Raw genomic sequence first — 56,330 nt, 5'->3', positions numbered from 1 at the left:
TCAGCCCTTCGGTCCCGTCCTCGCCGCCGACCGCCGCACCGTCACCGGCCTCACCGGCACCGGAGCCTTCACCCGCGTCGCCGCCCGCACCGGCGGCACCCTCGTCCCCGGCGCCCGCACCCGCACCCGCACCCCCGGCACCGGCGGCCTCGCCGCCGAGGGTGGCGCCGACCGCTTCCAGGGCCGTGGTGACCGGCTGGAAGAAGGTCTCGCCGCCGGCCGTGCAGTCACCGCTGCCGCCGGAGGTCAGGCCGATCGCGAGGCCGTCCCGGGTGAACAGGGAACCGCCGCTGTCGCCCGGCTCGGCGCAGACGTCGGTCTGTATGAGGCCCGTGACCGTGCCCTCCGGGTAGTTGACGGTGGCGTCCAGGCCGAGGACCTGGCCGTCGGCCAGCCCGGTCGTGCTGCCCATGCGCAGGACCTCCTGGCCGACCGTCGCCTCGGCGGCCCCGCTGATCGGCAGGGAACGGTCGCCGAGGTTGACCTCGCTCGGCGCCTCGGTCGCCGGGTCGTCGTACCTGACGAGCGCGAAGTCGCCCTCGCCGGGGAAGACCGCCTGGTCGACGGTGGCCACCGGCGGGCCGCCCTGCGCGTCGGACCACTGGTCGGCCGCGACCCCGCAGTGGCCGGCCGTCAGGAAGGCGGGCGAGCCGTCGCCCGCGGTGACGTTGAAGCCCAGTGAGCAGCGCGCGCCGCCGCCGAAGACGGCGTCGCCGCCCGACGCGAAGGTCTTGAAGGTGCCGGCGGACTTCCTGACCGTCGCCATGCCGGAGCCGAGGCCCTCGACGGTGGACTCCAGCCGGTCCCACCGCTCGCCGGTGACGGTGCGGTCGGCGGTCACCAGGATCTTGTTGGTGCGCGGGTCGATCGCCCACGAGGTGCCCGGAATGCTCGCCTGGGACTTCAGCGTCCGCGCGCCGCTCCTCAGCTCGCCCATGCTGTTGTCGACCTCGCGGACCTCCGCGCCCGCCTTCTCGGCCTGCGCGACGACCTGGTCGTCGTCGCCGGGGACGACGTTGACGACGAGCTGCCGCGCGCCGGAGTCGTAGTAGGAGCCCGCGAAGGTGTCGCCGAGCAGCCCGGCGAGCCGTGCGGCGAGATCGGAGGCGTCCGCCGCCTTGAGGGTCCGGGGCGCGGTCGCGGCGTCGTCCGGGGAGCCGCCGTCCTGCGAGGCGTTGGCGTTCGGCAGCAGGACTGCGGCCGCGCCGAGCGCCACCACACCGCCCGCCGCCATCGCGGCCCTGCGCTTCGGGATTCGCTTGTGACTCAACCTGCTCGACCTCCTGGGACCGGGGCCTGGGCCCGCCGGTCCGGCAGCTGTTGGGGGCGCCTGGACGGCTGTTGGTACGCACCGGCCGACCGGGGCGTTCAGCCGGGCCACCGCGTACGACCGGATCGGCACCCTCCGCATCCGCCCGGCGACGCACTGTTCCGATCACGGAGCGGAATGACCGCTTCAGCGAATCTGCACATCGAATGCCCAACCCGGTCACTCTCGTTGGCGCATCTGCACAATCCCGCGGCGACCCGTACGCCTTTGGGCCCGGAGTGCCCCAATCGCCTCCCCGGAGGCAAGGGATCGCGCGAACCGATGTCGCGCACCGTGTGAAGAAGTCGCCGCGAAGGCGTGCGCGCTCCTGCACGCTTGGCTGCCCGGGCCTCGCAAGTGCGCTGGTGAGAGGGGTGATTGATTGGAAGCCCGGACCGGCCGCGTGCTTTGATCCATCGCACCGCAGGGGCTGCGGAGGGCTCGGGAAACGGGCGCCCGGCGCCTGCGGTCGCGGCCGTCATCTGTCCCCAGAGGGGGCCGCTCCCCCCTTGTGAAATGGCTATACGAAGGGAAGTTCCATCATGAACTCCACCCCCCAGGTTGAGACCGTCGAGATCTCCGACGCCGACCTCGACAACGTCTCCGGCGGCCTGAACGTGAACGCCGTCGGCACCGTCACCGGCCTGGTGGACGGCATCGCCCCGGTCTCCGGCCTGGTCAACACGGCCGTCGGCACGGTCGAGGGTGTCACCGGCCTGAACACCGCCCCGGTCACGGGCCTGGTCGCCGGTCTCTGATCGCACCTTTGCGTCGCCGAGTCCCGGAGCCACCCAGGCTCCGGGGCTTTTCGGCCGTTCCGCTTCTTCGGCCGTACTCATCAAGCCCGGGATACGTCAGCCGTGCAGTTCCGCCAACAGGCCCTCGCCAAACTCCAGTCACCGGAGGAGCTCGATCTCCCGGTGCGTTTCGCCCGTCCCCAGGGCTGGCTGGTGCTGTCCGTGACCGTGGTCGCGATGGCCGCCGCGTCCATGTGGGCGGTGGGCGGCTCGGTGACCTCCACGGTCGCCGCCCCCGCCATCCTCACCCACGGGCAGGGCAGTTACCTGCTGCAAAGTCCCGTCTCGGGGCAGGTCACCGCGGTCCTGGCGCGCCCGGGGCAGCGGCTGGCCGCCGACGCCCCGGTGCTGAAGGTCCGCACCGCCAAGGGTGAGACGGTCGTCCGCTCGGTCGACGCCGGGCGGGTCAGCGCGCTCGCGGCCACCGTCGGGCAGATCATCGGTACCGGCGCGAACGTCGCCTCGGTCGAGAAGGTCGCCCACGCCGACGACCCCCTCTACGCCACCGTCTACGTCCCCGCCGAGAAGGCCGCCGCCATCCCCGCCCACGCCTCCGTCGACCTGACCGTCCAGTCGGTGCCGACGCAGCAGTACGGCGTCCTGCACGGCGAGGTGAAGGCCGTCGACCGCTCGGCCCAGTCGGCGCAGACGATCGCCGCGTTCCTCGGGGACAGCCAGCTCGGCGAGCAGTTCACCGAGGACGGCAGGCCGGTGGCCGTGACGGTGCGGCTGGCGGCCTCGAAGTCCACGAAGAGCGGCTACGAGTGGTCCTCGGCGGACGGGCCGCCGTTCGAGCTGACCTCCATGACCCTGGCCTCGGGCTCGATCCGGCTGGCCGACCAGCGTCCCGTCGATTGGCTGCTGCCGTGAGCACCGCACAGGAGACCCGGGGCAGACGCCGGGCCGCCCCGCCGAGGCGCGGCGTGCCCAAGAGCCGCGCGAAGACCGTCCGCACGCCCACCGTGCTCCAGATGGAGGCCGTGGAGTGCGGCGCGGCCTCCCTCGCGATGGTGCTGGGGCACTACGGCCGCCATGTCCCGCTGGAGGAGCTGCGCATCGCCTGCGGTGTCTCCCGCGACGGGTCCCGGGCGAGCAATCTGCTGAAGGCGGCGCGCGGTTACGGGCTCACCGCCAAGGGCATGCAGATGGACCTGGCCGCCCTCGCCGAGGTGACGGCACCGGCCATCCTCTTCTGGGAGTTCAACCACTACGTCGTCTACGACGGCATGGGCCGCCGGTTCGGGCGGCGCGGGGTGTTCATCAACGACCCGGGCAAGGGCCGCCGTTTCGTGTCCCTGGAGGACTTCGACGGCAGCTTCACCGGGGTCGTGCTCACCATGGAGCCCGGCGAGGACTTCACCCGGGGCGGCCGCAAGCCCGGTGTGCTCGGCGCGATGCCGGCCCGGCTGCGGGGCACCGCCGGGACGCTGCCGGCCGCCGTGCTGGCGAGCCTGCTCCTGGTCGCGGTCGGCGCGGCGGTGCCCGCGCTCAGCCGCACCTACATCGACATGTTCCTGATCGGGGGGCAGACCTCGCTGCTCGGCGTGCTGTTCGCGTCGATGGGGGCCTGTGTGCTGCTCACGGTGGTGCTGACCTGGCTCCAGCAGGCCAACCTGCTGCACGGCCGCATCATCTCCTCCACCCTCTCCAGTGCCCGCTTCCTGCGGCACCTGCTGCGGCTGCCGGTCACCTTCTTTTCCCAGCGCAGCCCCGCCGACCTGGTGCAGCGCCTCCAGTCCAACGACGCCGTGGCCGAGACCCTGGCCCGCGACCTCGCCGCGGCGGGTGTGGACGCGATCGTGGTCGTCCTGTACGCCGTGCTGCTGTACACGTACGACCCGCAGCTCACCTTCGTCGGCATCGGTGTGGCGCTGCTCAACATCCTGGCGATGCGGGTCGTCATCCGGCTGCGCGCGACCCGTACGGCGAAACTGCGGGCGGACACGGCGCGGCTGACCAACACCGCGTACACCGGGCTCCAGCTGATCGAGACGATGAAGGCGACCGGCGGCGAGGACGGCTACTTCCGCAAGTGGGCGGGGCAGCACGCCACCACGCTGGAGGAGCAGCAGCGGCTCGGGGTGCCGAGTGCCTGGCTGGGCGTGGTCGCGCCGACGCTGGCGACGCTCAACAGCGGGCTGATCCTGTGGATCGGCGGCATGCGCGCGGTCGAGGGCCACATCTCGGTCGGTCTGCTGGTCGCCTTCCAGGCGCTGGTGGTCCGCTTCACGGCCCCGCTGACCCGGCTGAACGGCGTCGCGGGCCGCATCCAGGACTTCGCGGCCGACGTAGCCCGGCTCAAGGACGTGGAGAACTTCCGGGCGGACCCGCTCTACGACCGCCCCGGCGGCGGCGACTCCACCCGCCGGCTGCACGGCCACGTCGAGTTGCAGAACATCTCCTTCGGCTACAACCCGCTGGACAAACCCCTGCTCACCGGCTTCGACCTGACCGTCGGTCCGGGGCAGCAGGTGGCCCTGGTCGGCGGGTCGGGCAGCGGCAAGTCGACGGTGTCGCGGCTGATCTCGGGCCTGTACGCGCCCTGGGACGGCGTGATCCGCATCGACGGGCAGCGGCTCGACGACATCCCGCGCGGGGCGCTGGCGTCCTCCGTCTCCTTCGTCGACCAGGACGTGTTCCTGTTCGAGGGCTCGGTGCGCGACAACGTGGCGCTGTGGGACCCGTCGATCCCCGACGACGCCGTGGTGGAGGCGCTGAAGGACGCCGCGCTGTACGACGTGGTGATGCGCCGGCCGGGCGGTGTCCACAGCCCGGTCGAGCAGGACGGCCGCAACTTCTCCGGCGGGCAGCGCCAGCGCCTGGAGATCGCGCGGGCCCTGGTGCGCCGCCCCAGCATCCTCGTCCTGGACGAGGTGACCAGCGCGCTGGACGCGGAGACCGAACTGGTGGTCATGGACAACCTGCGCCGGCGCGGCTGCGCCTGCGTGGTGATCGCGCACCGGCTCAGCACCGTGCGGGACAGCGACGAGATCGTCGTCCTGGAGCACGGCACGGTGGTGGAGCGCGGGCGGCACGAGGATCTGCTGGCGCGCGGTGGCGCGTACGCGGCGCTGGTCAGGGAGCGGTGAGATGACGACCGTGCACGAGGGACAGGGCGACCTGGTCCTGGGGGCGCTCGGCTCGCTGGGCACGCGCGTCGACTGCGCCGGGTTCAACCGGCTCGACCTGGAGGGACCGCAGGTCCTGTGGCTGGTGGCGTCCGGCGCGGTGGACCTGTTCGCGGTCGACGCCGGGGAACAGGGCCACTGGCACCACCTGGGACGCCTGGAGGCGGGCTCGGTGCTGCTCGGACCGGTCACCGGGCCGCAGCACACCCTGGTGGCGCGTCCGCTGCGGGACTGCGTGGTGCACCGCATCGGACTGCGCGAGCTGTACCAGCCGGCGAGCACCCAGACATGGTCGTACGACGCGTACGGCAACCCCCAGTACGTGCCGCCGACGACGAGCCCGCTGGAGTACGCCCTCGCGCTCGGCGTGGGCCGCGGCCTGACCGTCCTCTTCCAGGCGCCGATGGCCGCGGAGCGGGCCGGCGCGCCCGCCGACGACGACGTGTTCTGGATGCAGGTGCCGCCGGGCAGCGTGCAGTACGGGGCGGTGTACGGCGAGGAGGCCGCCGCCGACCTGCTGATGGACCCGGCGCTGTGGCAGAGCATGGTCGACCAGCAGTACCGGCTGCTGACCACCCTGGACCGCTGGATCGAGCAGCTGGAGCGCACCCACGAGACGCGTACCGCGGCCGGTATCAAGGCCGGTGAGGCGGTGCGCGAGCAGGCCGACCGGACGCTGCTGGCCTCCATCGGCAGGCGCCGGGCGCAGCGCGGTACGGCCGCCGACGCCGACGCCACGTACGCGGCCTGCGAGCTGGTCGCCCGCGCCGCCGGGATCCCGCTCGCCGAACCGGCCCTGGGTGGCGCCGAGAGCGACCGGCTCGATCCGGTGGAGCGCATCGCGCTCGCCTCGCGGGTGCGGACCAGGTCGGTGCGGCTGGAGGACCGCTGGTGGCGGGAGAACGTGGGCCCGCTGGTGGGGCACCGCACCCTGTCGGGGGCGCCGGTGGCGCTGCTGTGGCGGCGCGGCGGCTATGTGGCCGTGCATCCGGCGACCGGCCGGGAGACGCCGGTGGAGAAGGCGAACGCCGGGGAGTTCGAGCCGCGCGCGGTGATGTTCTACCGGCCGCTGCCCGAGCGGCGGCTCAGTCCGCTGCGGCTGCTGCGGTTCTGTCTGGCGGGCACCCGCCGGGATCTGACCGGTCTGCTGCTCGCCGGGCTGGTGACGGTGGGGCTGGGCGCGCTGGTGCCGGTCGCGACGGGCCGGGTGCTCGGCGAGTTCGTGCCCAAGGCGCAGACCGGGCTGATCGTGCAGGTGTGTCTCGCGGTGATGCTGAGCAGTGTCGTCGCGGCGGCCTTCATGCTGTTGCAGAACCTGACCATCCTGCGCCTGGAGGGCCGGATCGAGGCGACGCTCCAGCCCGCCGTGTGGGACCGGCTGCTGCGGCTGCCGACGCGGTTCTTCACCGAGCGTTCCACCGGCGAGCTGGCGAGCGCGGCCATGGGCATCAGCGCCATCCGCAGACTGCTCGCGGGGGTCGGTCCGACGGTGGCCCAGTCGGTGACCGTGGGGGCGGTGAACCTCGCCCTGCTGCTGTGGTACAGCGTGCCGATGGCGCTGGCCGCGCTCGGCATGCTGGTGGTCGTCGCCGGGGTCTTCCTGGGCCTCGGACTGTGGCAGGTGCGCTGGCAGCGGCGGCTGGTCAAGCTCACCAACAAGCTGAACAACCAGGCGTTCCAGACGCTGCGCGGGCTGCCCAAGCTGCGGGTGGCGGCGGCCGAGAACTACGCCTACGCGGCGTGGGCGGAGCGGTTCGCGCACAGCCGGGACCTGCAACAGCGGGCGGGGCGGATCAAGAACCTGAACGCGGTGCTGGGCGCGGTGTACCTGCCGTTGTGCACGCTGCTGATGTTCATGCTGCTGGCCGGTCCGGCGCGGGGCTCGATGTCGGCGGCCGAGTTCCTCACCTTCAACGCCTCGGTGACGATGCTGCTGACCTCGGTCACCCAGCTGACGGGCGCGTTCGTGTCGGGGGTGGCGGCGCTGCCGCTGTTCGAGGAGATCCGGCCGGTGCTGGACGCGACGCCCGAGGTGCGGACGGCGAGCACCCGGCCGGGTCCGCTGTCGGGGGCGATCGAGGCGCGTCGGCTGTCCTTCCGGTACACCGACGATGGTCCGCTGGTCCTGGACGACGTGTCCTTCGAGGTGCGGCCCGGCGAGTTCGTGGCGGTCGTCGGCCCCAGCGGTTGCGGCAAGTCGACGCTGCTGAGGCTGCTGATCGGCTTCGACCGGCCGCTGTCGGGCAGCGTCCTGTACGACGGCCAGGACCTGGCCGCGCTGGACCAGTCGGCGGTGCGCAGGCAGTGCGGGGTGGTGCTCCAGCACGCGCAGCCGTTCACCGGCTCGATCCTGGACGTCATCTGCGGCACCGAGCCGTACACGCCCGAGGAGGCGATGGCGGCGGCCGAGATGGCGGGGCTCGCGGAGGACATCCGGCGGATGCCGATGGGCCTGCACACCATCGTGTCGGGCAGCGGCGCGGTCTCCGGGGGCCAGCGGCAGCGGCTGATGATCGCGCAGGCGCTGATCCGCCGGCCGCGCATCCTCTTCTTCGACGAGGCCACCAGCGCCCTGGACAACGAGACGCAGCGCACGGTGATCGAGTCCACCAAGGCGCTCAACGCCACCCGGATCGTGATCGCGCACCGTCTGTCCACGGTCCTGGACGCCGACCGCGTGATCGTGATGGAGGACGGCAAGGTCGCCCAGCAGGGCCCGCCCGCCCACCTGCTGGCGGACACCGGCGGCCGGCTGCACGAGCTGGTGCGGCGACAACTGGCCTGATCGGCGCTCAGATGGGTACTTGTTGCCCTCATGCGTACCAGCGTGGTGGATGTGGGATCGAACACGGTCCGGCTCATGGTGGCGGACGCCGAGGGCGGCGTCCCGCTGCCGGTGCACACCGCGAAGTGGCGGCTGCGGCTGTCCGAGCAGGTCAAGCCGGGCGACCCGGTGCCGGAGGAGGCCGTGGAGCGGCTCGTCGAGGCGGTCGCCGACGCCGTCAGGACCGCGGACCGCTGGGGCGCGTCGAGTCCGCTGGCCTTCGCGACCGCCGTGGTGCGCGCCGCGCCGAACCGGCGTGAGGTGCTGCGCACCGTGCGCGCCCGCACCGGCGTGCCGCTGTGCACCCTGCCGGGCGAGGTGGAGGCGGAGCTGACCTTCCTCGGGGCCCGGCGCTGGATGGGCTGGCGGGTCGGGCCGCTGGCGCTGCTGGACATAGGCGGCGGTTCGCTGGAGGTCGCGTTCGGACGCGGCCGGCTGCCCGGCTTCGTGGCCTCGCTGCCGCTGGGCGCGGCCCGGCTCACCCACGAGTTCCTGGCGGGCGGCCAGGACCCGGCGTCGCCGGACCAGGTCAAGGCGTTGCGCCGCAGGGTCCGCCACGAGCTGCGGGACGTCGCCGCGCGGATCCGCTGGGAGGGGCCGCGGACCGCCGTGGCCACCTCGCGGACCTTCCAGCAGCTCGGACGGCTGTGCGGGGCCCCGCCGGGCCGGCACGGGCCCTTCATGGAGCGGCGGATGCGCTGCTCGGACCTGGGGGACGCGGTGGGCCGGCTGGCCGCCCTGTCCGCCGCCGAGCGGGCCCGGCTGCCGGGCATCTCCGCGCCGCGCGCGGCGCAGAGCCTGGCCGGAGCCGTGGTGGGGCACACCGCGATGAAGCTGATCGGCCTCGAGTCCGTGACGCTCTGTCCCTGGGCGATCCGTGAGGGCATCCTGCTGCGCCACATCGAGGACGGCCCGTCCTGGTGGGCCGAGGTCGTCCGCCGCAGCGACGAGGCCGCTCCCCCGGCGCCGGTGCCCCTGCGCCTGGCGGCCACGTCGAACTGAACGACCGCAGACAAGAACCGTACGACCGGAAGCGAGAAGGAGCACATCGTGTCCCAGGACGGCGAGCGCGACCACCAGCAGCCCGAGACCGCCATCGAGGAGGTGCTGCGCGAGATCGAGGAGGCCAGGCCCCGCGACGCGGAGTCCGACGAGGGCGGGCACCGGGGCGAGGCGGGGGACGCCACCTCGCCGAACACCGGCGCCCAGAAGGACGCCGAGGGCGAGTGAGATGCCGATCCGTGCGGCCGGGGGTGCCGGGCCGGTGTCCGGGTACTCGCGGCGCATGGAGTACGACCGCGAAGGACCACAGCTGCCGACGGCCCGGGGACCGGTCTCCGAGGCCGTCGGCGCACATCTGCTCGGCACGGGCCCACTGCCCTCCCCCGAGGCCGTCGCCGCCGCGCCCGTGTACGGCGACGACCTCCAGCTCGCCCTGTACCAGTGCTACGAGCTGCACTACCGGGGCTTCGCGGGGGTCCGCCCCGACCTGGAGTGGGACCCCGCCCTGCTGGGCGTCCGGGCCGGGCTGGAGCGACGCTTCCTGGCCGCCCTGCGGGCCGACACCCCGGTCCACGACAGCGTCGCGGACGCGGTCGGGGCGCTGCTCGTCGAGCCCGTCCACGGCGAGGGGGTCAGCCATTTCCTGCGCGACGAGGGCGCGTTGTGGCAGCTGCGCGAGTACGCGGCCCAGCGCTCCCTGTACCACCTCAAGGAGGCCGATCCGCACGCCTGGGTGCTGCCGCGGCTGTGGGGCCGCGCGAAGGCGGCGATGGCGGCGGTGGAGTTCGACGAGTGGGGCGGCGGCCGCGCCGACCGGGTGCACGCCCGCCTGTTCGCCGACCTGATGGAGGACCTGGACCTGGACACGGCGTACGGGGCCCATCTCGACGCGGCCTCGGCCGAGTCCCTGGCCACGGTGAACATGATGTCCCTGTTCGGCCTGCACCGGTCGCTGCGCGGCGCGCTGGTGGGGCATTTCGCGGCGGTGGAGATCACCTCGTCGCCCGGTTCCCGGCGGCTCGCCGAGGCGATGCGCCGCACCGGCGCCGGTCCGGCCGCCGAGCACTTCTACGACGAGCACGTCGAGGCCGACGCGGTGCACGAGCAGATCGTGCGGCACGAGGTGATCGACGGCCTGCTGGAGCAGGAGCCGCGGCTCGCGGCGGACGTCGTGTTCGGCATCGACGCCACCGGCTACCTCGAGGACCGCCTCGGCAACCGGCTGCTCGCCGACTGGCGCACGGGACGGTCGTCGCTGCGCACGCCGCTGCCCGCCGCTCGCCATGCCCGTGGGGAAGTTTCTCATATTTCGTGACGACCGGGGTACGTGGGATCCGTGAATTTCATGGTGCTTCCGGGCGTCTACGCCCCTCAGGAGGACACCGCCCTGCTGGCCGGGGCGCTGTCCGACGAGTCGCTCCCGCCGGGCGCGGCCGTGCTCGACGTGGGAACCGGCTCGGGCGCCCTGGCCCTGGCGGCGGCACGGCGGGGCGGCCGGGTCACCGCGGTGGACGTGTCGTGGCGCGCGGTGTGCGCCGCGCGCCTCAACGCGGCCCGGGCCGGGCTGCCGGTCCGGGTCCGGCACGGCAACCTCTTCACGCCCGTGCGCGGTGAGACCTTCGACCTGGTGCTGGCCAATCCGCCGTATGTGCCGGCGCCCGCCTCCGGCCGCCGGCCGCGTGGTGCCGCGCGGGCCTGGGACGCCGGGCACGACGGCCGCATGGTCCTGGACCGGATCTGCCTTCAGGTGCCCCGGCTGCTGCGCCCGGGCGGTGTGCTGCTGCTCGTGCAGTCGGCGCTCAGCGACCCCGCGAGGACCGAGGCGCTGCTGCGCGAGGCGGGCCTGAAGGCCGCGGTCGTCCGACGGCGGCGGATCGCGTTCGGTCCCGTGCTGCGCGGCCGGGAGCGCTGGCTGCGGCAGCGCGGGCTGCTGTCCGTGGCCGACTACGAGGAGGAGCTGGTGGTCGTCCGTGCCGAACTCCCCGTCTGACACCCCGCGCCCGCCGGACGCCCCGCGCCGGATCAAGGTCCAGCGCCGGGGGCCGCTGCTGGTGGAAGGGCCGGTGGAGGTGGAGCTGGAGGACGGGACGACGGTGTCCTCCGACCGCTTCCGGGTGGCGCTGTGCACGTGCCGGCGCAGTCGGCGCTATCCGTGGTGCGACACCAGTCACCGCGCCCGGTCGTCCGGGCCCGGTGACGGGTCGGCGGCCGCGAACGACTGACCCCCGGCCCCCTACCCGCAGTACCAAGTCCGGGAGGGCGGCGGACGGCCCCACTCCGTCCGCCGCCCCCGGTGCGGGACCCCGGGCTCCGTACGGCGGCGGCTCGCACTCCCCAGTGGCGAGCCGCCACTCACGCCGCACGCTCCCGGCGGTCCCGGTCCCTCAGAACGTGAAGACGCTCGCGCTGCCCGCGTTCTTCACGCACTCGTTGGCGAAGGTGCGTTCGTAGGAGAGGCGTCGGCCCTGCCAGACCCCGTCCACGGTGACGACCACGGGGGCGTACTCCCGGGTGCACATCACCGTGTCCTCGGCGGCCAGGGCGCCCGGGTCGCCGTGCGCGGCGCGCAGTTCGGCGCAGGCAGCGCCGGCCGCGGGGTGGGTGCCGGAGGCCGTCGGGGCGCAGGTCAGGGTGACCGCGCGCAGGGGTGCGGCGGTGGCAGCGCTCTCTCCGTGCCCCAGGGTCAGCACCAGGGCCGAGGGGGCGTAGAGCGACGCGGGGGCGGTGGCCGGGGAGGCGAGGGAGGCCCCGGCAAGGGGCCCGCAGACGGCGGTGGCCGTCAGGCCCAGAGTCGCTGCCCAGCGCGCGGTGTTCCGCATTGTGTGCATCCTTCCGCTCGTTTCGAGGGTGGTGCCGGCCCGGCTCGGTCGGTGCCGGAACGGCGAGCGCGAGTCTGCCGAGTCCGGCACCGGAAGACATCTCGACCCCATGGGTTTCGGTAACCTTGCGTATTGAATCAGTGGCGTGAAGTCACGGATTTTGAACGTTCCAAGTCCGCAACTGGGCGTTTCTTGATCGAATGTTGAGACCGGAACTGGCCGGATGGCGTGATCCACCCGTTCGTCAATAGGCCTGAAACACCCCTGAAACAGACCCCGTCCACCCTGGCGGCCACCCTCGGCATACCCGCGGGTATGGTGCCGGCAGCGCGAGCTCGACGACGAGAGGCGGACGTGGGATGCCGAAGCACTGGGCGGACTTCCAGTACGAGATCTATCTGAACGGCATGTCGGGCGCGGTGCCCCGGCTGCCCACCGATCTGACCCGGCTGGAGGAGCTGACCGAGCGGCGCCTGGGCCCCGGCCCCTTCGGGTACGTCGCGGGCGGCGCGGGCGACGGCAGCACCGCCCGCGCCAACCGGGCGGCGCTGGCCAGGCGCCGGATCGTCCCGCGCATGCTGCGCGACGTGCACGAGCGCGACCTGCGCGTCGAGGTGCTGGGCCGGGACCTGCCCGCTCCGCTGGCGCTCGCGCCGGTCGGCGTCCTGTCGATCATGCATCCGGACGCGGAGCCCGCCGCGGCCCGGGCCGCCGCCGCCCAGGGCGTGCCGTACATTCTCTCCTCCGCCTCCAGCACGCCCCTGGAGCAGGTCGCCGAGGCGATGGGCGACGCCGAGCGCTGGTTCCAGCTCTACTGGCCCAAGGACCGCGAGGTGGCGCGCAGCTTCCTGGAGCGCGCCGGGGCGGCCGGGTACACGGCGCTGTTCGTCACGCTGGACACGCCGCTGCTGTCCTGGCGCCCGCGCGACCTCGACCAGGCGTACCTGCCGTTCCTGCACGGGGTGGGCACCGCCAACTACTTCTCGGACCCGGCCTTCCTGGCCGGGCTGGCGAAGCCGGTGCACGAGGACCCGAACGCGGCGGTGGCGCATTTCGTCGGCATGTTCTCCGATCCCGCCAAGTCCTGGCCGGACCTGGCGTTCCTGCGGGAGAACTGGGACGGTCCGATCGTCCTCAAGGGCGTCCTGCACCCGGACGACGCCCGGCTCGCCGCGGACGCCGGGATGGACGGCGTGGTGGTCTCCAACCACGGCGGCCGTCAGGTGGCCGGTTCCGTCGCGGCGGCCGATGCCCTGCCGCGCGTGGTGGAGGCGGTCGGCGACCGGCTCACCGTGCTGTTCGACAGCGGCGTCCGCACCGGCGACGACGTCTTCAAGGCGCTCGCGCTCGGCGCGCGTGCGGTGCTCCTGGGCCGCCCCTACGTCTACGGCCTGGGCCTGGACGGCCAGGCCGGCGTGGAGCACGTGATCCGCTGCCTGCTCGCCGAACTGGACCTCACCCTGGCCCTGTCCGGACACGCCTCGCCGGCCACGCCGGGCCCCGCCGACCTGGTCGAGGACCCGGCGTGAGGGGACGGCGGCACCCCCCCCCGAAAGGAGCGGGCCCGCTCAGCCGCCGGGCAGTTCCACGGCCCGCGCGCCCGGTGCGTCGGTGCGGGCGATCGACAGGGGGCCCTCCGCCGCCGGCACCGGGTCGGTGCGCCAGCGCTGGGCCTCGGAGCCGTCGTGCACCTTGACGACGACGTCGGCGTCCGGGGCACCGGTGGTGGCGGCGAGCACGAGCAGCTTCTGCCCGCGCGGCACCCACTCGCCCCGTTCGGTGAGGTCGTAGCGCACGTCGTCGCCCCGCTCGGTGCCCTCGTCGGCGCAGGTACCGAGGATGACGACGCCGGCGTCCGCCCGCGAGTCCAGACACAGGCCCGGGTCGGCGACGCTGCGCAGCAGCCCGTCGTCCTCGTGGGTCCACTGCTGGGTCCACGCCTCGGAGCACTCCGCCAGCCGGGCACCGGCCCCGGCCTTCGGCTCGCCCCGGACGTCGAGGCAGAGGTCCGCGGCGACGTTGCGCAGCCGGGCGCGGTCCGCCGCCGTGGGCATCCCGGCCGCGTCGGGCGGTTTCGGGCGGCTCGTGGCGGACGTCTCGCCGTCGCCGTCCACGGCGCTGGTGGAGGCGGCCGGATCGGCACCGCCGCCGTCGTACGACCACACGCTCACCACGAGCACGATGGCCAGCACCCCGGCGGAGGCGGCACCGAACTGCCTGAGCAGCCGTCCGGTACGCGGCCTGCCGGGCGCCCTGCGCGCGGGCACGGGAATCCGGGCCAGCAGCCCGGGACGCCCGCCGCGGTGCCGGGCGGCGCCCTTGGCCAGGACGCCCAGCGTCGCCCGTGCCGGACGGGAGTCGAGATAGCGCCGGGCGCCCCAGCCGAGCACGGCCTCGGCGATCAGCGTGCCCAGCTCGCGCTCGAAATGGCCGAGTTGGTCGGCTGCGTGCCGGCAGTGCCGGCAGTCCGCGAGATGTCGGCGGACGTCCGGCAGCAGGGCGCCGCCCCGGCGAATCGGGACGTCGAGCAGCCGGCTGTGGAAGCGGCACTCCTGGCTGGGCGCGAGCTGCCGGTGGGCGTGCAGACAACCCTCGCGGAATTTCTCACGCGCTTGTTCGAGAGTGGCCGACGCGGTGTCGGTGTCCATGCCCAGCAGACCGGCCGGGACGCTTATGGACTCGCCTTCGACCTCCGTGTGCCAGAGCAAACAACGGGCTGGTCCGGGAAGAGAGGCGAATGCCCGGGCGGCCAGCGTGCGGTTTTCCGGGGTCAAGGACTTCGCCGCCCGCACACCCCGTCCGCCGGCGGGTTTGAGCAACTGCGGCAGGGCACCGGATATCGCGTCGTCGGCGGCCCACTGGCGGACCGTGTCGCGCACGGCCACCAGCAGGCGCGGGCGCAGCGCGGTGGCCGGTTCGCCCTCCGCGAGCCGGGCCAGCACCCGGTGCCAGGCCCCGGCGGTGACCATGGCGGTGACCTGGGCCGAGGTGGCGAGGCAGAGGGTCGCGTAGTCGTGCGCGGGCTGCCAGTGGCGGGCCATCAGCAGGGCGGTGATGCGGGCTCTCTCGCTCTCCGGGCCGTCCCGGAGCCGCGCGGCCAGCAACTCGTCGGACTCCCCGGGGTCCCCGCCCGAGGGCGGGTGGGCGGGTCGAGGGGGGTGGGGGGTGGGCACTGAGGTGTTTCCTTCCCACGCGCAGCTGACTCGGAAGTTCCGAACGCCGAAAAGGATCCACGGATTGGTGTGTACCTCTTGGGCGGAGCACGGGAGGCGTGAATTCGCCATGGCGAAATTCGGACCCGGCCCGTCAAAGCGCGTGCGAGACCCGGCCTTTACCCCCCGCACGGGTGCTTCACTCTCGCACAAACCACTCATGGTCAACAAGGCGACCGGGCAACATCGGCCGCCTTTGAAAGAAGGTCAGAAACTCCGGCATGCCGAGAGGGCCGCACCGGCTTTCCGTTTTCTCCGCGGAAGCGGTGCGGCCCTCGACGGGGGCGGGGTCGGCCGGTCGGGTCAGCCCTGGTCCGCCACGAAGGAGGCCATCCGGGCCAGTGCGGCGTTCCAGTTGATGGTGTGCTCGTTGGTCGACCAGGACTGGATGTCGTCGATGAAGCAGAACTGCCCGACGCAGCCCTGGAGTTTGCTCTGCGCGTAGGGGTCCTGGATGCTCGAGTTCGGTCCGCCGGACAGGGTGCCGTCGGGCGGCGCGGGCAGGGCCGGGTCGAGCTGCTGGGCGTACCAGCGGCTGTGCTGGTGGTGGGCGTTGGCCTCGCCGTAGCCGGTGACGTACGACATGTTCAGCGCGTTGCGGCCGAGGATGTAGTCCATGCTCTGCACGGCGCCGTCACGGTACTTGGCGCCGCCGGTGATGTCGTAGGCGGTGGCGAGGACGACGGCGTTGTTCAGGATCTGGTGGCTGGAGCCCCAGTCGTACACGTTGCCCTGGGGGGCGTAGGGCATGCCGTACGGGTGTGCCTTCAGCGTGGCCAGGTAGCCGTCGGCGCCGCGGACGACGGAGCGGCGGACCTGGTCCCGGCCGGGGAGCCGGCTGGGGACGGTCGCCAGGTCGAGGCGGGCGGGGGCGGCGGTGCTCGCCCAGTCGAAGCTGACCGGCCCGAAGACGTCGGCGGTGTGCACCGGGGACGTCAGCACGTACTCCTTGAAGTCCCGCTCCCCCGTGGTCAGGTACAGCTCGGCCGCGGCCCAGTAGAAGTCGTCGGCGACCTTGGTGTCGGGGTAGGCGCCGCCGCCGATGCCGTCGTTCGCATCGGCGAGCAGGTCCGGGTGGGCGAGTGCCGCGGCCCAGGCGGTACGGGCGGCGTCGAGTGCCTGCGCGGCGAACTCCCGGTCGTAGGGGCGGTACAGGCGGGCGGCCTGCGCGGCCGTCGCCGCCAGGTTGAGGGTCGCCGCGGTGGTCGGCGGGTGGAGTTCGCGCTTCTGCGGGTCGTCGCTGGGCAGCAGCGGCAGCCCGGTCCACTGCTCGTCGTGGATCTTGTGGTGCGCCATCCCGGCCAGCGGCTGTCCGTCCGGCACCTGCATCTTCAGCAGGAACTCCAGCTCCCAGCGGGCCTCGTCGAGGATGTCCGGCACCTTGTTGCCGCTCTCGGGGATGTCGAGCGAGCCGTCGCCGAGGCGGGCGGGCTCCCCGGTGCGGGCGTGCAGCGAGCGCTCGTAGGTGCTGAGCAGCTCCCAGGTGGAGATGCCGCCGTTGACGACGTACTTGCCGTGGTCACCGGCGTCGTACCAGCCGCCGGAGACGTCCAGGGTGTAGTCGCACACGCCGGGCTGGCAGGGCACCTCGGTGTCGCCCTGGTTGGGTGCCGTGCCCACGTGTCCGGCGGGGCGCCCGTAGCCGGGGCGGAGTTCGTCGCTGATCGCGGTGCCGCTGCGCTGCGTGTAGTAGTACTTCGCGGAGTCCAGCCGCAGCCGCTCGTAGGCGGCCGTGCCGATGTCGAAGGGGCGGCTGGTCTCGCCGTCGGCGACCAGGGTGTAGCCCTCGCCGCGCTTGGTGTAGCGGCCGAAGTCGATCGAGTGGACGTTCTGCCCGGAGGAGGCGTCGACGCCGCGCGGGGTGCTCCAGCCGTGGGCGACGACCCGCCCGGCGTCGCTCTTCAGCTGCCAGGGCAGGCGGGTGGTCGCGTCGGTGACCAGCGTGGCGTTCTTCGGCCCCGAGGGCAGGTAGGCGACCTGGTTGACCCGCACCCGCGGCCCGGTGTCCGGCACGTACGGCTCGGGCGCCACGCCGCCCAGCAGGGACACGTCGTCCACGCAGAACCGCCAGGCGTCGGGCGTGCCGCCGAGCTGGAAGCCGACCTGGCCCTGGGTGGTGTCGACGGGCGAGGTGAAGGTGTACGAGTAGGTGTTGCCCGAGACGCTCAGCTGCGGGCTGATCTCGTAGTAGGTGTCGTACGGGGACACCGACAGGCCGACGATCGCCCGGACCACGTGGTCGGCGGGCGTACCGGTGGCGGTGAAGGAGAACTTGTAGGACTCCCCGGCGGCCAGGGTGATGTCGTTCTGGCCGACGGCGGCGTCCCAGCGGTTGGCGGTGCCGCCGGGGGCGTCGGCGCACAGCCGGCCGTCGGTCACGGCGGCGGTGACGTTGCTGCTCGTCCACCAGGATGCGGTGCCGTTGTCGAAGCTGCCGTTCCTGACCTGCTCGGTCTCCTCGGCGCCGGCCGGGGCGGCGGGCAGCGCGGTGATGGCCGCCGCCAGCAGGGCCGTCAGGCAGACGAGCGCGGTTCTGCGTCTTTTCACGTCCGGGCTCCTCGGGGGAGGTGGCGCTCGCCAGTGATGGGAGCGCTCCCAAATGCGGTCGCAGGCCATGCTTGTGGCAGACATGACACGCCGTCAACGGTCCGGACGGGACCGGTTTTCCGACCGGTCCCGTCCACAGCGCGGCGGCGCGGCTCAGGCGGCGGGTGCCTCCAGGCGGCTGACGCGGACGGCTCCCCGTGCCTCGCCGGGGTGACGGCTGGTCAGCGTGAGGCGGACCCGGGAGCCCCGCAGCGGTCGGAAGGCGATGACCGTGGGCGCGTCGGAGACGGCGGCCCACTCGGTCCGCACCTCCTTCGCCGCCCGCCAGGCCCGGCCGTCCCAGACGGCGACCTCGACGCGTGCGGGCAGGCTGTGCCCGTCGTCCACGGTGAAGGAGACCTCGATGCGGTCGTAGGTGCGCGTGCGGCCGTGGTCGACCGAGATCCAGTCCTCGGCGCGGGCGCCGTCGAAGGCGGGGAGCAGGGCGGTGGCCGCCTTGTGGAAGCCGTTGGACCAGCCGGTGGCCGGGTCACCGTCGAGCACGGCGGCGGGAAGGGTGTCGGGCCGGCCGGAGTAGCTCGCGTCCGCGTGCGGGTGGTCCACGGGCGCCGGGTGCTCGGGGCGGAACTCCGGGGCCGGTGTGGTCGCCCGGTCCGGGGCCCGCCGGGCGCGAACCGTCGCCGCGCCGGTGCGCAGCCCGTCCGCGCGGGCGGTCACCCGTACCGTGCCCGCACGGGTGCCGGACCGGACGATCGCCAGCGCCTTGCCGTGGAAGGCGGTGCGGGTGCTCGCCTGGTAGCGCTCGGCACTCTCCTGGCGGCCGTTGTCGAGTCCGGCCAGCGAGCCGCCCGCGACGTCGAAGGAGATCAGGTGCTCGGCGCCGGGCACCACGGTCCCCCGCCGGTCGACCACCTCGGCGGTCACGAACACCAGGGAACGGCCGTCGGCGTCGACGGTCTCGCGGTCCGGCGTGAGGCGCAGGGCGTGCGGCGTCCCCGCGGTGCGCAGGACGTCGGTGGCCACCGTCCTGCCGTCGCGCCGGGCGACGGCCTTCAGCTCGCCCGCCTCGAAGGGCACCCGCCAGGTCAGGTGCAGCTTGCCCGCGCTGCCGTTGGGGCTGGTGTAGCTGCCGGGGTAGGGGCCGTCGATGAAGGTCTTGTCGTCGCCGGTGGCCTCCGTGGTCTCCAGGTAGGCCCGGCCGTCGACGGTCTTCTTCCGGTCGAAGCGGCGGGTGCCGAGGGACTTCCCGTTCAGGTACAGCTCGACGGTGTCGGCGTTGGTGTACGCCCAGACCTCGACGGTGTCGCCCTCGCGGTGGTTCCACGTCGTCGGCAGCAGGTGGACCATCGGCTCGTCCGTCCACTGGCTGCGGAACAGGTGGTACATGTCCTTCGGGAACCCGGCCGTGTCGACCGCGCCGAAGAAGGACGCCTTCACCGGGAAGACGTCGTACGGCGTGGGCTCCCCGATGTAGTCGATGCCGGACCACAGGAACTGCCCGGCGAACCACTTGCGGTCCCGGTCCTTCTTGTGGCCGTACTCGCCGCTCATCGTCCAGGAGGCGAGGTTGTTGTCGTAGGAGGAGGTGGCCCGCCCGCCCGGGGTGTGGTTCTCGCCGGTGTTCAGGTGCTCGGGCTCCTGGTAGGTGCCGCGGGTGGAGGTCTCGGAGGACGACTCGGACTCGAAGAGGAACAGGTGCGGGTAGGCCGCGTGCAGGTCGTCCACCGACTTGGCGGTGTTGTAGTTGAGGCCGAGCCCGTCCAGCTTGGCCAGCATCAGGTCGGCCGCCGAGCCCTTGGCGGGCAGCCTGCGGTACTTGTCGGAGCCGATGACCAGCGGGCGGGTGGTGTCGGCGGTCCGGATCGCGTCGATGATGCGGTCGGCCATGGCGAGGCCGGCGGTGGACGTGGAGTCGGGGATCTCGTTGCCGATGGACCACATGACGACGGCGGGCGAGTTGCGGGCGGCGAGCACCATCTCGGTGGCGTCCTTCTCGCACCACTCGTCGAAGAACCGGCCGTAGTCGTAGCGGTTCTTGCCGGTGCGCCAGCAGTCGAAGGCCTCCACCAGCATGATGATGCCCATCTCCTCGCAGACCCGGGTCATCTCGGGCGAGGGCGGGTTGTGCGAGGTGCGGAAGGCGTTGACGCCCATCGACTTCATGAGGGTCAGCTGGCGGCGGATCGCGTCGATGCTGACGGCGGCGCCGAGCGCGCCGAGGTCGTGGTGCAGGTCGACGCCCTTGATCTTGGCGTACCTGCCGTTGAGGTGGAAGCCCTCGTCGGGGTCGACGTGGAAGGTGCGGATGCCGAACGGGGTGCGGTACGTGTCCACGGTCCGGCCGGCGACGCGCAGTTCGGTGTGCAGGGTGTAGCGGTGCGGGCTCGCGAAGTCCCAGAGCCGCGGGCGCGCGACGGTGAGTTCGTGGGTCTCGGACGCCGTGTCGGCGACGGCCACCGTGGAGGCGGTGCGGGCCACGGTGCGGCCGTCCGCGTCCTTCACCGTCGACCGGACCTCGACCTCGCGCCCGGTGCCCGAGGCGTTCACCACCTGCGTCTCCACCCGGACGACGGCGCTCCCCCCGCTCACCCGCGGCGTGGTGACGTACGTGCCCCAGCGCCGTACGTGCACCGGCTCGGTGACGACCAGGCGGGCCTCGCGGTAGATGCCGCTGCCGGAGTACCAGCGGCTGCTCGGCAGTTGGTTGCGCACCCGCACCGCGAGGACGTTCTCGGTGCGGCCGTCGGTGTGCACCAGGTCGGTGAGGTCGAGGGCGAAGCCGGTGTACCCGTAGGGGTGGCGGCCGACCTCCCGGCCGTTGCAGTGGACGCGCGCGTCCATGTAGACGCCGTCGAACTCGACCGAGATCCGCTTCCCGGCGAACGCGGGCGGCAGGGTGAAGGCGAGGCGGTACCAGCCGAGGCCGCCCGGCAGGAAGCCGGTGCCGCTGGTGGTGCCGTGCGCGGTGGTGGGCGTCTGCTCGATGCTCCAGTCGTGCGGGACGGCCACCTCGCGCCACGCCGAGTCGTCGTAGGCGGGGTCGGCGGCGTCCGCGGTGTCCTCGGCCGCGCCGTCGAGGTCGACCAGCCGGAAGCGCCAGCCGTCGCGCAGGGCGATGGTGCTGCGGCCCGCCCCGCCGCCGGTCGCGTCCGCGGCCCGCGCCGACGGGGCGGCGAGCGCCATCCCGGCCGCAGGCGTGGCGGCGGAGGCGATCAGAACCGATCTGCGCGTGACCGTCATGGCGGATCTCCCTCATCAGAACTCATCGAGGCTCAGCAGAACTCAGAAGTACTCACAAGCAATCGCGAACAAACAGATTCTGTCGTCGCGCCCTGCGCCCACGTCAAGGCCACGGAAAGCACTTTCTGTCCGGTGCGGAACGGAGCCCGCGGTGACCCGCGCGACGGCCGGGCCCGGTGCGCCGGGTGGGTTCGGGTCCGCACGGCGCCCGAACCCACTAGGCTGGAACCAGGTGACGCGCTGATCACTGTGAGTGTGCGCAATGGAGTGGCGACGATGAGTCCGGTCAACCCGTTCGACGATGCCGCCACGGCACGCGCCGTCGTCGACGGCTCCGGCACCGTGCGGGAGTGGAACGAGGGGGCCCGCCTGCTGCTCGGTCACCCTGCCGCCGAGGTCGTGGGGCGCCCCGCCGCCGACCTGCTCGCGGACGACCGCGACGGCACGCCTCCCGGACGCGACGACGAACGGTGGAGCGGCACCCTGGCCCTGCGCCACCGCGACGGGCACACCGTGTCGGTCTGGGTGCTCGCCCACCGCAGCTCCGCGGCGGACGGAGCCCCGCCCACCTGGCTCGCCGTCACCCCGCTGCGGTCCGGACCCGAACCGGAGGACGACCCGCTGGTCAGAGCGGCCCTCACCCAGTCGCCCTGCGCCACGATGATCTTCGACGACCGGCTCCTGCTGCGCGGGGTCAACGACGCCATGGCGCGGCTGCTGGGGCTCCCGGCGGGCCGCGTGCGCGGACTGCGGGCCACCGACTTCGGCGACCGGCCGCAGAACGCGGAACTGGAGCAGCAGATGCGGCGCGTGCTGGCCTCCGGCCGCCGGCACGAGATGCAGACCCGCCTCAAGGCCGTGGGCGAGAGCCGCGCCCACGCGTGGAACGCCCGGATCGCACCGCTCACCGACGCCGACGGGCAGGTGCTCGGCGTGTGTGTCAGCGCCCACGACTTCACCGAGCAGCACCGGGCCCGCGAGCGCCTGCAACTGGTGAACGAGGCCAGCGTGCGCATCGGCACCACCCTCGATGTCGCCCGTACGGCTCAGGAGCTGGCGGACGTGTGCGTCCCCCCGCTCGCCGACTTCGTCAGCGTCGACCTGCTGGACCCGCGCGAGCACGGCGGTGAGCCCGCCACCGTGGTCGAGCCGCCGGTCGGCCTGCGCCGCACCGCCCACCGGTCGGTCACCGCCAACTGCCCGCAGTCGGTGGCCGAGACCGGGCAGCTGGACGTCTATCCGGCCGGCTCGCCCCAGGCCGAGTGTCTGCTCTCGGGACAGGCGATCGTGGCCTCGGCGGCCTACGGCGACCTCGAACGCTGGCTCCAGTGGGACCCCGTCCGCCTGCGGCGGGTGGCGGAGTACGGCATCCACTCCACGATGTCGGTGCCGCTCCAGGCCCGCGGCACCACCCTCGGCGTCGCGGTCTTCACCCGGTTCAAGCGGCCCGACCCCTTCACCCACGACGACGTGCTGCTGGCCGAGGAGGTCAGCGCCCGCGCCGCGGTCTGCATCGACAACGCCCGCCGCTACTCGCGCGAACGCGAGGCCACGCTGACCCTCCAGCGCAGCCTGCTCCCCCGGTGGCTGCCGCCCACCGCCGCGGTGCAGGCGGCCTCCCGCTATCTTCCCGCGGCCCGCTCGGGCGTCGGCGGCGACTGGTTCGACGTCATCCCGCTGTCCGGGATGCGGGTCGCCATGGTCGTCGGGGACGTCGTCGGCCACGGCATCCCGGCCTCGGCCACCATGGGCCGGCTGCGTACCGCCGTGCGCACCCTCGCCGACATCGACCTGACGCCCGAGGAACTGCTCACCCACCTCGACGACCTGGTGGTGCGGCTGTCCGAGGAGTCCGGCGACGACCGGGCGGGCGAGGTGGGCGCGACGTGTCTGTACGTGGTCTACGACCCGGTGTCCCGGCACTGCTCCATGGCCCGGGCCGGGCACCCGGCGCCCGTGCTGGTCCCGCCGGACGGTCCGCCCGAGCAGGTGAAACTGCCCTCCGGGCCACCGCTGGGCGTGGGCGGGCTGCCGTTCGAGTCGGCCGAGCTGGAGCTGCGCGAGGGCAGCCTGCTGGCGCTGTACACCGACGGTCTCGTCGAGAGCCGGGACCGGGACGCCGACGCCGGCCAGGCACTGCTGCGTGAGGCGCTGGCCGACCCCGCCGACTCCCTGGACACCGCCTGCGACCGGGTGCTGCACCGCCTCCTCCCGTCGGGCAGCGCCGCCGACGACGTGGCGCTGCTGCTGGCCCGGACCCGGGGACTGCCCTCCGGACAGGTCGCCACCTGGGACATCCCGGCCGACCCCGCGCTGGTCGCCCCGGTGCGCAAGCAAGTCCTCGACCGGCTCTCCGACTGGGACCTGCTGGAGGCGACCTTCACCGCCGAGCTGGTGGTGAGCGAGCTGGTCACCAACGCCATCCGGTACGGCTCCCCGCCCATCCGGCTCCGGCTGATCCACGACACGGCCACCCTGATCTGCGAGGTCTCCGACACCAGCCACACCGCGCCGCATCTGCGCCGGGCCAGGACCTGGGACGAGGGCGGGCGCGGTCTGCTGCTGGTGGCCCAGCTCACCCAGCGCTGGGGCAGCCGGCACACGGCCGAGGGCAAGACGATCTGGGCGGAGCTGGGGCTGCTCGACGACGAGGGGTGAGCCCGAGGTGTGAGCCCTCGCCCGATGCGGAGTGCGTCCCCTCGTTTCCCGGACCGCGCGGCGGGACACTCGGCAGTACGGGGCGTACGGTGCCGGCCGCGCCGGGACCGTACGCGAGAGCCTGACGGGAGTGTGGAGAAGCGATGGCGAACACGCCCCAGCCACTGCGCCGGACGGCCCTGCTCGCGAGCGGGGTCGCGCTGCTCGGTCTGCTGACCGCCTGCGGCGACGAGAGCGCCACATCGAGCGGCACCCCCCGGCCGAGCCAGGCCGCCCGCACGGCCGGCACGGCCCCGGGCAGCGGCACCGCGACACCCGGCGACACCGCGCCGGCGGTCGGCACGCCCACCGACACCGCGGGTTCGGCCTCCGCCTCGGCCCGCACCGACGGCCGCTGCCACACCGCACAGCTGCGGGCCGCCGTCGGCCGCGTGGACCCGGGGGCCGGGCAGCGCAACTTCCCGGTCGTGCTGACCAACACCTCCGACCGCACCTGCACGGTGTACGGCTATCCGGGCGCCGCCTTCGTGGACGCGTCCGGCAAGCAGCTGGGTCCGGACCCCGAGCGCGCGCCGGGCTCCCCCGAGACGGTCACGCTGACGCCGGGCAAGAGCGCGTGGGCCGGGCTGTCGTTCTCCAGTCCGCAGATCAGCGGCGCCCGCACGGCTACCCCGGCCGCGCTGCTCGTCACCCCGCCGGACGAGCGGGAGTCCCTCACGGTGAAGTGGACGGCCGGTGAGGTCCCGGTCGGCGGCAACGCGTCGTCGGTGTCCGTCACCGCCCTGGACGCGGGGACCGGCCCCTGATCAGTGACCGGCGATCGGGTGCGGCGCGTAGGGCCGCTCCAGTTCCTCGGTCTCCTTCTCGCTCAGCGTGAGGTCGCCCGCCGCCACGGCGTCCTCGAGGTGGCCCGGCCTGGAGGCGCCGACGATGGGCGCGGTCACCGTGTCCTGGTGCAGCAGCCACGCCAGGGCGACCCGGGCGCGCGGGACACCTCGCTCACCGGCGATGCGGGTGACGGCCTCGACCACGGCGCGGTCGCCCTCCTGGTAGAGGGTGCTGCCGAAGTTGTCGGTGGCGCTGCGCTCGGTGGCGGTGTCCCAGTCGCGGGTGAGGCGGCCACGGGCGAGCGGGCTCCAGGGCAGCACCCCGACGCCCTGGTCCGCGCAGAGGGGCAGCATCTCGCGCTCCTCCTCGCGGTAGACGAGGTTGTAGTGGTTCTGCATGGACACGAACTTCGTCCAGCCGTGCCGCTCGGCGGTGTACTGCATCTTGGAGAACTGCCAGGCGTACATCGAACTGGCCCCGATGTAGCGGACCTTGCCCGCCTTCACCAGGTCGTGCAGGGCCTCCATCGTCTCCTCGACCGGGGTGTGCGGGTCGAAGCGGTGGATCTGGTAGAGGTCGACGTAGTCGGTGCCCAGCCGCCGCAGGCTGTGGTCGATCTCGGTCATGATCGCCTTGCGGGAGAGCCCGGCGCCGTTCGGCCCGGGGCGCATCCGGCCGTTCACCTTGGTCGCGAGCACGATGTCGTCCCGGCGGGCGAAGTCGGCCAGCGCCTTGCCGACGATCTCCTCGCTGGTGCCGTCGGAGTACACGTTGGCCGTGTCGAAGAAGGTGATCCCGGCCTCCAGCGCCTGCCGGATCAGCGGGCGCGAGGTCTCCTCGTCGAGGGTCCACTCATGCGTGCCGCGGTCGGGGACGCCGTAGGTCATGCAGCCCAGGCAGATCCGCGACACGTCCAGGCCGGTCGAACCGAGCTTCACGTACTGCATCGTTGCTGCTCCTGTCTTCGCAGATCATCGGTACCAGGGCGAGCGTACGTCTTCGCGCGGGCTCGAACTCCGGCCGGGTCAGCGCCGTTCGAGCAGGTCCAGGGCCCGTTCCCAGCCGAACTCCGGGCGGGGGCCGTCCTGCGCCGCGCCCTCGGTGTTCCCGGCGTACGGGTCGCCGAAGCGCACGCCCATCCCGCGCAGCCGGGCCAGGCTCTCCCGGTACGCGGGGTGGGCGGCCAACGCGTCGGCCACGCACGGCAGGACGGCGACCGGGACGCCGAGGCCGCACGCCTCGCACAGGGTGGCCACGGCGAGGGTGTCGGCCAGGCCCGCGGCCCACTTGTTGAGCGTGTTGAAGGTGGCGGGCGCGACCACGACGGCGTCGGGCGCCGGGAAGGGCCGCGGATCGCCCGGTGTGCGCCAGGCCGAGCGGACCGGGCGGCCGGTCCGCGCCGCGACGGCGGCCGCGTCGAAGAAGCCGCCCATGGCGACCGGTGTCGCGATGACCCCGACCTCCCAGCCGCGCCCCCGCGCCGCGTCGATCAGCCCGCCGACGCCTTCGGCCACGCCCGCGGCGCAGACGACCACGTAGAGGAAGGGCCTCGCGGCCTCGTCGCCTCCGCTTGCAGCCTGTTCACTCACCCGGGAACCCTACTGGGCCGGCCGCGCGCCCGCGGAGGTCAGCGGGCGTCCGGAAGGGGCCCGGTGTCCTCCGTCTCCTCGACGGTGATCGCGCCCACGGGGCAGGCGCGGGCCGCCTCCCGGACCAGCGCGCTGCCGCCGCCGTCCTCCCGGCCGGGGCGCAGGGTGCTGTAGCCGTCGTCGTCCTGGGTGAAGACCTCGGGGGCGGTCAGGGCGCACTGGCCCGCGCCGATGCAGCGGTCCTCGTCGATGCCGATACGCATGGCGGGAGCCTCCTACCAGGCCACGGGGAGTTCCAGCATCCCCTGGACCGTGTCGCCGGGTTTGAAGGGGATCTCGTCGGCCGGGGCGGCCAGGCGCAGCGTGGGCAGCCGGTCGAAGAGGGTGTGCAGGGCGATCTCCAGTTCGGCGCGGGCCAGGTTCTGGCCGAGGCACTGGTGGATGCCGAAGCCGAAGGCGACGTGGTGGCGGGCCGGGCGGTGCCAGTCGAGGGCGTCCGGGTCGGGGTAGACGCTCTCGTCGCGGTTGATGACGGAGGTCGAGAAGACGACCCCGTCGCCGGCCCGGACGGTCTGCCCGTCCACGTCGATGTCCTCGGTGGCGATCCGCAGCAGCCCGTCGGCGATCGACAGAACGCGCAGCAGCTCCTCCACGGCGTCGGGCAGCAGCGCGGGGTCCGCGCGCAGTTCGGCCAGCCGGGCGGGGTGGGTCAGGAGGGTGTAGGTACCGAGCGAGATCATGTTGGCGGTGGTCTCGTGACCGGCGACCAGCAGGATCACCGCGAACGCGATCAGCTGCTCGCGGTCGGGAGCGCCGTCGGCCGGTTGCCGCCGGACCAGGTCGTCCAGCAGGCCGTCGCCGGGTGCCCGCCGCTTGCGGTCGATCAACTCCCCCAGGTACGCCTCCAGTCGGTCGCGGGCGTCCCGGGTGTCGGCGGGCAGCGGGCCGCGCAGCAGCCGGCGGGACTGTTCCTCGAAGAAGTCGTGGTCGGCGTAGGGGACCCCGAGCAGTGCGCAGATCACCATCGACGGCACGGGCAGCGCGAAGGCCGTCACCAGGTCGGCGGGCGGGCCCTGCGCGATCATCGCGTCGAGCCGTTCGTCGACGATCCGCCGGATGCGCGGGCGCAGCGCGGCGGCGCGTTTGAGGGTGAACTCCGGGAGCACCATCCTGCGCTGGGCGCGGTGTTCGGGGTCGTCCACCCCGAGCAGTGCGGCCCTGCGCCCGCGTACGGCGGCCAGGCGTGCCGAGGTGGCGGGGAAGCCGTCACGGGTGCGGTCGGCCGACAGGCGCTGGTCGGCCAGCAGCCTGCGGGCGGCGGTGTGTCCGGTCACCAGCCAGGCGGGGCGGCCGTCGAAGAGCGTGATCCGGGTCAGTGGCCGGGCGGCGCGCAACGGGTCGTAGCCGGCGGGCGGCTGGTAGGGGCAGGTCCGGTCCTGCGGGAAGGCGACGGGGTGCGCCGCGCCCGCGTCCCCCGTGCCGCCGGTGTTCGTCGTCGTGCCGGTGTCCGTCGTCGTGCCGGTGTCCGTCGTCGTGCCGGTGTCCGTCATGGAAGACCTCGCAGACGAAGAGTGCGTCGTGATCTTCATTAGATGCCTCAGGCACCTATGAGGCGACGACAAGTTCGGCCATATCGGTGGCGGCGGCGGACTGGCCGGGGACCATCGGTCGGGGGCGGCCGGGTCGCGGCGCGCGGGCCGGGTCCGGGCGGCGGGTGGCTCGATCGCGGCCACCGGCGGTCCCGGCCGTGCCCCGGAACTGGCCGAGCGGCAGGGGGTGGCGGCCGGCGGCCGGACCCGCTCCGTCCGCTTGTCCGCGCGAGCGTGGGGTACGAGGGGCAGGATGCGGTAAGGATGGTCATGGCCGGTCGAGGGTGCCCATCGGTCCGGCCGGCCTGACGACACGACGACACGGACGGATGCACATGCCTCTTGACGGCGAGTACGAACCCAGCCCGACGCAGTGGGTGCGCGAACAGGTCGAGCTGTACGAGAGCTCGGGCGGCACCGAGGGCACGACCCTGGCGGACACCGGTCTGCCCGTGGTCGTGCTGACCACCCGGGGCGCGCGAAGCGGCAAGCTGCGCAAGACGCCGCTGATGCGCGTCGAGCACGAGGGCCGGTACGCGGTGGTCGCGTCCCTCGGCGGGGCGCCCAAGCACCCCGTCTGGTACTTCAACGTGACCGCCGATCCCCGGGTGGAACTCCAGGACGGCCCGGTGAAGCGGGACATGACGGCCCGTGAGGTCACCGGCGCGGAGAAGGCCGAGTGGTGGGAGCGCGCGGTCGCGGCGTACCCGCCGTACGCCGACTACCAGAAGAAGACCGACCGGGAGATCCCCGTCTTCGTCCTGGAGCCGACCGACGCGGGCTGAACGGGCGCTTCGGAATTTCCCGGATCGGCGTGCATGGACCGGCGGGTGCCGGGAAAATGTCGTTCAGGCCCCGCCGCGCTCCCCCGTCGCGGCGGGGCTTTCCGCCGCCTCCCGCGCGAGCCGGTCGGTGACGTCGAGGAAGACCTCCCCCGCCTCGGGGACGGTGCGCGCGATCGACCTCTTGATGCGCACGGAGACCTCCTCCACCCGTTCGCTGTCCAGGCCCGGCACCAGGTCGACGCGGGCCGCCACCAGGGTCGAGTCGAGGCCGGTCTTCATGGTGAACAGCGCCTCGACGCTGTCGATCTCCGGCTGGGCCCGCAGCAGCGCCCTGATCCGGCCGCTGGCCTCCGGGTCGGCGGCCTCGCCGATCAGCTGGTCGCGGGCCTCGCGGCCCAGCCGGTAGGCCACGTAGACGAGCAGTGCGCCGATGGCGAGCGAGGCGCAGGCCTCCCACACCACCTGCCCGGTGACCATGTGCAGCACCATGCCGGCCATGGCGAGGCAGACGCCGAGCACCGCGGTGCCGTCCTCGGCGACGACCGTGCGCAGCGCCGGGTCCCGCAGTCCGTCGGAGAGCCCGCCCTGGCCCCGCACCTGGTGCAGGGCCCGCAGCAGGGAGCCGCCCTCCGCGAGCAGGGCGACACCGAGCACGATCAGTCCGGCCACATAGCCGCTGAGTTCCTCCTCGCCGCCGCTGCTCAGGGCCTCGACGCCCTGGAAGAAGGAGAAGCAGCCGCCCATGACGAAGATGCCGACGGCTGCGAGGAGCGACCAGAAGAACCGTTCTTTCCCGTAGCCGAAGGGGTGTTTGCGGTCGGCGGGGCGGCGGCTGCGGCGCAGGGCGGCGAGGAGGAAGACCTCGTTCAGGCTGTCCGCGACCGAGTGTGCCGCCTCCGACAGCAGCGCGGGCGACCCCGCGACGAACCCGCCGACCGCCTTGGCGACGGCGATGACCAGGTTGGCCGCCAGGGCCACGAGCACGGTGACGCGTGTACTGCGGTCGGCCTTGCCGCCCGGCTTCTCTTCTTCTGCTGTCCCACTCACGAAGCCCCGACTGCCCCGGCCGGCCCGGCTCACACCCGCCTTGCGGGTGGCCACCAGTGCCGACCGGCGAAAACGGGGAACGCCTACACAGGGACGGACACACGGACAGCGGAAGGGCAGGGTCATGAGCGGTGACGACGGGACGCCCGGCAACAGCGGCTACGGGAAGAAGGCGTTCAAACGGTCCCGGAGCCACTTCGCGGACCGGATCACGGCGGACGGCCGGGACGGCTGGCCGGTGGAGGCCGGCCGCTACCGGCTGGTGGTGAGCCGCGCTTGTCCGTGGGCGAGCCGCGCCCTGGTCTCGCGGCGGCTGCTCGGCCTGGAGGAGGCCCTGTCCCTGGCGGTCGCCGACCCGATCCAGGACGACCGCAGCTGGCGCTTCACGCTGGACCCGGACGGCCGCGACCCGGTCCTCGGCATCCGCTATCTCAGCGAGGCCTACGACCGGCGGGAGACCGGCTATCCGGGCGGGGTGAGCGTGCCCGCGATCGTGGACGTGCCCAGCGGGGCCCTCGTCACCAACGACTACCAGCAGATCACCCTCGACCTCGCGACCGAGTGGACCTCCCTGCACCGGCCGGGCGCGCCGGACCTGTATCCGCAGGCCCTGCGCGACGAGATCGACGAGGTGATGGCCGGGGTCTACGAGGACGTCAACAACGGCGTGTACCGGGCGGGCTTCGCCACCGGCCAGGAGGAGTACGAGGCCGCATGCGCGGGGGTGTTCCGGCGCCTGGAGCAGCTGACGCCCCGGCTGGAGCGGCAGCGCTACCTGGTCGGTGACACGATCACGGAGGCGGACATCCGGCTGTTCACCACCCTGGTCCGCTTCGACGCCGTCTACCACGGCCACTTCAAGTGCAACCGCTGGAAGCTGACGGAGAATCCGGTGCTGTGGGGATACGTCCGCGATCTCTTCCAGACGCCCGGATTCGGGGACACCGTCGACTTCGACCACATCAAGCGCCACTACTACCAGGTGCACACCGGCATCAACCCGACCGGCATCGTGCCCCTGGGCCCGGACCTGACCGGCTGGCTCACCCCCCACCACCGGCAGGAGCTGGGCGGGCGTCCGTTCGGCGAGGGCACCCCGCCGGGGCCGGTCCGGGCCGACGAGGAGGTACCGGTGCGGGGCGGGCCCTGACCCGCACCGGTACGCGTACGACCCAAGCAGCGCACACCAGACAAGGAGATTCCCATGGCGAAGTTGAAGAAGAAGAAGCTCCCCCTCGCCTACAAGCCCGTCGGGTTCGCGCTCGGCTGGCTGGGCGGCACGCTGGCCGGGATGGCGTTCCAGAAGACCTGGAAGGTCATCCGGGACGAGGACGACGCGCCCGACGCCCTGGACCAGGACCGCGGCTGGGGCGAGATCCTGCTGGCCGCGGCGATCCAGGGCGCCATCTTCGCCGCGGTGCGCAGCGCCGTGGACCGCACCGGCGCCAAGGCCATCCAGCGCTCGACCGGCACCTGGCCGGTCCCCGACAAGGGCGGCCGTGACTGACCCGCGACCGACGCGGACACCCCCGGGGCCTGCCCGCCGGGCAGGCCCCGGCGGACAGGCCCCCATCCGGACGGGCGCTAGCCCTGTTTGGGCGCGGTCGGGGCGAAGGTGAGGCGGAGGGTGAAGGAGTGTCCGGCCGGGTCGGAGAAGCCGCGCTCCTCGTGCGGGCCGGCCGGGTCCTTCGCCTCCACCGGGCGTCCGCCCAGTCCCACGATCGCCCGCTCGGCCTCGTCCAGGTCCGACACCACGAAGTCCAGGTGGACCTGGAGGGAGTTCTCCGGGCGCGGCCAGCTCGGCGGGGTGGCGTTCACGTCCCGCCGGAAGGCCATGCGGAAACCGCCGGGACCCTCGATCTCGATGCGGTTGGCGCTCACGTCGCTCTCCTCGGCGCCCAGCAGCCCCTTGTAGAACTCGGCGAGCCGCTCGGGTTCGGCGCAGTCGAGCACCACGACGCCCGCGTTGACCAGTGCCATGTCTCCTCCGAAGGATTCCGGGCGCGGGGCGTCGTGCCCCGCGCCCTGTACCTTGCGGATATCCCGGCCCGGCCGAATCAGTCGGCGGGCGGCCGCCGGCCGTCCCGCCGGAGTCCGCCGCGGTGCCGGGCGGCTCCGGGAATGGCACGATCACTTCGGAGGTTGCAGACCGTGCCGTCCGTCCCCTCCCCGAGTTGCGAGGTCTCGATGAACACGATGCGCGCCGTCAGCCAGGATGTCCTCGGCGGTCCCGAGGTCCTGAAGGAGGTACGGCCCGAGCGCCCCGAGCCGCGCCCGAACGAGGTGCTGGTACGGGTGCGTGCCGCCGGGGTGAACCCGACCGACTGGAAGCACCGCGCGGGCGGCGGCTTCCTCGGCGAGCCGCCCTTCGTCCTGGGCTGGGACGTGTCGGGCGTGGTGGAGTCGGTGGGGGTCGGCGTCGCCGCCTTCCGGCCCGGTGACGAGGTCTTCGGCATGCTGTCCTACCCCTTCGGCCACGGTTCGCACGCGGAGTACGTCACCGCCCCCGCGCGCACCTTCACGCACAAGCCGGCGGGGATCGACCACGTCCAGGCGGGCGCCCTGCCCCTGGTCTCGCTGACGGCGTGGCAGGCGCTGGTGGAGCGCGCGGACGTACAGCCGGGGCAGCGGGTGCTGATCCACGCGGCGGCCGGCGGTGTGGGCCATGTGGCGGTGCAGATCGCCAAGGTCCGCGGTGCCCATGTGATCGGCACCGCCAGCGCGGGCAAGCACGAGTTCCTGCGCTCGCTCGGGGCGGACGAGACGGTGGACTACCGGGAGACGGACTTCGCCGAGGCCGTGAAGGACGTCGACGTCGTCCTGGACACGATCGGCGGCGACACGTCCCTGCGGTCCCTGCGCGTGCTGCGCCCGGGCGGGATCGTGGTGTCGATCCTGCCGGTCGGCTCGGACGAGTTCTTCCAGGAGGCCGACCGGCTGGGCGTGCGGGCGGTGCGGATGCTGGTCGACGCCGACCGGGCCGGCATGGAGGAGATCGCCCGCCTGGTCGAGTCCGGGAAGCTGCGGGCCACGATCGCGCAGACGTTCCCGCTGGCCGAGGCGGCGCGGGCGCACGCGCTGGGCGAGACCGGCCGCACCACGGGCAAGCTCGTCCTCGTGGTCGACTGATCGTCCGCCCCTCCCGATCGGCGGACCGCCGGCCCTGGTGTGAGATTTCGATGACATATGTCAATCGAACATGCTCAAACTCGCTCGATCGGGGTAACTTTCCGAGCGGACTGGGTAGTTGAGCCCCCGGAAGCAGGCCGGAAAGGCCGCGACAGGCTGGAGGCACGGTACGTGCGGCAGGAATCCGCGTCGCCCACCTCGCACCTACGCGTGCGCCACCACCGGGGGCACACGGTGCTGGAGTTCCGGGGCGAGATCGACATCGCCTCGGCGGCGGAGATCGCCCCGCACCTGGACCGGGAGACGGTGCGCCCCGGTGCCCGCGTCGTGCTGGACCTCGGCGGCATCGAGTTCTTCGACTGCTCCGGGCTGCGGCTGCTGTACCGCGCCCGGAGCCAGGTGCTCGACCGGGGCGGGCAGGTGCTCCTGGTGTGCGCCCACCCGCTGACCCTGCGCATGCTGCGGATCACCGGCCTGGCGCGGCTGCTGCCGCCGTGGCCGACCCTGGAGGAGGCCCTCGGCGTCAGCCGGCCGGCCGGGGGTCGAACAGGGCACTGACCGACTCGCCGTTGTGGATGCGGCGCACCGCCTCGGCGAGCGCCGGGGCGATGGACAGGATCCGCAGCTTGTCCGTGTGGTCGTCGGCCGGCACCGGCACCGTGTTGGTGCACACGATCTCCAGCACGTCCGGCTGTTCGCTGAGCCGGCCGAGCGCCCCGGCCGCGAACAGCCCGTGCGTGCAGGCGAGGCGGATGGTGCGCGGGCCCGACTCCCGGAGCCGGTCGAGCAGTTCCAGCACCGTGCTGCCCTTGGCGATCTCGTCGTCCAGCACGATCACGTCGCGCCCCGCGACGTCCCCGATCACCGCGCTGATGCTGACCCGGTCGTCGGCGTACCGCTGCTTCGCGCCGGCCGCCACCTGGGCGCCGAGCATCCGGGCGAACGCGGCGGCCTCCTTGGCGTTGCCCAGGTCAGGCGAGACGACGGTCGCCCGGGAGAGGTCGTACTGCCGGAAGTGCGCGGCGAGCTCCCGCAGCGCGTGCAGGTGGTCGACCGGGACCGAGAAGAAGCCGTGCACCTGGGGCGAGTGCAGGGTCATGGCGAGGACCCGGCTCGCCCCGGCCGCCACCAGCAGGTCGGCGACGAGGCGCCCGCCCAGCGAGATGCGCGGGGCGTCCTTCTTGTCGGAGCGGGCGTAGGAATAGTGCGGCATGACCACGGTGATGCGGCCGGCCGACGCCCCGCGGGCCGCGTCGCACATCAGGAGCAGCTCGACGAGGTGCTCCTGGACCGGCTTCACCAGCGGCTGGACGAGGAACACGTCCCGCTCGCGGCAGTTGGCCATGAGCTGCACCTCGAGGCAGTCGTTGGCGAACCGGCTGACCCGGGTGGGGCTGAGCGGCACGCCCAGCTGGGCGCAGACCTCCTCGGCCAGATCGGGGTGGGCACTACCGCTGAACACGGCGATGTCTCGCACGGACCGCTCCTCGCGTGATCCTGCTCCGGCCGGGGACCCCAGCTTACGGAAATCCCGTTGCGCCGCTCCCGGGGCCCCGGGTCATGATGGCGCCGTCCGTCCTCACCGGGACTCCCCGAGCCACCTCACGTCAGGAATCCCCCGCATGCGCCGACTCCTCGGAATCTCCCAGCGCCCCTTCCGGCCCACGGTTCCCGAGGACTCCTCCACGCATGCGCACCCTGAACATCGGCATTCTGGCCCACGTCGACGCCGGTAAGACCAGCCTGACCGAACGGCTCCTGTTCGACCACGGCGCCGTCGACCGGCTCGGCAGCGTCGACGCCGGCGACACCCGTACCGACGACGGCGGCATCGAGCGCCGTCGCGGCATCACCATCCGCTCCGCCGTCGCCGCCTTCACCGTCGGCGACACCCGGGTCAACCTGATCGACACCCCGGGACACTCGGATTTCGTCGCGGAGGTCGAGCGCGCCCTGGAGGTGCTCGACGGCGCGGTACTGCTGCTGTCCGCCGTCGAGGGCGTACAGGCGCGGACCCGCGTCCTCCTGCGCACCCTGCGGCGGCTGCGGCTGCCCACGCTCGTGTTCGTCAACAAGATCGACCGGGCCGGCGCGCGCACCGACGGCCTGCTCGACGACGTCCGGCGCCTGCTGACCCCGCACGTGGCGCCGCTGACCGAGGTGACGGACGCCGGTACCCCGCACGCCCGGGTGGTCCGCCGCCCGCCGGACGACCGGACCGCTCAGGCGCTCGCCGAGGTCGACCCCGGCATCCTGGCCGCGCTGGTCGACGGCCCCGAGCCGACCGCGCGGGACCTGGCCGCCGCGCTCGCGGCGCGTACCGCCGACGGCTCGTTCCACCCGCTGTTCCACGGCTCCGCGCTCGGCGGCGAGGGTGTCGCGGAGCTGGTCGAGGGCCTGGTCGGCCTGGTCCCGGCCGCCGCGCCGGGCACGTCCGGCGGCGCGGAACCGCGCGGCACGGTCTTCGCGGTACGCCCCGGTCCCTCCGGGGAGCGCACGGCGTACCTCAGGCTGTACGACGGCGAGGTGCGCCCGCGCCGGCGGCTCACCTTCCTGCGGCGCGAGTCCGACGGGCGGACCACCGAGGTCTGCGGCCGGGTGACCCGCCTCGACGTGGTCGGCGGGGACAGCACGCTCACCGCCGGGAACATCGCCGCGCTCACCGTCCCCGGCGGCCTGCGGGTCGGCGACCGGCTGGGCGAACTGTCCGAGCGGGCACCGCAGTTCGCGCCGCCGACCTTGCAGACGCTGGTCCGGGCGGTGGACCCGCAGCAGGCGGCGCCGCTGCGCTCCGCCCTGCTCGCGCTGGCCGACCAGGACCCGCTGCTGCACGCCCGCCCGGCGGCGTCCGGCGCCACCGCGCTGCTCCTGTACGGCGAGGTGCAGATGGAGGTGCTCGCGGCGACGCTGGCCGAGGACTTCGGCATCGAGGCGGAGTTCACGCCGGGCCGGGTCCGGTTCCTGGAGCGTCCGACCGGTACCGGTGAGGCGGTGGAGGAGATGCCGTGGCTCGACCACACCCGCTACTGGGCGACGATCGGCCTGCGGGTCGAACCGGGCCCGCGCGGCTCGGGCGGGGAGTTCGCCTACGAGACGGAACTCGGCGCGCTGCCCCGCGCCTTCCACCAGGCCGTCGAGGAGACCGTGCATGCCACGCTGCTCACCGGGCTCACCGGCGCGGCGGTCACCGACTACCGGGTCACGCTGGTCCGCTCCGGCTTCAGCTCGCCGGTCAGCACGGCCGCCGACTTCCGCGGACTGACGCCGATCGTGCTGCGCCGTGCCCTGGCCCGGGCGGGCACCGTGCTCCACGAGCCGTACCAGGCCTTCGAGGCGGAGGTCCCGGCGGACACGCTGGCCGCCGTGACGGCCCTGCTGGCCTCGCTGGGCGCGGACTTCACCGGGACGACGGGCGGCGACCCGGCCTGGACCGTCACCGGCGAGCTGCCGGCCCGGCGGGTGCGGGAGGCCGAGGTACGGCTGCCGGGGCTGACCCGGGGGGAGGCGGTGTGGTCGTCGCGTCCCGCCGAGGACCGCCCGCTGAAGCCGGGAAATGGTGGGCCTTGGACGGGAGTTGGCGGGCATCCGGATGAGTAGGAAGGAGGGCCGTCGCCATGACGACTCCCGTCAAGAAGCCCACGCGTCCCGTCGAGAGGCCCGCGCGGCGCATGCCCGGCTGGGCCAAGGCGCTCACCGCGCTGGTGCTGGTGCTGGTCGTGCTGTTCGCCGGACTGCGCCTGAGTGTCGTACCGGGGCTGAAGGATCTGTTCGGCTCCGAGACCCAGGACCGTTCGGGTCCGGCGCTGCTGAAGTCCGTCCAGGACATCAGCCGTTACGACGCCGCGTCGGGCAACTTCCAGGTCGTCGTGGACCTGGAGAAGGACGCCAAGTTCCTGCCCGACGCGGTCCGCGGCACCCGCACCCTGTACGTCGGGGCCGGCACCGTCGACGCCTTCGTGGACCTCGGCAAGGTGGGCGAGGACGACGTGACGGTCAACGGCGAGCGGACCTCGGCCACGCTGCGGCTGCCGCACGCGGCGCTGGGCAAGCCGGCGCTCGACCCCGACCGTTCCTACGCGGTCTCCAAGCAGCGCGGGCTGCTCGACCGGCTCGGCGACCTGTTCTCGGACAACCCGAACGGCGAGCAGGCCGTGCAGAAGCTCGCGGCCCGGCACATCGGCGAGGCGGCGAAGGACAGTGAGCTGAAGGCGCGGGCCGAGACCAACACCACCGCCATGCTCCGGGGGCTGCTGACCTCCCTCGGCTTCGAGGAGGTGCGGGTGACGTACGGGACCTGAGACCCCGCCGGGGCCGGGGCGGGCACGGCACGGCGGGCGTGCGCGGCCGTGCCGTGCCGGGTCGCCTGGGGGTCGCCCGGTTCGCCAGGCATCCTCGGCGGATCGGCGGGTAATCGCGCTACCACGCGGGGAACTGACGACTGGAGGACCGACATGGCTCGTGCCGCCTCACGGCCGCGTACTTGGCCGCGCCCGCGCACCACCAAGGCGCGCGAGGGCGACCGTCGCGAACGGCACACGCTCGCCCTGCCGTTGCGGCTGCTGGCGACGGCGTGCGCGTTCGTCTTCATGGTGGCGTTCGCGGTGGTGCTGGCGCGGCTGACCCTGCAACCCTCCCCCGCGTCCGAGGCTCTGACCCACACCAACCTGCACCCTGGCCGCTCGCTGAGGGCCTATCTGGACCAGCCCGCCCTGCGCGACGCCGTCAAACAGATCGGCGGGAACATCCTGCTCGGCGTGCCGTTCGGCGTCCTGGTCCCGGTCGTCGCCCCGCGCACCCGCGGGGTGCTGCGCGTGGTGCTGCTGACGGGCATCGTGATGCTGCTGGTGGAGTGCGCCCAGGGCGTCCTGGTCACCGGGCGCGCCTTCGACGTCGACGACGTCATCCTCAACACCAGTGGGGCGCTGATCGGTTACCTGCTCCTCGGCCGACGGATGAGCCGCACGGTGCACGCGCGCGGGGGACGTACCTGAGACGGGGCCGTCCGGTCCGTACCAAGGTATTGACCGCCCCTTATCTCACTACTTGAATAAAGAGGCGACACCTTCAGTCCCCCACCTCGGTCGGCGTCTTCGCGCAAGGCGCCGTACGGAAGGGAGAGCCGTGGCCCGCCCACGCCTGCTCCGCAGATGTCTCCTCGCCGCCGCCCTGTCCGCCGGGCTGGCCGCGTCCCTCGTGACCGGCCCCGCCCAGGCGGACCCGGACACCCCACGAGCCGCCGGGGCCGTGGACGCCTCGTCCGCCGCGGCCGCCGCCGTCGCCTTCTCCGACACCTTCGACGGTCCGGCCGGCGCGGCCGTCGACTCCTCGAAGTGGCAGATCGAGACCGGCGACAACGTCAACAACCACGAACGGCAGTACTACACCTCCGGCAACAGGAACGCGGCCCTGGACGGCCAGGGCCACCTGGTCATCACCGCCCGCAAGGAGAACCCGGCCAACTACCAGTGCTGGTACGGCACCTGTCAGTACACCTCCGCGCGGCTCAACACCTCCGGGAAGTTCACCGCGCAGTACGGCCACGTCGAGGCGCGGATGAAGGTGCCGCGCGGGCAGGGCATGTGGCCCGCGTTCTGGATGCTGGGCACGCCGGTGAACTGGCCGGACTCCGGCGAGATCGACGTCATGGAGAACGTCGGCTTCGAGCCCTCCACCGTGCACGGCACGATCCACGGCCCCGGTTACTCCGGCGCGGGCGGCATCGGCGCCGGCTACACCCTGCCGGGCGGGCAGGCCTTCGCGGACGCCTTCCACACCTTCGCCGTCGACTGGGCGCCCGACTCGATCACCTGGTCGGTGGACGGCACCGTCTACCAGCGGCGCACCCCGGCCGACCTGGGCGGGAAGCAGTGGGTGTTCAACAGGCCGTACTTCCTGATCCTGAACCTGGCGGTCGGCGGCTACTGGCCGGGCGACCCCGACGGCTCCACGGTCTTCCCGCAGACGCTCGTCGTCGACCACGTCTCGGTGACGACGGGCGACACACCGTCCGGCGGCGCCATCCGGGGCCTGGCCGGCAAGTGCGTGGACGTCGCCGCGGCGAACACCGCCAACGGCACGCCGGTGCAGCTCTACGACTGCAACGGCACGGCGGCCCAGCAGTGGACGGTGGGCGCCGACGGCACGATCCGGGCGCTCGGCAAGTGCCTGGACGTCAACGCCGGCGGCACGGCGGACGGCACGGTCGTCCAGCTGTGGGACTGCAACGGCAGCGCCGCCCAGCGATGGGTCGTCACCGCCGCGCGCGACATCGTCAATCCGCAGGCCGACAAATGCCTCGACGTCACCGGCAACAACCCGGCCAACGGCACCCGGCTGCAGATCTGGACCTGCACGGGCGGCGCCAACCAGAAGTGGACGGTCGGCTGAGGCACCGGGCGGGGCGGCCCGGGACGCGTCCTAGTGCGTGGTCCAGGTGAACTTGTCCCCGCCCACCCAGCGGACGACTTCCGGGTCGTCGAGGTCGTGGACGGTGATGCCGAAGGCGGCGGCGGCCTCCAGGACGTCGGTGACGGCCCTGGCCTCACCTACCACCTGGCCGTCGATCTGCACGATCCGGAAGGGGGGCGGGCCCGGGTCCACCCCGAACACGAGGATCCGCGGACTGCCGATGTGCGGGCTGTCGATCTCGGTCATGTCTAGAGCGTAGGCCGCAACCCGCGGGAGCGAGGACCCGGCCCCGGGTCGGGCGCCGGCACGGCCGCCCGGCTCGTGGTGCGGGTCCCGGTCCTGTGGGGAACCCTGGACATGCCGGCCGAGGCCGGTGGGGGCCGGTCGAGGTCGGACCAGGAGGTGGTGATGGACCCCGTCGAGGCACTGGAGCGGATCGCGTTCCTCCTGGAGCGGGCCCAGGCGCCGACGTACCGTGTCCGCGCCTTCCGCACCGCGGCCGGGGTGCTCGGCGGGCTGTCGGCCGGCGAGCTGCGCGAGCGGGCGGGGTCGCTGGAGTCGCTCAAGGGGATCGGCCCCAAGACGGCGCAGGTGGCGCGCGAGGCGCTGGACGGACAGGTGCCCGGTTATCTCGCCAAGCTGGAGGGCGAGGCCGACACCCCGCTCGCCCGGGGCGGTGAACGGCTGCGGGAGCAACTGCGCGGCGACTGCCATCTGCACTCGGACTGGTCCGACGGCGGCAGCCCGATCGAGGAGATGGGCCGGACCGCGGCGGCGCTCGGGCACGAGTGGGCGGCCCTGACCGACCACTCGCCGCGGCTGACGGTGGCCCGCGGCCTCTCCCCCGCACGGCTGCGCGAGCAGCTGGACGTGGTGGCGGAGCTGAACGCGGCCTGGGCGCCGTTCCGGCTGCTGACCGGCATCGAGTGCGACATCCTCGACGACGGCTCGCTCGACCAGGAGCCGGAGCTGCTGGAGCGGCTCGACGTGGTGGTCGTGTCCGTGCACTCCAAGCTGCGGATGGACGCCCGCTCGATGACCCGCCGGATGGTGACCGCCGTCCGCGATCCGCACGCGGACGTGCTGGGGCACTGCACCGGGCGGCTGCTGACCGGGCGGGGGCGGCCGGAGTCGGAGTTCGACGCGGACGAGGTCTTCGCCGCCTGCGCCGAGTCCGGCACGGCCGTGGAGATCAACAGCCGCCCGGAGCGGCTCGACCCGCCGCGGCGGCTGCTGCGCCGGGCGGTGGCGGCCGGCGTGCTGTTCTCCGTCGACACCGACGCGCACGCGCCCGGTCAGCTGGACTGGCAGATCCACGGGTGCGCGCGGGCCGAGGAGTGCGGGGTGCCCCCGGAGCGGGTGGTCACCACCTGGTCCCTGGACGAGCTGCTGGCCTGGACCCGGGAGGGCCGTACACCGTCCGGAGTGGCGAGCCGCTGACGTGGTACCCGCCCGCCGATCCGCGGTCCGCGGATCACGGACCACGAAAGGGACAGTGCATGGAACGGGCGGCCGTGTTCGACGTCGACGGAACCCTCGTCGACACCAATCACCTGCATGTGACGACCTGGTGGGAGGCGTTCCGGCAGGCGGGCCACGACGTGCCGATGCACGCCGTCCACCGGGCCGTGGGCCTCGCCTCCGGCGATCTCGTCGCACGGCTGCTCGGCGAGGACCGGGACAAGGACCGGGACGCGGAGCTGAGCGCCGCCCACAAGGCACTGTACGGGCAGTACTTCGACCGGCTGCCGGCGCTGCCGGGCGCCGGGGAACTGCTGCGCCGGCTGGCCGGCGACGGCTGGACGGTGGTGCTGGCCACCTCGGCGGGCGGGGCGGAGCTGGGCGCGCTGCGGCGGGCGATCGACGCGGACGACGCGATCACCGCCACCGCGAGCGCCGACGACGTGGACGCGGGCAAACCCGCGCCGGAGCCGGTCGAGCACGCCCTGGAACTGGCCGGAGTGCCGGCCGAGCGGGCCGTCTTCGTCGGCGACACCGTGTGGGACATGCGCGCGGGCAGCCGGGCCGGGGTGCGCTGCGTGGGCGTGCTGTGCGGCGGCCTGCCCCGCACCGACCTGGAGGAGGCGGGCGCGGAGGCGGTCTACGCCGACCCGGCCGACCTGCTGGCCTCCCTGGGCGGGAGCCCGCTGGCATGAGTCACCGGACCGGGCCCCGCACCCTCCCCGCGCGGCTCGTACGCCGCACGCCCCGCATGTCACGTAGGTCACGCATGTCCCGCATCGAGACGAGTCCGCCGGTCACGCGGGCACCCGGTACCGCATGAGCGCAGTGACACACACAGTGCGGGAGGCACTGAGGGGCCGGCGGCCCTTGGCCGCGGTGTGGTGGGAGGCGTGTGCCGTCGGACGGGCCGCCCGGGCCGCCTGGCGGGGGCCGGGGCGGGAACGCGACCTGGTCGTGCAGTCGCTGAAGGCCGCGGGCGCGGCGCTGATCGCCTGGGCCGTGGCGGGGGTGTGGATGGACGACCCGATGGCGCTGATGGCGCCCTGGGTGGCGCTCGTCCTCGTGCAGGCCACCGTCTACAGCTCGGTGCGGCAGGCCGGGCAGCAGTTCGCGGCGATCTGCGTCGGCGCGCTCGTGGCATCGGCGGCACAGGCGATCACGGACGACAACACGGGGGCGCTGGTGCTGTCCCTGCCCGTGCTGATGCTGGCCGCGAACTGGTCCCGCTTCGGCCCGCAGGGCATCTACACGGCCACCACGGCGGTGTTCGTCCTGGCCTCCGGCACGGCGGTGTCGGCCGCCGCGGTCGGGCACCGGGTGGGACAGGCGGCGCTCGGGGCGGTCATCGGCGTGGCGGTCAACGCGCTGGTGCTGCCCCCGGTCCACCTTCGGGACGTACGGGAGAACCTCGCGGCGCTGGCCCGGGAGGCGGGCGCCCTCCTGCACACCGTCGCCGACGACCTGCGGGAGACCCGGTGGGACGCGCAGAGCGCGGCCGACTGGTCCCGGCAGGCGGCGTGGCTCCAGCGGCGCCTGGACGCGCTGTACTCCGCCCGGTCGTGGAGCCGGGAGAGCCTGCGCCTGACCTCGGGTCCGCTGCGCCGGCTGCACCGCGGGCCCAGGGTCGTGCCGCCGGAGGACGAGGACCAGCGGTGGAGCCGGGTCACCGGGAACCTCACCGCGCTGACCCGCACCCTGGCCGTGGCGGCCGACGAGCACCGGACGCCCGTACCGCCCGCGGGGACCGACCTCGACCTGTACGCGCGTCTGCTGCGGCTGATCGGCGACGCCTGCCGCGCCGAGGCCGGCCGCCTGGTGGGCGAACGGGACGGGACCGATCCGGAGGCGGCCACCGAGGAGACGATGGAGGAACTGCACCGGCGGCTTCAGGAGAGTCTGCGGGAGCACGCCGGACAGGGCGCCGCGCGGACCGCGGTCCTCGGCACCTTGCTGCTGCAGGCGGAGAACCTGTGGGCCGAGATCGTGCCCGACCCCCACGAGTCCGACTCCCACGAGTCCGACCCCCACGAGTCCGACTCCCGCGAGTCCGACCCCCACGAGCCCGCCCAAGAGTGACGCACATCACCGCAAACCGCGACAGACGGTGGAACACCGACACGTCGTTCGCCGTTGAACAGACCGTGGGTACGGATGGGACAGTGTCCCCGGGCCTCACCTATTGCCCACAGGGACGATCGTTCGGCTGAAGCCCTGTGGAGCCTTTCGCCGAGAGGCGACCGCCATCCGTATCCGCCCCGAGCCGCCCCGGCCGTGATTCCCCCGTCGCGGTCGGGGCTTCTCCATGCCCGCGCGCTCCGCGCGTTCCCTTCCCGGGCGGCGGGTACCCGGTGCTCTCCGCAGAAGGCGATCGGCCGAGAGGAGCACAGCGTGAGCAGCGCGACGGGCAGCAGGATCGTGGTCACGGGTGCCACGGGCAACGTGGGCACCAGCGTGGTGCGGCTTCTCTCCGAGGATCCGGAGGTGGGGTCCGTGCTGGGGCTGGCCCGGCGGATCCCCGGCTGGTCGCCCGCGAAGACGGAGTGGGCGGCGGTCGACCTGGCCGCCGAGCAGACCGACCTGGCCGGCCACTTCGCCGGCGCCGACGCCGTCGTCCATCTGGCCTGGGCCTTCCAGCCGACGCACGACCCGGCGACGACCTGGCGCACGAACGTACTCGGCTCCATCCGGGTCTTCGAGGCGGTGGCCGCGGCCGGGGTGCCGGCGCTGGTGCACGCCTCGTCGGTCGGCGCGTACTCGCCGGGTCCGAAGGACCACGCGGTCGACGAGTCGTGGCCGACGCACGGCTGGCCGGACGCCGCGTACTGCCGGGAGAAGGCTTACCTGGAACGGGCGCTGGACACCTTCGAACGCGACCACCCCGGGATCCGGGTGACGCGGATGCGGCCGGCCTTCCTCTTCAAGCGGGAGTCGGCCAGCGAGCAGCGGCGGATCTTCGGCGGCCGGTTCCTGCCGGGTCCGGCGGCGCGTCCGGAGCTGCTGCCGTTCCTGCCGGACGTCCCCGGTCTGCGGGTGCAGGCCCTGCACACGGACGACGCCGCCCACGCCTACCGGCTGGCGGTGCGTTCCGAGGACGCCCGGGGCGCGTTCAACCTCGCGGCCGATCCGCCGGTGGACGCCGAGCTGCTGGGCGAGCTGCTCGGGGTGCGTCCGGTCCGGCTGCCCCGCACCGCGGCCCGCTCGGCGATCGCCGCCGCCTGGGGGATGCGACTGCTGCCCGCCTCGCCGCATCTGTTCGACGCGGTGCTGCGGCTGCCGCTCATGGACTGCACCCGGGCACGGGTGGAGCTGGGCTGGCGCCCGACGCGCACGGCGACGGAGGTGCTGGAGGAGTTCCTGCGGGGCCTGCGGCAGGGCGCGGGGGCGGACACGGAGCCGATGCGCGGACGCAAGGTGGGCTGAGCGCCACGCGTGAGGGGCGGCGGGCATCCTGCCCGCCGCCCCTCGCGCGGCCCCGCGGTCCCGGGCCGGACGGCTCCGTCAGCCGGAGGGCTCGTCGGGCACCGGGTGCTCGGGGTGTACGGCGCCCGACTGCGGTGCGCCCCGCCGGCCCGTGCCCGCCTCGTCGGTGTCGGGGACGTCGTCGGCCTCGGGACCGGCCTCCCCGCCGCCGGAGGTCTCCCCGTCGCCGGAGGTGTCCGCGTCGTCCTCGGGCCGTTCGTTGTCCAGGCCCTGACGGTGCTCGCGCTGCTCGCGGGTGGGCGAGGCGGCCTCCCACGGGTCGTCGTGGTCGCCGGCCTGCTGGTCCGGCATGTCGCGCGGTACGGGGGTCCCGTTCTCCCCCGGTCCCTCGTGGCGGTGGTCGGACACGGCAGCTCCTTCTCGCGGCTCTTGTGGTCCTCCGGTCGTCCGACAGCGTCCGACGGTCGTACGGGACCGTCCGACGGTCGTCGGAGCGACGTCGGGTACCTCCGCGGTGTCCGGCGAAACCTCAGTGCGGCGCCCGCTCCTCGAGCGCCGTGCGCCAGGCGGGGACCGGGTACTGCGGGGCCGGTTCGGGGCGCCTGCCGCCGCGCGCGAAGAAGTCGGCCAGGGGCAGGATCGCGGCCCCGACCGTGACGGCGTCCGGGCCGAGCCGCCCCAGGTCGACCGTCACCTTCTGGGCGGGGTGGCGCAGCGCGTACGACACGGCGTGGCGACGTACGGCGGGCAGGAAGCGGGGGCCGAGCTGGAGGCCGGCCCAGCCGCCGATGAGGATGCGCTCCGGCTGGAAGAGGTTGATCAGGTCGGACAGGCCGGCGCCCAGGTACTCGGCGGTCTCCTCCAGCACGGCGAGCGCGACCGGGTCGGCGGCCCCGCCGTCGGCCGGGTAGGCGGCGGCGAGCATCGCGGTGAGGGCGGTCTCCTCGTCGGTGTCCTCGGGCACCCGGCCGTCCGCCTCCCGCCAGCGGGCCAGCAGCGACTCGGCGCCCGCGTACGCCTCCAGGCAGCCGAGCGCTCCGCAGCGGCAGCGGCGGCCCCGGACCCGGACGGTCAGGTGCCCCCACTCGACCGCCCGGCCCTGCTCGACCTCGGGGGTGACGAGGCTGGCGCCGACACCGGAGCCGAAGAGGACCACGACCGCGTTGCGGGCGCCGCGTCCGGCGCCGAACCACATCTCGGCCTGGCCCAGGGTCTTGGCGCCGTTGTCGATGAGGTAGGGGACGGTGTCGGGCAGCGGGGAGCCGGCGCGCAGCAGGGCCTCCAGCGGGACCGCGTCCCAGCCGATGGTCTGGCCGTGCACCACGGCACCGCGGTCGGCGGTGTGCTCCACGATGCCGGGGACGCCGATCCCGGCGCCGAGCAGCCGTTCGGGCGGGAGTCCGGCCGTGGCCAGCACCTCGGCGACGCCCTCGCGGATGTGCCCGACGATGACGTCGACGTCGTAGCGCTGCGGGGCCAGCGGGCGCTCGGCGCGGGCGAGTTCGGTGAGCGTCAGGTCGAACAGCTCGACCCGCACCCGGGTCTCGCCGACGTCCACGCCGATCATGTGGCCGCTGGCGGGGGCCACGCGCAGCAGGGTGCGGGGGCGTCCGCCGTCGGAGTCGACGCTGCCGGCCTCCTCCACCAGTCCGTCGGCGACCAGGTCGGCGACCACGTTGCTGATGGAACCGGAGCTGAGTCCGGTCGCCGGGCCCAGCTCGAAGCGGCTGAGCGGTCCGTCGAAGTAGAGCCGTTGCAGCACGGCCGTACGGTTGGCCCTCCTCAGGTCACGCACCGTGCCCCCGTTCCGCCCCGCCATGTGGTTCCTCCCGTGCCGTGCCCGGTCTGCAAGATACCTCTGCCCCACGACCGTACGCGACTTCCCTTGGTACTTAATTCATGCTATGAACTCGCCTCCCCGAAAACCGGTGGCCACTCGGCGCGTAAGCTATCTACGCTAGGCGAAAACCTAGAGATCCTAGGTTCCTTTCCATCAAGGTTCGACCAAGGGGAGGCTCCCCGTGAGAGCACTCAGCGAGCAGGACATCCGCGGTTCCTTCATCAATTGCTCGAAGGGCGAGGCCAAGCGCCTGACCGTCCCCCGCGACCTGGACGAGCGCCCCTGGGACGATCTCGACTTCCTCGGCTGGGGCGATCCCGGGGCGCCCGACCGCAGTTACCTGGTCGCCGAGCTGGACGGGCGGCTCACCGGTGTGGCGCTGCGCTTCCAGCCGGCCAGGAGCGGCTTCTTCCAGCGCAGCCTGTGCGCGCTGTGCCTGACCACCCATCCCCGGGGCGGTGTGTCGCTGATGACGGCCCGCAAGGCCGGAGCGGCCGGCCGCGAGGGCAACTCGGTCGGCCTGTACATGTGCACCGATCTCGCCTGCTCCCTGTACCTGCGGGGCAAGAAGGTGTCGCAGAGCGGCGCCCGCTTCGAGGAGAGCCTCACGCTGGACGAGCAGATCGCCCGGACGCTGGGCAATCTGTCCGCGTTCGTCGCCAAGGTGACCGGCTGACCCGTCCGGCGGCGCCCGGCGCGTGGGAGGAGGTCCGGCCGCCCGCGTCCGGCTACCGTCCTGAGCGGACACGTTCGAGGCGCCTGCGGAAGGGAACAAGCCCGAGGATGCGGGATGTGCTTGAGGCCGCGAAGACGGCTCTGCGGCGGGTGAAGTGGCTGAAGGACCCCGTGGTCGTGCAGGCCCTGCGGTCCGCCGCCGCGGCTTCGATCGCCTATGTCATCGCGGTACGGCTGAGCCCCGACAAGTCGGCGGCGCCGCTGACCGCGCCCCTGACCGCGCTGCTGGTCGTCCAGGTCACCCTGTACGCCACGCTGAAGATGAGCTTCCGCCGGGTGAACGCCGTGGTCGCCGGTGTCCTGGTCGCCATCGCCTTCAGCCAGTTGGTCGGGCTCAGCTGGTGGAGCCTGGCCCTGATCATCGTGGCGGCGCTGGGCGTCGGGCACCTGGTGCGCGCCGAGGAGTTCACCGCCGAGGTGGCGATCAGCGCGATGCTGGTGCTCGGCGTCACCTCGCACGGGAGCCTGGCGTGGGCCCGGGTGGTGGAGACCCTGATCGGGGCGATCGTCGGTCTGGTCTTCAACCTGATCCTCGCGCCTCCGGTGTGGGTGGAGCAGGCCGGCGAGTCGGTCGTGGGACTGGCCCGGCAGGTGCGCCAACTGCTGCTGCGGATGGGCGAGGAGGCGGCCGGCAGCACGCCCTTCCACGAGGCGGCGGCCCGGCTGCACGAGGCACGCCGGCTCGACCACGACATCGGCGAGGTGGACGAGGACCTGCGCCAGGCCGAGGACAGCCTGCGGTTCAACCCCCGGGTGCGCGAGGGACTGCTGCACCGGGTGGTGCTGCGCACCGGCCTGGACACCCTGGAGATCTGCACGGTGGTCATGCGGGTCCTCGCGCGCAGCTTCACCGACCTCGCCAAGCAGCGCGAGCCGGAACCCCTGTTCGCGCCCGAGACGGGCGCCGCGATCCAGCAGTTGCTGTCCGAGATCGCCGACGCCGTGGTGAGCTTCTCGGTGCTGGTCACCACCAGCGCGAGCGAGAACGCCGAGTCCGCGGAGGAGCGCCTGGCCGCCGAGCTGCGCCAGGCCGCGGCCACCCGGGACAGGCTGGCCGGCCTGCTGCTCGAGGAGGTCCGGCGCGACGAGCGGCAGTGGGAGCTGCGGGGTGCGGTGCTGGCCGAGGTGAACCGGATCATCGACGAGATGGACACCGAGCACCGTTCCCGCCGCCTCCTGGAGGAGCTGGACCGCCACACGCGCGAGCAGCGCGAGCGCATGCCGCGCCTGACCCGGCTGCGGGACCGGGTGCGGTCCGGGCTGCGCGGGGGGAACCGCGGCACCGGTGCGCGGCGTTCCTCCTGAGGAACGACGAACGGCGCGCGGCCGGCGAAGGCGCGTGCACGGCGAATGAGGGGGCGTTCGGATGGGCGACACCAGTGTGCGGATCGACGGGAACCGGCTGTCACTGCCGGGCGGGGCGACGGTCCGCTTCATCCGCACCCTGCGGCTGCCGGAGACGGGCACGCACCCGCTGCCGCCCGGGCTCGGCGAGTTCCCGGTCCGCCGGGTCCGCGACTACGCCGACCGTGTGCCGGAGGCGTGGCGGGCGCGCGGCGGTGTGATGCTGCCGGTGTACCTGCGTGAGGCCATGTGGCTGAGTTTCGCGGGCACGAGGGAGCCCGCCGCGCTCCAGGTCGGGGTGGGCAAGGTGTGCGCGGTCTCCGGCAGGCCCTGGAGCGACCGGCTCTCCCGTGACCCGCAGAACTACGTGGTGCTGCCCCCGCCAGCCCTGGCTGGACGGCATCAACTCCGGGACCGGCACGGTCCGTCAGTTCGTGGCGGTGCCGCTCGGCATGGGGGCGACCGTCGAGGGCCAGGTCACCGGCGAGGAGGTCTGGGGCGGCGTCCAGTTGCAGGCGTTCACGCTGGGCGACACGGAGCTGGCCCGCTGGCGCGAGGAGGAGCGGCGCCGCACGGAACTGGCCCGCAGGGCGGCCCGTACCGGCGGTGCCTTCGGGGCTCCGGCACCGGCCTCGGCGCCGGCCGCCCCGGGCGCGGCCGCGGGGTACGGCGGTGCGCCCCGGTCCGCGCCCGCCATGGGTCTCGGCGTCGGCGGTTCCATGCGCCAGGAGGTGTACCGCGACCAGCGGCCGCTGACGGACTGGGCCGAGCGGCCGGCGGGCCGGGTCTTCGTGCACCTGGTGACGCCGCCCGAGTGGCACCGCATCACCGGCGAGGCGCCGCCGCCCTCGCCCGTGGACCGGGCCGCCTACACCCGGGCCGGTCTGCCCTGGTACGACTACTACGACCAGGACGCCCACGATCTCGCCCCCACCGCACCGCTCCGGGACGTCCAGCCGGTCGGGGACTGGATCGGCGACGACCACCAGCCCTGGCAGCCGCCCGCGCCCCACCAGGTCCACCCCCTGGGGGACGCGCCGGGCAAGCCGGTGCAGGACGGGGACTGGTAGCGGCGGGACCGGCGCAGGAGGGCACGCGAGGACACGGGAGGACCGTATGAACGGTGACGGATGGAGCAGGCGGCGCTTCGCCGGGCTGCTCGCCCGCGCTGCCGCCGCGACCGCGGCCCTCCCCGCGGCGGCGGCGTGCGGCGGCACGGGAGGGGTGCGGGCGCCGTCCGCGACGCCCACCGCGTCCCGGGCGAGCAGCGGTGCGTCGGGCAGGGAGCGCGGGTCCTCCGCCCCGCGCCCGCTCCTCCTCGGCACCTACACCTCGGCCGAGGGCGGCGGCAAGGGCATCGGGCTCGCCGAGTACGACCCCGCGACGGGCCGGATCACCGGCCGCGGCCTCCTCGCCGAGGTGGACGATCCCTCGTACCTGGCGGTGCATCCCGACGGCCGGACCCTGTACGCGGTCGACGAGCGCGAGGACGGGGCGGTGACCGCCGTCCGGCTGTCGGACCGCACGGTGCTGGGCAGCCGGAGCACCGGCGGGGCGGCGCCCTGCCACCTGTCGGTGCACCCGGGCGGGCGCTGGCTGTTCAGCGCCAACTACGGCTCGGGAAGCGTCGCCGTGCACCCGATCGACGCCTCGGGCGCGCTGGGCGCGCGCACCCACCTGGTCACGCACTCCACTCCCCCGCCGGGCCCGGGGCAGCGGGGTCCGCACGCCCACCAGGTCGTCACCGCCCCGGACGGCGCCCACGTCCTCGCCGTGGACCTCGGCACGGACACCGTCTACACCTACCGCCTGGACGAGCGCGCGGGGACCCTCGCGGAGGTCGCGCGGGCGCGGACCCGGCCGGGCGCCGGACCCCGGCACCTCACCTTCCACCCCGGCGGACGCCACGCCTATCTGGCCAACGAGCTCGACGACACCGTCACGGTCTGCGCGTACGACCCGGGGACCGGGCGCCTGACCGTCGGCGATCCGCAGTCCACCGGGGCGGGACCGGGCCAGGGGGCGGGCACCAACTACCCCGCGCAGATCCTGGTCACCGCCGACGGCGCGTACGCCTTCCTCGCCAACCGGGGGCACGACAGTCTGACGCGGTACGCGGTGGAGGCGCAGGGCGCCCGGCTCCGGCTGCTCGGCACGGTGCCGGTGGGCGGCGACTTCCCGCGGCAGATCGCCTTCTCCCCGGACGGCGGGCTGCTGTTCGCGGCCAACCAGCGCTCCGGCACCGTGAGCGTGTTCCGGGTGAGCGCGGACGACGGCGGACTGCGCCCCGCGGGAGAGCCGTTCGCCTCACCCGTCGCCGTCTGTGCGCTGCCGCTGTAGGGCCCTCGGGCAGGAGGCGGCGCCCGCCTGGGCGAGCAGCACGTGCACCCGCTCCGTGAGCTGTGCGATCTCGTCGGCGGGCGCGTGGAACGGCAGGCGTACGTCGCCGTGGTCGCGGACCCGTTCGATGCGCAGGGTCAGTCCGTGCCGGTCCACGGCGAGCGGCCGCACCCGGACCGCTCCGTGCAGGCTGTCCGGGTCGACGAGCCGGGTCAGCCGCTCCACGGCGTCACCGTGGCAGTCGGCGAGATGGGTCAGCAGCCGCGCCTCCGCCAGGGCCAGCGGATCGGGCGCGGCGGCGGTGAACTCGTCGACGTCGACCACCACGGCCCCGGACGGCCGCCGCAGCACCACGCGGGTGGGCCGGAAGGACAGGTGCCCGTCCGCCACGGCGAACCAGCCGGCGAGCCAGAGCCGGGCCCTGATCCGGCTCCGCACCGGGACGGGCGCCACGTCGGCGAACTCCAGCACGGCGGACGGCTCCCCGCGGGGCGCGCACACCGCCGCGGCGAGCAGCGCGCTGTCCTCGGGGACGTGCAGGAGCACCCGGCCGTCGTCGGTCACGGTGTGCGCGCCGACGAACTCCTCCCGGCCGCCCTCCGCGGTCACCGCGCACGACCAGGCGGCGGCGAGCACCGAGCGGGCCCGCTCCGCCGCGGCGGGCGCGGCCGCCCACGTGTGGCTGTCAGCCATCCCAACCTCCGTTCGGCAATTCATTAGGTAAGGCTCACCTAACCTATCGGAGTTCGGGGAGTGCGCCAACCACGGCACCGGCCCGACTCGCCCCGCCGCGTGAACCGCACCCGCGGCCTCAGGGCGCGATGGCTCCCAACAGCGCCCGTGCGCACAGGTCCCGCACCTGCTCGCGGGCGGGCTCCGGGTCCCGCAGCCACTCCAGGCAGACCGCCGTGGTGAAGGCCAGCCAGCCGCGCACCGCCAGCCGGACGTCGCCGCGTTCCTCGAAGGCCGGGCCGAACTCCGGGTCGGCGGCCAGGGCGGCGAGGATCTGCCGTTCCTGCGCGGCGAGCGCCTGCTGGTAGACGCGGCGCACCGCCCGGTCACCGGCCGCGTCGGCGCGGTGGAAGGCGCGGTAGCCGTGCGCGTGGGCCCGCACGTACTCCAGGTAGGCGTCGAGGCCCGCGGTGAGCTGCTCGCGGACCGGGACGCCGGGCACGGCCGCCGTCATCCGCAGCATGCGCGCGCTCTCGCGCTCGACGACCGCCGCGAAGAAGTCCCGCTTGTTCGGGAAGTAGTGGTACAGCAGCCCGCGGGAGACCCCGGCGATCTCGGCGACCTGCTCGATCCAGACCTCGTCGTACGGGCTCTCCGAGAACAGGCGCGCACCCACCGAGAGCAACTGCTCCCGGCGCTCGCCCGTGCTGAGCCGGCGGCGGGTGCGCTCGCCCTGGTTCGCGGCCATGTCCGCACCTTACTTGACGCCGGTTCAACAACGGGACGAGACTGGACGCGTTATTGAACCCATGTACAACACGCTCGCCTCGGCTCGTGCAACACGCCGCTGCGTCAAGGGAGATCGCGTCATGGCCCAGACAGTGAGGGAAACGGCCCGGGACGGACTGCCGAAGGGTTTCCGCAGCGCCGAGCTGGGCTGGCCCGAACTGCACCGCATCCCGCACCCCCCGTACCGGCTGCCCCTGCTCGGTGACGTCGTGGGCGCGAGCAGGCGCACCCCGATGCAGGACTCGCTGCGCTACGCGCGGCGGCTGGGGCCGATATTCCGGCGGCGTGCCTTCGGCAAGGAGTTCGTGTTCGTGTGGGGCGCCGCCCTCGCCGCCGACCTGGCGGACGAGACGCGCTTCGCCAAGCACGTGGGCCTGGGCGTGGCCAACCTGCGGCCGGTCGCCGGGGACGGGCTGTTCACGGCGTACAACCACGAGCCCAACTGGCAGCTCGCGCACGACGTGCTGGCGCCCGGGTTCAGCCGCGAGGCCATGGCCGGGTACCACGTGATGATGCTGGACGTGGCCGCGCGGCTCACCGGCCAGTGGGACCTGGCCGAGGCGTCGGGCCGGGCGGTGGACGTGCCGGGCGACATGACCAAGCTGACGCTGGAGACCATCGCGCGCACCGGTTTCGGGCACGACTTCGGCTCCTTCGAACGCCCCCGGCTCCACCCCTTCGTCACCGCCATGGTGGGCACCCTCGGCTACGCGCAGCGCCTCAACACGGTGCCCGCTCCGCTGGCCCCCTGGCTGCTGCGCGACGCGAGCCGCCGCAACGCCGCCGACATCGCGTACCTCAACCGCACGGTCGACGACCTCGTCCGCGCCCGCCGGGCGACCGGTGGCGGCGGGGGCGGGAGCGGCACAGGCGACCTGCTCGACCGGATGCTGGAGACGGCCCACGCCAAGACCGGTGAGCGGCTGTCCCCCGAGAACGTCCGCCGCCAGGTCATCACCTTCCTGGTCGCCGGTCACGAGACCACCTCGGGCGCGCTCTCCTTCGCCCTGCACTACCTCGCGCAACACCCCGAGGTCGCGGCCCGGGCGCGTGCCGAGGTGGACCGGGTGTGGGGCGACACCGAGGCGCCCGGTTACGAGCAGGTGGCCAGGCTGCGCTACGTGCGCCGGGTCCTGGACGAGTCGCTGCGCCTGTGGCCGACCGCCCCCGGCTTCGCGCGGGAGGCCCGCGAGGACACGGTGCTCGGCGGCGCGTACCCGATGCGGCGCGGGGCCTGGGCGCTGGTGCTCACGGGCATGCTGCACCGCGACCCCGAGGTGTGGGGCCCGGACGCCGAGCGGTTCGACCCCGACCGCTTCGAAGCGAAGGCCGTGCGCTCGCGCGCCCCGCACACCTTCAAGCCGTTCGGGACCGGAGCGCGGGCGTGCATCGGGCGGCAGTTCGCGCTGCACGAGGCCACGCTGGTCCTCGGGCTGCTGCTGCGCCGCTACGACCTGCGCCCGGACCCCGGCTACCGGCTGCGGGTCACCGAGCGGCTGACGCTGATGCCCGAGGGGCTGCGCCTGCACCTGGACCGGCGGACCTCTCCGACGCCCGCGCCCGCCTCCCGCACGGACGACGCCGGGGAGGCCCGGGAGGAGGGCGCCGGGAACGCCGGTTCAGCGTCCCGCTGTCCAGTGCACCGGGCGGGTGACTGAGTCCGGCAGCCTGGTGCCGGGGCCACCCCTGGCCGCGTTGACCTGCGGCTGGGTCAGGAAGAAGGCGCCCGTCAGGTCGGCGTCGGTCAGGTCGGCGTCGCGCAGGTCCGCGCCGATCAGGTCGGCACCCCGCAGGTCGGCGCCGGTGAGGTCGGCGGCGATGAGGTAGGCCCCGCGCAGGTCCGCCCCGGCGAGGTCGGCGCCCTTCAGCCGGGCACCCATCAGGTCGGCGTTGCGGCGGTTCTTCCGCCGGCCGCGGGTACCGGCCCGGACCAGCTCGCTGGTGCGCAGCAGGAGCGCGTTGACCCGCTGCCGGTGCGCGGCCACGTCGAGGGCGGCCAGCTCCTCCGGGGTCCCCCCGGCGAGGCGTTCGGTGTCGGCGAGGGCGCCGCGCAGGTCCGCGTGGACCGGGCGGGCGGCGGGCAGGGTCAGCGCCTCGGTCAGGTACCGGAGCAGCTCGTGCAGGTGGCGGACGACCGGGAACACCTCGAACATGCGGCGGGCCCGCTCCGGTGGGCCGGTGCGCCAGTCCCGGCCGCCGAAGGTGACCTGCGAGACCCGCTGTCCGGCGCCGAAGCAGTCGTAGACCGTGCAGCCGGTGAAGCCGCGCTCCCGCAGTGTCGCGTGGATGCCGCAGCGGTGGTCGGTGCGCAGGTTCGCGCAGGGGGTGCCGGCGTCCTTGTCGACCGCGAAGTCCGCCGAGCGGGCGAACGGCAGGGCCACGCAGCACAGGCCGAAGCAGCTCCCGCAGTCGGCGCGCAGTTCCGCACCGGCCCGGCCGTCCGCCCGGTCCGCCGTGTGTTCTCGCATGGCGTCGAGGATACGGGCCGCCGGCGCGCCGGCCCGAGGGCGGTCCCGCGCCCCCGGTCAGGTCTCCAGCGCGGACAGGTCAAGGCGGGCCAGCCGCTCCGGGTCGGACAGGATGTACAGGCCGGTGATGAGACCGTCGGCGACGGTGACGTAGGTGACCGACCGCGGCCGCCCCTCGGCCACGGCGACGGTGCCGACCGCGTCGTTGACCAGGACGACGCGGGCGAGGGGGGCCAGGTGGCGGAAGTGGAACGCCCCGGTGGCGACCGTCCGCGCGCCCCGCACCACCTTGGACGCCGCCACGCCCCGGGCCAGCGCGCCGGCGTCGGCCCGCAGCACCACGTCCGGGTGGAGGACGGACACCAGGGCCTCGAAGTCACCGGCGCGGCTCGCGGCGAGGAACGCCTCGACCACCCGGCGCTGCCGGCCGAGGTCCGGTTCGGCCGCGGGGGTCGCGTCGCGCACCCGGCGCCGGGCCCGGCTGGCGAGCTGCCGGGTGGCGGCCGGGGTGCGCTCGACGACCGGCGCGATGGCGTCGAAGGGCACGGCGAACATGTCGTGCAGGACGAACGCCAGCCGCTCGGCCGGTTCCAGGGTCTCCAGGACCACCAGCAGGGCGATGCCCACCGAGTCGGTGTGCAGGGCCTCCGCCTCCGGGTCGGCCCGGGGCAGGGCCCGCAGCACGGGGTCCGGCACGAAGGTGTCGAAGCCCTCGGTCATCGGCTCCTCGCGGCGCGCGGTGCGCGAGCGCAGCAGGTCCAGGCAGATCCGGCCGGTCACTGTGGTCAGCCAGGCGCCGAGGTTGTCGATGCCGTCCCCGCCGGAGCGGTCGAGCCGCAGCCATGCCTCCTGCACGGCGTCCTCCGCCTCGGCCAGTGAGCCGAGCATGCGGTAGGCCACCGCCTTCAGCTGCCCGCGGTGCTCCTCGAACCGCTCCGCGAGCCGCTGCTGCCCCCGCACGTCCCGCATGTCCCGCTCCCCGCGCACGCCCCGCTCCCCCGCCATGCCGCTACCGTCCGAAGACTTCGAAGGTCACCGCCGGCTTCCCGCCGAACCGCTCCCCGGCGGCCCGGGCGAAGCCGGTGAGGAATCCGCGCACGTACGTCTCCGGGTCCTCCTCGGTCAGCGCCTCGATGTACGTGCGGTGTTCGAGCAGTGAGCGCACCGCGCGCTCCAGCCCCGGGGTGGCGTCCACGGCGTGGGTGGGCGAGGAGGAACCGGCGACCGCGACCCAGCGCACGCCGTTCCAGGGTTCGAGACCCCGCTCGGTCAGCTCCGGGAAGATCCAGCGGTTGCCCGCGTCGGCCGCCGCGTCGAGCGTGGCGCGGCCGACGGCGACGTGGTCCGGGGTGTTCCAGGCGACGCCGCCCCAGGTGTCCCGGTGGTTGAGGGTGATGACCAGCTCGGGCCGGTGGCGCCGGATCGCGGCGGCGATGTCGCGGCGCAGCGCGGTGCCGTACTCGATGACGCCGTCCCGGTGGTCGAGGAACTCCACCTCGCTCACCCCGACGACCGCGGCGCTCGCCCGCTGCTCCCGCTCGCGCAGCGGGGCGCACGCGTCGGGCGGCAGCGTGTCGATGCCCGCCTCGCCCCTGGTCGCCAGGACGTAGGCGACCTCGCGGCCCTCGTCGGTCCAGGCCGCGATCGCCGCCGAGCAGCCGTACTCCAGGTCGTCCGGGTGCGCCACCACGGCCAGGGCGCGGCTCCAGTCGCCGGGCATGGGCTCCAGTTGCGTGATCGTCGGCTCCGTCATGCCCGCACACTAACCCGCGCCGCGGACATCCCACCCGGATTTCGGGCGCGGCTGCGAGGGCCCGGCTGCCGGCCCCTCAGGCCGCGTCGTGGGCGAGCGCGAGCAGCCGGTCCAGGACACGGGGCCCGCCGGCCCGCACACCGTCGTGCTCGAACTCGTCGGTGACCCAGGTGCGCAGGCCCCGGATCGCGCGGGCGGTGGTCAGCGCGTGGGCGGTGTCGACGTACATGTCGTCGTGGTAGACGGCCGCGGCGGCCGGGACCTCGTTGGCGGCGAGGCGGGCGGGGTCGTACAGCGGGGTCCAGTCGGTGCGGGCGGCGAGCAGTTCCGCGGTCTCGCGCAGCGGGCGCAGCGCCGGGTCGCAGTCGAACATCCAGGGGTGGATCGACTCGCCGGTGAACAGCAGCGGTTCGTCGCCCGCGAGGGTCTTCGCGGCGTCGAAGCGCGGGAACTCGGCGCGGACGCGCTCGGCGGACCAGGCGGTGGGCCGGGCGTCCTGGCCGTAGATGACCTCGTGGATGAGGGCGTACAGCGGGTTGGCCGCGAAGGACAGCAGGCCCTGTGCCTGCTCCTGGAAGGCGTCGGAGAGTTCGT

50 protein-coding genes and 1 pseudogene (2 of these 51 running past the window's edge) are annotated in these 56,330 nt (G+C 73.8%); 30 read left to right on the top strand and 21 right to left on the bottom strand.

The features are described from left to right. Positions 1 to 1,270: the 5' portion of a S1 family peptidase gene (locus tag ACIRGB_RS14315; RefSeq protein WP_403863410.1), read on the bottom strand. 8 nt of this gene lie to the left of the window's left edge; 1,270 of the gene's 1,278 nt are visible here — the first part of the coding sequence; it begins with the start codon at positions 1,268 to 1,270; its stop codon lies beyond the left edge, outside the window. A 581-nt stretch (positions 1,271 to 1,851) separates the two neighbouring features. Between ACIRGB_RS14315 and ACIRGB_RS14310 the strand changes: the two genes are divergently transcribed. The 9 genes from ACIRGB_RS14310 (at position 1,852) to ACIRGB_RS14270 (ending at position 11,282) form a co-directional block, all read left to right on the top strand. Beyond that, a complete protein-coding gene (locus ACIRGB_RS14310; protein WP_376353014.1) occupies positions 1,852 to 2,067 on the top strand; it encodes a type A2 lantipeptide in 216 nt (71 codons plus the stop codon). Positions 2,068 to 2,169: 102 nt separating this feature from the next. Continuing rightward, positions 2,170 to 2,976, top strand: a complete 807-nt coding sequence (locus tag ACIRGB_RS14305) for an HlyD family efflux transporter periplasmic adaptor subunit (protein ID WP_403863406.1) — start codon at positions 2,170 to 2,172, stop codon at positions 2,974 to 2,976. Continuing rightward, positions 2,973 to 5,195, top strand: a complete 2,223-nt coding sequence (locus ACIRGB_RS14300; RefSeq protein WP_403863403.1) for an NHLP family bacteriocin export ABC transporter peptidase/permease/ATPase subunit — start codon at positions 2,973 to 2,975, stop codon at positions 5,193 to 5,195. Before ACIRGB_RS14305 ends, ACIRGB_RS14300 begins: the two co-directional genes overlap by 4 nt. A gap of 1 nt (position 5,196) precedes the next feature. Beyond that, positions 5,197 to 8,019 (top strand): NHLP bacteriocin export ABC transporter permease/ATPase subunit, encoded by a 2,823-nt coding sequence (locus ACIRGB_RS14295; protein ID WP_403863400.1) that lies wholly within the window; start codon positions 5,197 to 5,199, stop codon positions 8,017 to 8,019. Between the two features lie 30 nt (positions 8,020 to 8,049). Next, on the top strand, positions 8,050 to 9,060 hold the full coding sequence (locus tag ACIRGB_RS14290; RefSeq protein WP_403863397.1) for a Ppx/GppA family phosphatase: 1,011 nt from the start codon (positions 8,050 to 8,052) through the stop codon (positions 9,058 to 9,060). Positions 9,061 to 9,108: 48 nt separating this feature from the next. Further along, positions 9,109 to 9,288: a hypothetical protein gene (locus ACIRGB_RS14285; protein ID WP_403863394.1), complete on the top strand. Its 180-nt coding sequence runs from the start codon at positions 9,109 to 9,111 to the stop codon at positions 9,286 to 9,288. 55 nt (positions 9,289 to 9,343) lie between these two features. Continuing rightward, a complete protein-coding gene (locus ACIRGB_RS14280) occupies positions 9,344 to 10,375 on the top strand; it encodes an iron-containing redox enzyme family protein (protein WP_403863496.1) in 1,032 nt (343 codons plus the stop codon). A gap of 30 nt (positions 10,376 to 10,405) precedes the next feature. Then, positions 10,406 to 11,050 (top strand): HemK2/MTQ2 family protein methyltransferase, encoded by a 645-nt coding sequence (locus tag ACIRGB_RS14275; RefSeq protein WP_403863391.1) that lies wholly within the window; start codon positions 10,406 to 10,408, stop codon positions 11,048 to 11,050. Continuing rightward, positions 11,031 to 11,282: a CDGSH iron-sulfur domain-containing protein gene (locus ACIRGB_RS14270; RefSeq protein WP_403863388.1), complete on the top strand. Its 252-nt coding sequence runs from the start codon at positions 11,031 to 11,033 to the stop codon at positions 11,280 to 11,282. The genes ACIRGB_RS14275 and ACIRGB_RS14270 overlap by 20 nt, the downstream gene beginning before the upstream one ends. A gap of 162 nt (positions 11,283 to 11,444) precedes the next feature. Here the strand turns inward: ACIRGB_RS14270 and ACIRGB_RS14265 are convergent, their stop codons facing one another. Continuing rightward, on the bottom strand, positions 11,445 to 11,879 hold the full coding sequence (locus ACIRGB_RS14265) for a protease inhibitor (protein ID WP_403863385.1): 435 nt from the start codon (positions 11,877 to 11,879) through the stop codon (positions 11,445 to 11,447). Positions 11,880 to 12,238: 359 nt separating this feature from the next. Between ACIRGB_RS14265 and ACIRGB_RS14260 the strand changes: the two genes are divergently transcribed. Beyond that, positions 12,239 to 13,408 carry a lactate 2-monooxygenase gene (locus ACIRGB_RS14260; RefSeq protein ID WP_403863382.1) on the top strand — a complete coding sequence of 390 codons (1,170 nt, stop codon included), beginning with the start codon at positions 12,239 to 12,241 and terminating at the stop codon, positions 13,406 to 13,408. Between the two features lie 39 nt (positions 13,409 to 13,447). Here ACIRGB_RS14260 and ACIRGB_RS14255 read toward each other — a convergent pair whose 3' ends face one another. The 3 genes from ACIRGB_RS14255 to ACIRGB_RS14245 all read right to left on the bottom strand — a co-directional run bounded on the left by ACIRGB_RS14255 (position 13,448) and on the right by ACIRGB_RS14245 (position 20,878). Continuing rightward, positions 13,448 to 15,052, bottom strand: coding sequence for an RICIN domain-containing protein (locus ACIRGB_RS14255; protein WP_403863379.1), 1,605 nt, complete (start codon positions 15,050 to 15,052; stop codon positions 13,448 to 13,450). A 342-nt stretch (positions 15,053 to 15,394) separates the two neighbouring features. Beyond that, the gene (locus tag ACIRGB_RS14250; RefSeq protein ID WP_403863376.1) at positions 15,395 to 17,638 is read right to left on the bottom strand and encodes a cellulase; all 2,244 of its coding nucleotides are present in this window, start codon (positions 17,636 to 17,638) and stop codon (positions 15,395 to 15,397) included. A 153-nt stretch (positions 17,639 to 17,791) separates the two neighbouring features. After that, positions 17,792 to 20,878, bottom strand: a complete 3,087-nt coding sequence (locus ACIRGB_RS14245; protein WP_403863373.1) for a glycoside hydrolase family 2 TIM barrel-domain containing protein — start codon at positions 20,876 to 20,878, stop codon at positions 17,792 to 17,794. 276 nt (positions 20,879 to 21,154) lie between these two features. Between ACIRGB_RS14245 and ACIRGB_RS14240 the strand changes: the two genes are divergently transcribed. After that, the gene (locus ACIRGB_RS14240) at positions 21,155 to 23,536 is read left to right on the top strand and encodes a SpoIIE family protein phosphatase (protein ID WP_403863371.1); all 2,382 of its coding nucleotides are present in this window, start codon (positions 21,155 to 21,157) and stop codon (positions 23,534 to 23,536) included. 143 nt (positions 23,537 to 23,679) lie between these two features. After that, positions 23,680 to 24,342 (top strand): DUF4232 domain-containing protein, encoded by a 663-nt coding sequence (locus ACIRGB_RS14235; RefSeq protein WP_403863368.1) that lies wholly within the window; start codon positions 23,680 to 23,682, stop codon positions 24,340 to 24,342. Here ACIRGB_RS14235 and ACIRGB_RS14230 read toward each other — a convergent pair whose 3' ends face one another. The 4 genes from ACIRGB_RS14230 to ACIRGB_RS14215 form a co-directional block, all read right to left on the bottom strand. Next, a complete protein-coding gene (locus ACIRGB_RS14230) occupies positions 24,343 to 25,311 on the bottom strand; it encodes an aldo/keto reductase (protein WP_403863365.1) in 969 nt (322 codons plus the stop codon). Positions 25,312 to 25,389: 78 nt separating this feature from the next. Beyond that, a complete protein-coding gene (locus ACIRGB_RS14225; protein WP_403863363.1) occupies positions 25,390 to 25,953 on the bottom strand; it encodes a flavoprotein in 564 nt (187 codons plus the stop codon). 38 nt (positions 25,954 to 25,991) lie between these two features. After that, a complete protein-coding gene (locus ACIRGB_RS14220) occupies positions 25,992 to 26,216 on the bottom strand; it encodes a ferredoxin (protein ID WP_403863360.1) in 225 nt (74 codons plus the stop codon). 12 nt (positions 26,217 to 26,228) lie between these two features. Beyond that, positions 26,229 to 27,503 carry a cytochrome P450 gene (locus ACIRGB_RS14215; RefSeq protein ID WP_403863357.1) on the bottom strand — a complete coding sequence of 425 codons (1,275 nt, stop codon included), beginning with the start codon at positions 27,501 to 27,503 and terminating at the stop codon, positions 26,229 to 26,231. A 374-nt stretch (positions 27,504 to 27,877) separates the two neighbouring features. Between ACIRGB_RS14215 and ACIRGB_RS14210 the strand changes: the two genes are divergently transcribed. Further along, positions 27,878 to 28,327, top strand: coding sequence for a nitroreductase family deazaflavin-dependent oxidoreductase (locus ACIRGB_RS14210; RefSeq protein WP_403863354.1), 450 nt, complete (start codon positions 27,878 to 27,880; stop codon positions 28,325 to 28,327). Between the two features lie 63 nt (positions 28,328 to 28,390). Here ACIRGB_RS14210 and ACIRGB_RS14205 read toward each other — a convergent pair whose 3' ends face one another. Then, a complete protein-coding gene (locus ACIRGB_RS14205) occupies positions 28,391 to 29,311 on the bottom strand; it encodes a cation diffusion facilitator family transporter (RefSeq protein ID WP_403863493.1) in 921 nt (306 codons plus the stop codon). A gap of 187 nt (positions 29,312 to 29,498) precedes the next feature. On the opposite strand from ACIRGB_RS14205, the gene ACIRGB_RS14200 reads away from it, so the two are divergent. After that, positions 29,499 to 30,524, top strand: a complete 1,026-nt coding sequence (locus tag ACIRGB_RS14200; protein ID WP_403863351.1) for a glutathione S-transferase family protein — start codon at positions 29,499 to 29,501, stop codon at positions 30,522 to 30,524. Positions 30,525 to 30,578: 54 nt separating this feature from the next. Beyond that, on the top strand, positions 30,579 to 30,881 hold the full coding sequence (locus tag ACIRGB_RS14195; RefSeq protein ID WP_403863348.1) for a DUF4235 domain-containing protein: 303 nt from the start codon (positions 30,579 to 30,581) through the stop codon (positions 30,879 to 30,881). Positions 30,882 to 30,958: 77 nt separating this feature from the next. Here ACIRGB_RS14195 and ACIRGB_RS14190 read toward each other — a convergent pair whose 3' ends face one another. Next, positions 30,959 to 31,354, bottom strand: coding sequence for a VOC family protein (locus ACIRGB_RS14190; RefSeq protein WP_403863344.1), 396 nt, complete (start codon positions 31,352 to 31,354; stop codon positions 30,959 to 30,961). A gap of 207 nt (positions 31,355 to 31,561) precedes the next feature. On the opposite strand from ACIRGB_RS14190, the gene ACIRGB_RS14185 reads away from it, so the two are divergent. After that, positions 31,562 to 32,503, top strand: a complete 942-nt coding sequence (locus ACIRGB_RS14185; protein ID WP_403863341.1) for an NADP-dependent oxidoreductase — start codon at positions 31,562 to 31,564, stop codon at positions 32,501 to 32,503. A 171-nt stretch (positions 32,504 to 32,674) separates the two neighbouring features. After that, positions 32,675 to 33,061, top strand: a complete 387-nt coding sequence (locus ACIRGB_RS14180; protein ID WP_403863338.1) for an anti-sigma factor antagonist — start codon at positions 32,675 to 32,677, stop codon at positions 33,059 to 33,061. Here the strand turns inward: ACIRGB_RS14180 and ACIRGB_RS14175 are convergent. Beyond that, positions 33,027 to 33,980, bottom strand: coding sequence for a ribose-phosphate diphosphokinase (locus ACIRGB_RS14175; RefSeq protein ID WP_403863335.1), 954 nt, complete (start codon positions 33,978 to 33,980; stop codon positions 33,027 to 33,029). The two genes, ACIRGB_RS14180 and ACIRGB_RS14175, sit on opposite strands and share 35 nt — an antisense overlap. Positions 33,981 to 34,192: 212 nt before the next feature. Between ACIRGB_RS14175 and otr(A) the strand changes: the two genes are divergently transcribed. From otr(A) to ACIRGB_RS14155, 4 genes are all read left to right on the top strand, one after another. Next, on the top strand, positions 34,193 to 36,100 hold the full coding sequence (gene otr(A) / locus ACIRGB_RS14170) for a tetracycline resistance ribosomal protection protein Otr(A) (RefSeq protein ID WP_403863332.1): 1,908 nt from the start codon (positions 34,193 to 34,195) through the stop codon (positions 36,098 to 36,100). A 17-nt stretch (positions 36,101 to 36,117) separates the two neighbouring features. Next, positions 36,118 to 36,801 (top strand): DUF4230 domain-containing protein, encoded by a 684-nt coding sequence (locus ACIRGB_RS14165; protein WP_403863329.1) that lies wholly within the window; start codon positions 36,118 to 36,120, stop codon positions 36,799 to 36,801. A gap of 153 nt (positions 36,802 to 36,954) precedes the next feature. Then, positions 36,955 to 37,494, top strand: a complete 540-nt coding sequence (locus ACIRGB_RS14160; protein WP_403863326.1) for a VanZ family protein — start codon at positions 36,955 to 36,957, stop codon at positions 37,492 to 37,494. A gap of 130 nt (positions 37,495 to 37,624) precedes the next feature. Continuing rightward, a complete protein-coding gene (locus ACIRGB_RS14155; protein ID WP_403863323.1) occupies positions 37,625 to 38,890 on the top strand; it encodes a ricin-type beta-trefoil lectin domain protein in 1,266 nt (421 codons plus the stop codon). Positions 38,891 to 38,920: 30 nt separating this feature from the next. On the opposite strand, the gene ACIRGB_RS14150 is transcribed toward ACIRGB_RS14155, so the two are convergent. Beyond that, positions 38,921 to 39,157 carry a hypothetical protein gene (locus tag ACIRGB_RS14150; RefSeq protein WP_104634306.1) on the bottom strand — a complete coding sequence of 79 codons (237 nt, stop codon included), beginning with the start codon at positions 39,155 to 39,157 and terminating at the stop codon, positions 38,921 to 38,923. 162 nt (positions 39,158 to 39,319) lie between these two features. Between ACIRGB_RS14150 and ACIRGB_RS14145 the strand changes: the two genes are divergently transcribed. The 4 genes from ACIRGB_RS14145 (at position 39,320) to ACIRGB_RS14130 (ending at position 43,795) form a co-directional block, all read left to right on the top strand. Further along, a complete protein-coding gene (locus ACIRGB_RS14145; RefSeq protein ID WP_403863319.1) occupies positions 39,320 to 40,351 on the top strand; it encodes a PHP domain-containing protein in 1,032 nt (343 codons plus the stop codon). A 59-nt stretch (positions 40,352 to 40,410) separates the two neighbouring features. Continuing rightward, positions 40,411 to 41,067 (top strand): HAD family hydrolase, encoded by a 657-nt coding sequence (locus ACIRGB_RS14140; protein ID WP_403863316.1) that lies wholly within the window; start codon positions 40,411 to 40,413, stop codon positions 41,065 to 41,067. Between the two features lie 124 nt (positions 41,068 to 41,191). Then, positions 41,192 to 42,451, top strand: coding sequence for an aromatic acid exporter family protein (locus ACIRGB_RS14135; RefSeq protein ID WP_403863313.1), 1,260 nt, complete (start codon positions 41,192 to 41,194; stop codon positions 42,449 to 42,451). A gap of 312 nt (positions 42,452 to 42,763) precedes the next feature. Beyond that, positions 42,764 to 43,795: an SDR family oxidoreductase gene (locus ACIRGB_RS14130; RefSeq protein WP_403863310.1), complete on the top strand. Its 1,032-nt coding sequence runs from the start codon at positions 42,764 to 42,766 to the stop codon at positions 43,793 to 43,795. A 78-nt stretch (positions 43,796 to 43,873) separates the two neighbouring features. Here ACIRGB_RS14130 and ACIRGB_RS14125 read toward each other — a convergent pair whose 3' ends face one another. Both ACIRGB_RS14125 and ACIRGB_RS14120 read right to left on the bottom strand, forming a co-directional pair. After that, positions 43,874 to 44,203, bottom strand: a complete 330-nt coding sequence (locus tag ACIRGB_RS14125) for a hypothetical protein (RefSeq protein ID WP_403863307.1) — start codon at positions 44,201 to 44,203, stop codon at positions 43,874 to 43,876. 121 nt (positions 44,204 to 44,324) lie between these two features. Then, positions 44,325 to 45,614 carry an ROK family protein gene (locus ACIRGB_RS14120; protein ID WP_403863304.1) on the bottom strand — a complete coding sequence of 430 codons (1,290 nt, stop codon included), beginning with the start codon at positions 45,612 to 45,614 and terminating at the stop codon, positions 44,325 to 44,327. Positions 45,615 to 45,816: 202 nt separating this feature from the next. On the opposite strand from ACIRGB_RS14120, the gene ACIRGB_RS14115 reads away from it, so the two are divergent. The 4 genes and pseudogenes from ACIRGB_RS14115 (at position 45,817) to ACIRGB_RS14100 (ending at position 50,054) form a co-directional block, all read left to right on the top strand. Beyond that, the gene (locus tag ACIRGB_RS14115; protein WP_403863301.1) at positions 45,817 to 46,311 is read left to right on the top strand and encodes an FBP domain-containing protein; all 495 of its coding nucleotides are present in this window, start codon (positions 45,817 to 45,819) and stop codon (positions 46,309 to 46,311) included. 107 nt (positions 46,312 to 46,418) lie between these two features. Further along, positions 46,419 to 47,675, top strand: a complete 1,257-nt coding sequence (locus tag ACIRGB_RS14110; protein WP_403863298.1) for an aromatic acid exporter family protein — start codon at positions 46,419 to 46,421, stop codon at positions 47,673 to 47,675. Positions 47,676 to 47,736: 61 nt separating this feature from the next. Then, a pseudogene (locus ACIRGB_RS14105) lies at positions 47,737 to 48,784 on the top strand (hypothetical protein). A 46-nt stretch (positions 48,785 to 48,830) separates the two neighbouring features. After that, a complete protein-coding gene (locus tag ACIRGB_RS14100) occupies positions 48,831 to 50,054 on the top strand; it encodes a lactonase family protein (RefSeq protein WP_403863295.1) in 1,224 nt (407 codons plus the stop codon). Here ACIRGB_RS14100 and ACIRGB_RS14095 read toward each other — a convergent pair. Together ACIRGB_RS14095 and ACIRGB_RS14090 are read right to left on the bottom strand one after the other, a co-directional pair. Further along, positions 50,022 to 50,747, bottom strand: a complete 726-nt coding sequence (locus tag ACIRGB_RS14095) for a DUF2470 domain-containing protein (RefSeq protein WP_403863292.1) — start codon at positions 50,745 to 50,747, stop codon at positions 50,022 to 50,024. The genes ACIRGB_RS14100 and ACIRGB_RS14095 overlap by 33 nt on opposite strands. A gap of 118 nt (positions 50,748 to 50,865) precedes the next feature. Next, entirely contained in the window at positions 50,866 to 51,474 is a 609-nt protein-coding gene (locus tag ACIRGB_RS14090; protein ID WP_403863289.1) for a TetR/AcrR family transcriptional regulator, read from the bottom strand. A 121-nt stretch (positions 51,475 to 51,595) separates the two neighbouring features. Between ACIRGB_RS14090 and ACIRGB_RS14085 the strand changes: the two genes are divergently transcribed. After that, positions 51,596 to 53,173: a cytochrome P450 gene (locus ACIRGB_RS14085; protein WP_403863287.1), complete on the top strand. Its 1,578-nt coding sequence runs from the start codon at positions 51,596 to 51,598 to the stop codon at positions 53,171 to 53,173. Here the strand turns inward: ACIRGB_RS14085 and ACIRGB_RS14080 are convergent. The 4 genes from ACIRGB_RS14080 to ACIRGB_RS14065 form a co-directional block, all read right to left on the bottom strand. Continuing rightward, positions 53,135 to 53,983 carry a pentapeptide repeat-containing protein gene (locus ACIRGB_RS14080; protein WP_403863284.1) on the bottom strand — a complete coding sequence of 283 codons (849 nt, stop codon included), beginning with the start codon at positions 53,981 to 53,983 and terminating at the stop codon, positions 53,135 to 53,137. The two genes, ACIRGB_RS14085 and ACIRGB_RS14080, sit on opposite strands and share 39 nt — an antisense overlap. Positions 53,984 to 54,040: 57 nt before the next feature. Next, on the bottom strand, positions 54,041 to 54,988 hold the full coding sequence (locus ACIRGB_RS14075) for a sigma-70 family RNA polymerase sigma factor (RefSeq protein WP_403863281.1): 948 nt from the start codon (positions 54,986 to 54,988) through the stop codon (positions 54,041 to 54,043). A gap of 4 nt (positions 54,989 to 54,992) precedes the next feature. Then, positions 54,993 to 55,736 carry a PIG-L deacetylase family protein gene (locus tag ACIRGB_RS14070; protein ID WP_403863278.1) on the bottom strand — a complete coding sequence of 248 codons (744 nt, stop codon included), beginning with the start codon at positions 55,734 to 55,736 and terminating at the stop codon, positions 54,993 to 54,995. A 76-nt stretch (positions 55,737 to 55,812) separates the two neighbouring features. Further along, positions 55,813 to 56,330, bottom strand: partial view of an alpha/beta fold hydrolase gene (locus ACIRGB_RS14065; RefSeq protein ID WP_403863275.1) — the 3' portion only. It continues 784 nt past the right edge of the window; 518 of the gene's 1,302 nt are visible here — the last part of the coding sequence; its start codon lies beyond the right edge, outside the window; it ends in the stop codon at positions 55,813 to 55,815.

The sequence above is a fragment of the Streptomyces sp. NPDC102490 genome, assembly GCF_044765285.1.
Taxonomy (GTDB): domain Bacteria; phylum Actinomycetota; class Actinomycetes; order Streptomycetales; family Streptomycetaceae; genus Streptomyces.
The sequence above is the reverse complement of the archived record's forward strand: the minus strand, read 5'-3'. Positions and strand labels throughout refer to the sequence as shown.

Coding starts and splice junctions, on each gene's coding strand:
- ACIRGB_RS14110 (WP_403863298.1), top strand. CDS start 46,419: ATGCGGGATGTGCTTGAGGCCGCGAAGACGGCTCTGCGGCGGGTGAAG.
- ACIRGB_RS14245 (WP_403863373.1), bottom strand. CDS start 20,878: ATGACGGTCACGCGCAGATCGGTTCTGATCGCCTCCGCCGCCACGCCT.
- ACIRGB_RS14240 (WP_403863371.1), top strand. CDS start 21,155: ATGAGTCCGGTCAACCCGTTCGACGATGCCGCCACGGCACGCGCCGTC.
- ACIRGB_RS14135 (WP_403863313.1), top strand. CDS start 41,192: ATGAGCGCAGTGACACACACAGTGCGGGAGGCACTGAGGGGCCGGCGG.
- ACIRGB_RS14200 (WP_403863351.1), top strand. CDS start 29,499: ATGAGCGGTGACGACGGGACGCCCGGCAACAGCGGCTACGGGAAGAAG.
- ACIRGB_RS14280 (WP_403863496.1), top strand. CDS start 9,344: ATGGAGTACGACCGCGAAGGACCACAGCTGCCGACGGCCCGGGGACCG.
- ACIRGB_RS14150 (WP_104634306.1), bottom strand. CDS start 39,157: ATGACCGAGATCGACAGCCCGCACATCGGCAGTCCGCGGATCCTCGTG.
- ACIRGB_RS14290 (WP_403863397.1), top strand. CDS start 8,050: ATGCGTACCAGCGTGGTGGATGTGGGATCGAACACGGTCCGGCTCATG.
- ACIRGB_RS14085 (WP_403863287.1), top strand. CDS start 51,596: ATGGCCCAGACAGTGAGGGAAACGGCCCGGGACGGACTGCCGAAGGGT.
- ACIRGB_RS14310 (WP_376353014.1), top strand. CDS start 1,852: ATGAACTCCACCCCCCAGGTTGAGACCGTCGAGATCTCCGACGCCGAC.
- ACIRGB_RS14235 (WP_403863368.1), top strand. CDS start 23,680: ATGGCGAACACGCCCCAGCCACTGCGCCGGACGGCCCTGCTCGCGAGC.
- ACIRGB_RS14140 (WP_403863316.1), top strand. CDS start 40,411: ATGGAACGGGCGGCCGTGTTCGACGTCGACGGAACCCTCGTCGACACC.
- ACIRGB_RS14100 (WP_403863295.1), top strand. CDS start 48,831: ATGAACGGTGACGGATGGAGCAGGCGGCGCTTCGCCGGGCTGCTCGCC.
- ACIRGB_RS14260 (WP_403863382.1), top strand. CDS start 12,239: ATGCCGAAGCACTGGGCGGACTTCCAGTACGAGATCTATCTGAACGGC.
- ACIRGB_RS14215 (WP_403863357.1), bottom strand. CDS start 27,503: ATGACGGACACCGGCACGACGACGGACACCGGCACGACGACGGACACC.
- ACIRGB_RS14120 (WP_403863304.1), bottom strand. CDS start 45,614: ATGGCGGGGCGGAACGGGGGCACGGTGCGTGACCTGAGGAGGGCCAAC.
- ACIRGB_RS14165 (WP_403863329.1), top strand. CDS start 36,118: ATGACGACTCCCGTCAAGAAGCCCACGCGTCCCGTCGAGAGGCCCGCG.
- ACIRGB_RS14095 (WP_403863292.1), bottom strand. CDS start 50,747: ATGGCTGACAGCCACACGTGGGCGGCCGCGCCCGCCGCGGCGGAGCGG.
- ACIRGB_RS14070 (WP_403863278.1), bottom strand. CDS start 55,736: ATGACGGAGCCGACGATCACGCAACTGGAGCCCATGCCCGGCGACTGG.
- ACIRGB_RS14090 (WP_403863289.1), bottom strand. CDS start 51,474: ATGGCCGCGAACCAGGGCGAGCGCACCCGCCGCCGGCTCAGCACGGGC.
- ACIRGB_RS14295 (WP_403863400.1), top strand. CDS start 5,197: ATGACGACCGTGCACGAGGGACAGGGCGACCTGGTCCTGGGGGCGCTC.
- ACIRGB_RS14220 (WP_403863360.1), bottom strand. CDS start 26,216: ATGCGTATCGGCATCGACGAGGACCGCTGCATCGGCGCGGGCCAGTGC.
- ACIRGB_RS14190 (WP_403863344.1), bottom strand. CDS start 31,354: ATGGCACTGGTCAACGCGGGCGTCGTGGTGCTCGACTGCGCCGAACCC.
- ACIRGB_RS14210 (WP_403863354.1), top strand. CDS start 27,878: ATGCCTCTTGACGGCGAGTACGAACCCAGCCCGACGCAGTGGGTGCGC.
- ACIRGB_RS14075 (WP_403863281.1), bottom strand. CDS start 54,988: ATGGCGGGGGAGCGGGGCGTGCGCGGGGAGCGGGACATGCGGGACGTG.
- ACIRGB_RS14185 (WP_403863341.1), top strand. CDS start 31,562: ATGAACACGATGCGCGCCGTCAGCCAGGATGTCCTCGGCGGTCCCGAG.
- ACIRGB_RS14145 (WP_403863319.1), top strand. CDS start 39,320: ATGGACCCCGTCGAGGCACTGGAGCGGATCGCGTTCCTCCTGGAGCGG.
- ACIRGB_RS14195 (WP_403863348.1), top strand. CDS start 30,579: ATGGCGAAGTTGAAGAAGAAGAAGCTCCCCCTCGCCTACAAGCCCGTC.
- ACIRGB_RS14230 (WP_403863365.1), bottom strand. CDS start 25,311: ATGCAGTACGTGAAGCTCGGTTCGACCGGCCTGGACGTGTCGCGGATC.
- ACIRGB_RS14080 (WP_403863284.1), bottom strand. CDS start 53,983: ATGCGAGAACACACGGCGGACCGGGCGGACGGCCGGGCCGGTGCGGAA.
- ACIRGB_RS14160 (WP_403863326.1), top strand. CDS start 36,955: ATGGCTCGTGCCGCCTCACGGCCGCGTACTTGGCCGCGCCCGCGCACC.
- ACIRGB_RS14275 (WP_403863391.1), top strand. CDS start 10,406: ATGGTGCTTCCGGGCGTCTACGCCCCTCAGGAGGACACCGCCCTGCTG.
- ACIRGB_RS14265 (WP_403863385.1), bottom strand. CDS start 11,879: ATGCGGAACACCGCGCGCTGGGCAGCGACTCTGGGCCTGACGGCCACC.